The sequence below is a fragment of the Kaistella yananensis genome, from assembly GCF_026107505.2.
GTDB classification, from domain to species: Bacteria; Bacteroidota; Bacteroidia; order Flavobacteriales; family Weeksellaceae; genus Kaistella; species Kaistella yananensis.
Window position 1 is genome coordinate 173,014 of record NZ_JAPCHZ010000004.1, and the last position, 57,671, is coordinate 230,684.

Genomic DNA, 57,671 nt, shown 5'->3' on the forward strand with positions numbered 1-57,671 from the left:
TACGGTAAACTGCTGATTTTAAGTTTGATAAAAATATAGGAGAATAAATTAATTCCAATCAGCTTGCCTAGAAAAAGGCCAAGGATAATTCCATAACCCAAACTGCTGAAAAGTCCGTCAACCATTCCGGTTTTAAAAGTGATATTGGTATTCGCCAGCGCAAAAAGCGGCATAATCAGAAAACTCACGGGAAGATGAAGTTTCTGTTCGAGTTTTTCCAGAGGCGAGATTTCGGTTGCAGAAACATTCGTAGGAATTGTAAAGGCCAGTAAAACCCCTGCAATAGTCGCATGAATGCCGGAATGGTGCATAAAATACCACAGCAAAATTCCGGGAATAAGATAAAAGATATGTTTTTTGAAATTAAAGAAATTCAAAAGTGCCAAAAACAGCACCATCAAAGCACTTAAAGCTAAATAAGTCCAATGAATCTGGTCTGTGTAGAAAATTGCAATTACCATAATGGCTCCTAAATCATCAACAATTGCCAATGCAGTAAGAAAAATCTTTAAAGAAACAGGCACGCTTTTTCCGAGGAGCGAAATAATTGCCAAAGAAAATGCAATATCCGTCGCCATTGGAATTGCCCATCCGTTTGCATATTCTGTACCGTTATTGAAGAAAAAATAAATCAATGCAGGCACTACCATTCCTCCCACCGCAGCTACGATGGGCAGGGAGGCGTTTTTCAGACTGGAGAGCTCACCTTCTACAATTTCCCGCTTAATTTCCAGACCCACAAGCAGAAAGAATATCGCCATTAAACCATCATTAATCCAAATACTAACAGAGTAATTAAGGTCGAACATTTCGGTCCCAATTTTAGTATCAAGCAAATTCTGGAACGCAGGGCCCAGTGACGAATTTGCGATCAGAAGTGAAACAGCAACGCAGATAATAAGTAAAATCCCTGAAGATTGGGAGTTGTGAATAAATTTTCTAAAATAATCAGTAATAACCATAAATTTTTTTTAAAGACGTTTAACGCGGGAAACTCCATTGATGTTTTTCAGCTGTTTGAAGGTTTCTTCCAGCTGGTTTTTGTTCCGGACTTCGAGGTTGATGTTGCCGAGGAAAATACCGTTGTTGGATTCTATGGACATACTTTTCATGTCCATGTTCATGGAGTTACTAATCACGGCTGTGATGTCGTTAATCATCCCCATCCTGTCGAGTCCTTCGATTTCAATTTTAATTCTGTTTTTGAAGCTTTCTTCGTTCACCCATTTTGCAGGTAAAACCCGGTAATCGTATTGTGCACGCAGGTTTATGGCATTAGGGCAGCCATCGTTATGAACTTTAATTCCGTCAGAAATCGTAATGAAACCGAAAATTTTGTCACCCGGAATCACCGTACAGCATTTCGCAAAAGAATAATTCATCTTTTCTTCATCTTTACCAAAAACAATAAGATCCAGATTAGTGTCGGGTATTTCGGTAAACTCTGTGTTTTTTGTAGGCGATTTTCGGAACCGTTGAATTAAATTGCTGAAAAGACCTTTGCCTTCAGTGTACTTCTTAATATCACCAATATCCAGATTTCCGTTCTGGAAGCTCAGAAACAACTCCTGAGAAGTTTTCAGATTAAAGAATTTCTGCATTTTATTGATTTCCTCATCATTGAAATTCAGTTTTGCGTGGCGCATTTTTCTCTGAAGAATTTCTTTGCCTTCTTCTACCAACTGATTTTTTTCTGAATTTAAAATCGCTTTAATTTTCGATTTCGCTTTAGAAGTAACCACAAAATCGAGCCAGTCGGATTTTGGTTTCTGGTTCTGGGACGAGAGAATATCTACCTGATCGCCGTTTTGAAGTACATAAGAAATGGGAACCAGTTTTCCGTTAACTTTTGCGCCCAGACATTTTGTTCCTAAATCTGAGTGAACCGAAAATGCAAAATCGAGTGCAGTAGAGCCAATGGGCAGAATTTTAATTTCGCCTTTCGGCGTAAAAACAAAAACTTCTTTCGAATAAAGATTGAGTTTAATATTATCTAAAAGTTCTGTCGTGGTAAGCGATTGTTGATTTTCTAATACCTCACGGATTTCCGTAACCCAGGTGTCGAAGTTTTTTTCGTCGCTGTTTTTACTGAAGCCTTCTTTATATTTATAATGCGCGGCAACGCCTTTTTCAGCAATATCATCCATTCTTTCGGAACGGATTTGTACTTCGATCCACTTTTTATCGGGTCCCAAAACCGTTAAATGCAGACTTTCGTAACCTGTAGAACGCGGCTGCGAAATCCAGTCGCGCATCCGTTGGGGATTGCTGTGATAAAGGTCGGTTACGATAGAATAGATTTTCCAGGCAAGGAATTTCTCATTTTTAGCATCCGATTTATAAATAATCCGGATCGCGTAATTGTCGAAAACTTCATCAAAAGTTACATTCTGCTTCAGCATCTTGCGGTAAATCGAAGAGATTGCTTTTGCACGGCCTTTAATCGAGAAATTCAACCCTTCGTCCAGCAGTTGTTCAGAAACTTCTTTTTTAAATTCCTCAATGTATTTTTCGCGGTTTTCCTTGGCTAATTCAAGGCGCTCTGCAATATCAAAATATACATCGGGATTATTAAACTTTAAAGATAAATCCTCGAGTTCAGATTTAATGTTGTAAAAACCTAGCCTGTGAGCCAAAGGAGCGTAGATATATACTGTCTCCGACGCGATTTTTTTCTGTTTATCCGGCGCCATGCTTTCCAGCGTCCGCATATTGTGAAGCCGGTCGGCAATTTTAATGAGAATGACCCGGAAATCTTCCGAAAGGGTAAGTAGCAGTTTACGGTAGTTTTCAGACTGAATCGAAATATTCTGGTGGTTCATCACCGAAATTTTCGTGAGTCCGTTGACGATATCTGCTATTTTTGTTCCAAATATTTTTTTGATGTCTTCATAAGTGTATTCCGAATCTTCGATGACGTCGTGAAGCAACGCACAAGCTATAGAAGTGGCTCCCAAACCGATTTCGTTGGCGACAATTTTTGCTACCTCGATGGGGTGATAAATGTAAGGCTCACCGGTTTTGCGGCGCTGGTCTTTGTGCGCATCCAGGGCAATATCGAACGCTTTCCGGATAACTTTGTTCTGTTCCTCATCCAGAGTCCGGTAAGTGTTGGAAATTAAATCCCTGTAACGCGCGAGAATTTCCTTATTTTCCTGTTCTAAATCGTATACCATGTAACAAAACTGTTTAAGAGCTACGAAAATAAGTAAAAATGCATAATTATTGGGCTGTTTATTGAAAAAAAGCCATAGATAAACCTTAAATCGTATAAATTTTAAATACCAAATCTATTACTCTCTGTTCATAATAAAAAGGATTATTTCGTTATATTTGAAAATAAAAAGGAAAATGACCCGACTCATTGCCATACTTCTGCTCAGTTCACAGACTTTTTTGGCGCAAAATATTGCCCAGAAATTAGATGTTGCAACAAAAAATCTGCTTAATTCAGCTTCTGCATACGCTGCCAATTTATCGGTATATGTTGCAGATGAAGACGGAAATTTCATTTATGAACATAACGGCGACCGCGGACTTTCATCTGCATCTACTCAAAAGATTTTTACAGCTGCAACTGCTTTGGAAACTTTAGGAAAAAATTATCAGTACACTACCACGGCTTCTTATTCCGGAGATATTTCTGGAGGAAATCTGTCGGGAAATCTCTATGTCCATTCCAATGGTGATCCCACGTTAGGAAGCTGGAGATACGAAAATTACAAACCTGAAAACTTCAGACAGAAATTTCTGGCAGCTTTAAAACAAAAAGGAATCTCGAAGATTTCAGGAGATTTAATTATTGATGATTCTTATTTTGATTTTCAGACGGTTCCTGGCGGCTGGCCTTGGAATGATTTGGGGAATTATTACGGAGCCGGAGTTTGGAGCGTGAACTGGCGAGAAAACCAGTTCGACATAAGTATGAACGGGAAGGAAATGAAAGGTTTGAATGTTGATCTTCCTAATGTAAACTGGGTTAACGACCTGAAAACGGGCGGAACTTCCGATCAAAGCCTGATTTTTACCGCACCTTATTCGGATGTAGCGCTGATTAACGGAACACTTCCTGCCAAAGCAATAACGGTTTCCGGTGCAACACCCAATCCGCCATTAACATTAGGTACAGAAATAAAAAAATGGCTGCAGGATTCAGGCATTAGTTTTAGCGGAAAAGTTAATTCAACTTCCATGCAGAGAATTAATGGTGAAAAAATTCTCACTGCGCCAAAAAATACGGTTATTTTCGAGCACAAATCTCCGACTCTTGATAAAATTGTGTATTGGTTTATGCGCAAAAGTGTAAATCTTTATGGTGAAACTTTAATTAAAACTTTAGGAAAAGAGAAGAAAAATCAGGGAAGTTTTGAGGCAGGAATCACTTATCTGAAAGAATTCTGGAAAGGTAAAGGAATTAACCCGGCAATGATTAATTTCGCTGATGGAAGCGGTCTTTCGCCTCAGAATTATGTCTCCGCAAGAGCAGAAGTTCAGGCCCTGCTTTGGAGCCGAAAACAGACTTGGTTTAATGAGTTTTTTGAAGGATTTCCTACCCAGGCCAATGGTATGAAAATGAAAAGCGGCACCATGAAAGACACCAAATCTTTTGCAGGTTATCATACTTCCAAAGACGGCAAGAAGTATGTTTTTGCGATCATTATTAATAATTATCAGAGTTCAAACCTGAGTGATGCACTGTATAAAGTTTTAAATGTTTTAAAGTAACCTAAAAATTTAAAATGAAACGCAGAAGCTTTCTCTCGAAAATCAACAACTGGGTTATTTACATTCTGCTCACACTTGCGGTGACGGGCGTAGTGGTGGCTTCGGTTATTCTCATCAATTACCTGAGAAAAGAAGAAATTAAAAGAATCGAGCTTTTTGCAACCGCAATAAAATTTCAGCAGCAGGAAGAAATTATTGTAGATCCCAACACACTGGAATTGATTTTTCAAATCAACAATACCAACAATACAATTCCGGTTATTGTAACCGACCGTAATAAAAAACCGCTCGGCCCAGATTTTCAACGGAATATTCCGGAGAATGTTGCGAAAGATCCCCAAAAAATGCGTTCGCTTCTTCAAAATATGGAGAACTCGTACAAACCGATTGAATTACAGATGCCGGATGGGAATAACCAGTACGTTTTTTACACAAATTCCAAACTTCTTAATAATTTACGGTACACGCCCTATATCCTGGGATTACTTGTTGTAGCTTATATTTCGTTTTCATTCTGGTTTCTCAGAACCATTAAAAAAACCGACGAAGGTTACGTTTGGGCCGGTTTGGCAAAAGAAACTGCGCACCAGATCGGAACGCCGCTGTCATCAATGATTGGCTGGATTGAAATTCTTCGGATGGAAAATGAAAACAGCCAGGGTGTAAAAGAGATTGAGAACGACATTAACCGGCTGAAAACCATATCCGAAAGATTTTCAAAAATCGGTTCGGTTCCGGAGCTTAATGACCTTAACATCAATGAAACTTTACAGCAAAATTACAATTATCTGAAATCCAGAATTTCGTCTAAAGTCCGTTTTATGCTGGTATTGCCGAAACATCAGCTGCTTATTCCGCACAACAGAATCCTGTTGAGCTGGGTCATCGAAAATATCGTTAAAAATGCCGTGGATTCTATGAAAGGTGAAGGTAATCTGGAGATTGATCTCTACGAAAAAAATAACCATATTGTAATCGATTTTAAAGACACCGGTTCCGGAATGACAAATTACCAGGCAGCGAATGCTTTCAAAGCGGGATATTCCACCAAAAAACGCGGCTGGGGTCTTGGACTTTCGCTGGCGAAAAGGGTGATTAAAGAATATCACCGCGGCGATATAAAAATCGCACACAGTGAAGTAGGGAAGGGAACTACTTTCCGAATTATCATGAAAAACAGTTAACCATAACTTTATAATGTAAAGTTCGGTGATGTATAATTGCCAACTATTTCTTAATTTCGTGGTACAAAAAACCATGGAAATGAAAAAAATTATGCTCACGCTGTTCATTGTTACAGCTACGCTGGGAAACGCCCAGATTTTAAACATGATTAAAGACAAAGTAAAAGACAAAACCATGTCTTTTGCAGGTGACAAAGTAGTAAATGCAATCACGACAGAAGCTATTACAACCAATTTTAAAGATTGTAACACTGTGGATATAAAGCAACCCGAATTTGCATCGGGCAAGAATTTTGTAAGTCTCTGCCGCGAGTCTTTTAATAAGGATACCGGTTATGTTCTTACCCCAGGTTATTATCAGATTCAACTGAAAAGTTTTTGTCTTAAGGCCGGAACTTACGCACCAAGCAAAGGCGACGGTTACCTTTTTGCTCCTCTAAAAGGTCCTAAAGAAGAAATCATCAATGCTTTGGTGAAAAATTGGTACAATCATCAGGATATTCCCCAGGAACAGGTGCAGTCTCTGGTGTGGGCGGTAATTGCTAAATCGAGCTTTAAAAACCTGAATACCGAAAGTAAACTGGTTGCCGCCAGACTTTTAAGCAAAGATCAGTTGCTGAAATTATCTAAAATGGGCTTGGATTTTATACCGGCAGATATAATGAGTAAGGCTAAAAGTAATCTTCCGCAGCCTGTACAGATCGCGCTGGATGCTGAAAATAAAATACGGAATTTCTTCAGTTCATCTTCTTCAAGTTATGCTGACCTTGAAAGACTTGCCATGATCTCAGGCGTTAACCCTGAAAAATCTGCAATTCAGTACGGAACATGGGGACTGCATCCGGACGGATATTGGGTAGCGTACGAACCTCACGGCTACAGAGAAATGACAGTAAAAATATTTGTTCCAGAGAACTTGACGTCGGTGAGTTTTATTCCTTCGGATCAGGTTGCGGTACCTGCCAATACTTCCAGCCAAAGACTCATGTTATCGGATATGCTGAATTGTAATTAAAAGTTAGATTTTTCTGAACTAAAATTGTTTCTGAAGAATTATAAGAATGTTTAAAACAAGTTTCGGCGCCGCAGGCGCCGAAACTTTTTAATTTAACTGTAAATAATTTACATAATAATTCGCGTCAAATTCCACAGGATTGGCATCCTTTAATGTAACTGTTTGCCAGGCGGAAGTCGGATTTAAAAGCTGGTTGCTCTTCAGACGCAACGGCATTGAAAATTTCTCGATTACATTGCTGTAACGGAATTTCAACGCATTTCCTTTTTGGGAATATTCTAAGACCGGAATTTTAGTAGTCCGTAAATACTGATTGAAAACCGGTGAAAAATCAATGCCTGATTTCTGTGAAATATAATTTTCAACCTGTTGTGTGGTAACGGTCTGGTGATAAAAATCTTTGTTCAGTCCTCTTAGAATCTGTCTGAATTTTTCATCATCATTTATTACCTGGCGAATGGTGTGCAGCATATTTGCGCCTTTGTAATACATATCGCCGCTTCCTTCATTTCTTACTCCATACTGACCGATGATGGGGATGTCGTTTTTAATATTATGGCGGATGCCCTGAACGTATTTTTCAGCTGAGTTTTTATCCATATAATTTTCAGTGAAAAGTGTTTCAGAATAGCTCGTGAATCCTTCGTGAACCCACATATCAGCTTGATCTTTTGCGGTGATGTTATTGGCAAACCATTCATGGCCCGTTTCGTGAATAATAATGAAATCCCAGTTCAAACCGACTCCGGTTCCGGACAGATCTCTCCCCAAATAACCGTTTTTGTATTTGTTTCCATAGGCTACATTGCTCTGATGTTCCATCCCCAGATACGGAGTTTCTACCAGTTTGTAAGCATCTTCGTAGAAAGGATAAGGCCCAAACCAATATTCGAATGCTTTCATCATCGGTTTTACCTGCGTAAACTGTTTTTTAGCTTTATCGAGATTGTAATCTAAAACCCAATAATCAAGATCCAGTTTTCCCTTTTCGCCATCGTAAGTTTCTTTAAAATTCACATACTTTCCGATGCTGGGAACAATAGAGTAGGCGTTGATGGGGTTTTTAACTTCCCAGGTGAAGGTGTTTTTGTTTTTTTCTGAAGTCTGCGCAATCAGCCGTCCGTTCCCAACACCAACTAAATCTTTTGGCGTAATGATTTTCATTACAATCCCATGATCGGGTTCATCGCTCCAGATGTCTTTTACCGGAAGCCAAACCGAAGTACCGATGCCTTCCTGAGCAACACTTACGAAAGGATTTCCGTTATCATCCTGCTTGAAAACCCAGCCACCATCCCAGGGAGCATTTTTCGCAATTGTGGGATTGCCGTAATACTGAATGGTGAACGAATGAGTATCGCCTTTTTTGTATTCTTTTTTAGTTTCAATAAAGATAAAATCACCGTCGCGTCTTGAGCTGCAGAGTTTTTCATCAGAATCAATAATCTTATACTGCATCGGTTGCTGCAAATCAATCTGGAAAACAGGATTTTTGATGTCTTTTGTGATTTCGAAGGTTATTTTGTTGGTTCCCGAAACCGATTTGTTCTGAATATTCGGTTCTACAGAAATTTCATATTTTTTTACATCCCAAAAGTTTCTGTACATGGTATCCGAACCTTTTAAAGTGTCCTGTTTACTGAAATTTTGGGCAGAAAGTGCTGCAGAAGCCAATATGAGCAACGAAAATGATTTTTTCATGAAAAGTAATTTCTTAATAGAACAAATATAATTATTTTAAATATGGTAAAAGGGCCAATTTACTGTTGGCTCGCTTTGTGTTGTTAAAATTCAGTATTTTTGAAAAATAATTCAATTCAAATCAACAGTTTGAAATTAAAAATAAAAATCCACACATGAAGATCAGAACTCTTATCGCAGTTTTTGCTTTTACCATCTTGGTTTCCTGTAATAAAGACAAAGAAGTCCTCAATACTTTAAACGACTACAACATTTCCATGGAGAGCAAAGGCTACCATTTTGGTGACGCTTTGACACTGCCGAAAGATGTGACAGAAAATGCAGAAAGCATCTCGATAAGTTTTGGTGATAAAGAAACCTCAAATCTGGTGATCGATCCTGAATATTTCACGCTGGGAGATAACGCGGTAACTTTCAATATTAAAAAGAAGAACGGCGAAATCATTACGCAGGACGCCACGATTAATGTTTTTGCTAAAACTCCCGAAGCTAAATTGAACTATGAAATTGTAAAAGAATATCCGCACGATCCCAAGAATTTTGTACAAGGTTTTCAGTTAGAAGGAAATACGGTTTATGAATCTGATGGACAACAAGGATCATCACAAATTTTGAAATATACTTTAGGAAGTACAACTCCTATTGTTTTCACAAAGCAACCCAAAGAATATTTTTCTGAAGGATTAACCATTGTAGGGGATAAAGTTTATCAATTAACATGGTTAACCAAAAAAGGTTTTATCTATAACAAAAGCGACCTAAGCCTGATCAGCGAGTTTGCTTATCCAAACGTAATCGGCGAAGGCTGGGGCTTAACTTACGATAACAAAAATCTGATTCTTTCAGATGGAACCAAGAATATTTACTTTCTTGATGTGAAAGATCCGTCGAAAATTGTGCGTTATATTTCAGTTGCCGGTAATACCGAAGCTTATGACCAGCTGAACGAACTCGAATATCACAAAGGTTTTATTTACGCCAACGTGTGGCAGAAGCCTATTATTCTTAAAATAAATCCTGCAAACGGTGAAGTCGTTGGAAAATTTGATTTTACTGAAATTGCAAAACTGCATACCACCAATTCAGATGATGTTTTGAATGGTATTGCTTTCAAAGGTGATAATATGTTGGTCACCGGCAAAAACTGGAACAAAATTTACGAAGTTTCCATGAAGTAAACTGAAAACTTAATATCGAAAATGACGTTCACTGAACGTCATTTTTTATAAATTTGATAAACCTATTTTTTTGAAATTATTCCATTTCATATTTTTATTTTTTTTCTGTACAGTTTCTGCGCAGAAAAACCTGGCTTTTGATTCTATAAAACTCAAAGATGCAAAAGATTTGCTGGTTGACGATTACGGCAATATTTATCTTTACAAAAACAAGGATTTCAGTTTTACAAAATATGATTCGCTTGGCCAGCAGAAAGGAAAACTGATGCTCACGCTGCCGTTTAAAATTCAGTCTGTACAGAATCCTTTAAGCATTGCGTCTTTTTCCGAAAATGCACAGGAACTTAAATTTTACGATCAGAATCTTAATGAAATTCAAACTGTAAATTTCCGGCAGAAATTTGGTTTTATAAAAATGGTGTATGCCGAAGATTTGCAGCAGATCTGGTTGCTCGATGAAAGTACAAAACGCCTCATCCAGTATAATTTCCGCGAAGATAAAATCATCAATTCCTATCCTTTTGATATCGATTTTGAAAACGTAACCGACATATTGGTTTTTAACAGTCAGGTTTATCTGCTTACAAAAACGCAATTGTCAGTTTATAATTTCAACGGAAATAAAATGTTTGAATTTCCTCTCACTGAAGGCAAACGCCTAAGACGCGAAAACGGGAATATTTTGGTCATCGGAAAAAACACCATTTATTTTCTGCAGGACCGTATGTTGGGAATAATTTTCAATGCTGAAAATTCGCAGATTGTGGATAAAAACTCTGCCGCGTATTTTGTAATCAACGCCAACAAACTTTATCTTTACCCGCTCAATAAATAAGGTTCTGAAGGGAAACTTTCAGTCGTTTCGGTTCATTTTTTAATCATTCAATTTTTAACAATGCACATTGCGGTTACAGGAAACATAGGCGCGGGAAAAACAACTTTAACAACCATGCTGTCCAAACATTACGGTTGGGATGCACAGTTCGAAGATGTAGATCATAACCCGTATTTAGAGGATTTTTATGCAGATATGAGCAAGTGGAGTTTTGCCCTGCAGATTTATTTTCTAGGAAGCCGTTTCCGCCAGGTGAAAGAAATCCGCGAAAGTGGTAAAAACATTGTTCAGGACCGTACGATTTACGAAGATGCCCATATTTTCGCCGAAAACCTGTATGATATGAATCTTTTATCTGATCGGGATTTCAATAATTATACGTCAGTATTTAATCTGATGAAAAGTTTCGTTTCGGCACCGGATTTGCTGATTTATCTGAAGTCTGATGTTCCGAATCTGGTAAAGAAAATTTATAAAAGAGGCCGTGATTACGAAGCTACAATTTCTATCGAATACCTTTCTAAGCTTAACCAGAAGTACGAAAAATGGATATCGACCTACAACGAGGGTAAACTTCTCGTGATCGAAGTTGATGATTTAGATTTCGTGGAAAGGCCCGAAGATTTTGGTTATATTCTGGAAAGAATTGAAAACCAGATGCACGGACTTTTCTAGATTTAGGGCATGAGATGAATGTAAAAATGTTATAACCTTCAACTCAACCACCAATGATTAAAGTACTTCACAACAATACGTGTTCTAAATCTAGAGCGATTCTGGAACATTTGGATGAGAATAACGTACCGTTTGAAATTATCGATTTCATAGAAACGCCCTTAACCGAACTTGAACTTAAAACGCTTCTGAAAAAGCTCAATACAGATGTACAGGGACTTATCAGAAAAAACGACAGGCTTTATCAGGAACGTTATATGGGGAAAGATTTCAGTGAAGACGAATGGGTAAAAATCTTGGTTGAAAATCCTTCGTTGATCCAGAGGCCGATTCTTATTAAAGGTTCTGTAGCAATGGTCGGAAGACCTATCGAAAATGTAAGGTTTTTTATTGAAAAATAATTCAGACTATTTTATTAAATCTTCAAACGCTTGTTCAGGCGTTGAAAACTTAAAATCAAATCCCAGCGATTTGATTTTTTTGTTGGATGCACGGGTGCCTTCCAAAATAATAGAACTCATCTCCCCGAAAGCCACTTTCATAACAAACGAAGGAACATTTACCGGAAGAAAGAGCTTTCCGGAGGTTTTTGCCAGTGCTTTCATGAAATTTTCGTTGGTCGGTATTTGATCAGCAACTGCATTGAATTTTCCCTCGATTTCCGGGTTTTCCAGAGCGAAAATGTACATGTTTACCAAATCATCTTCGTGAATCCAGTTCATCCATTGATTTCCTGAGCCCACCGCGGAACCTATATTAAAATCTACCGTTTTCTTCAGCATCGGAAAAGCACCGCCATTTTTTGCCAGAACCATTGCGGTGCGTAAACAAACAGTTCTGTGGGAAATGGAATATGAAAAATTTTCAGCAGCATTTTCCCATTCGTCGCAAAGTTTAGCAAGGAAATCTTGTTTTAAAATTCCGTCACTTTCTTTTAAAATCTCTTCCGAAGTAAAAGTGCCGTAATAGTTAATTCCCGAAGCAGAGATAAATGAATTGATCCGAACGTTCTGGCGTAAACAATAGTCTTTAAGCAGATTCGCAGTTTCAATTCTACTGGAGAAAAGTTCTTTTTTATACTCAGCAGTCCATTTCTGGCTGATATTTGCACCAGCAAGATGAATGATCGAATCCAGATTTTCAAACGCCTTGGGATCGATGAATTTTTCATCACTGTTCCAGTAGAATTCGTCAGGATTATTGGTTTTTTTCCTTGTTAATACTCTTGGATTATGATTTCGCTCCCGTAGTTTGTGAACCAGTTTTTTACCGATTAATCCGGTTCCGCCTGTGATTAAAACATTCATGATATTCAATTAAAGCATCATTACACCTGAAATTTTACCTACTTCCTTGTAAATGCTGATGACCTGGTCTGCATCCAAAACAAATGCGTTCATTGTTAATGAAGTATATTTTCCGTTTTTGCTGTCTTTGGTTGAAAGGGTGTATTTCACGTTGTCGAAAACCCTGTAAATTTCAGTTTGTTTCGATTCTTCGTTGGTGATTATAAATTTGAAAAGATAATCCTGAGGAAAGTCGTGAGTAGCCTCGAGTTTTTCTTTCAGTGAGGCATAGAAATCCTCTGGGTTCACATTTTCCTGATTGTCAACTATATTAATCATCTCGTTGTAATTTTAATGTTAAAAAAAATTCCGGGCAAACCGGAATTCAAAATTAAGTATTATTTCCTTATTTCATGCCATTCAGGGAGTTCATAATAGTCGTTGCATTTTGCTGCTCATGGTTTTCGATGATGTTGAACAATCCGTTTACCATCTGCTGCGAGGCAAATCTACTGATTCCTCCGGTGAGTGAATTGGTGGAATTTTGCCCACCAAGAATGTTTCCTAATATATTTGATCCCTGCAATGCTGAATTTAACGAACTCACCAACCCGAATTCATTCAGTTTAGCGTCAACTTTTGGTGCTATGGCGGCCATAAGTTGCTCTGATGTTCTTTCTTTCAGGATTTGAGTTGCGGCGCCACTTCCTCCCTGTACGATTCTGGCCGCATCTTCTGCAGTTAAACTGTTAACCGCATTTACTAAAATCGGTCTCGACACATCTACTGTAAATGCAGCAGCCTGAGCAATATATTGTTTCTCTTTCTGAACAAGGCTGTTCAATCCTAATTTCTGTAAAGTACTATTAAGATCTTTCAATTGTTGAGGCAATGCGGCATCGATGAGTTGGTTAGCCATAAAGCTATCTTTATCGCTAAAAATATTGAGCCCTTTTGTAATTCCTCCCAGAAGTATCTGTTTCAGAACAGCCAACCCTACGCTTGAAGTTGCAAGAGCCAAACAAGACTGGGTCGTTGTTCCTAATGTTGCAACTGCCATAGTTGCCACCAATATTGTATTTCTTCTCATGATATTAAAATTAATGATAATGCAATCATTTTCAAATATTAAGCCAAACAATAATACTAATTTAGGTTAACGTTAATTAACAATTTTTGAAAAATATTATGAGGGATAACAAATTCTAAATATATTTTCTAACTTTGAGATAATAAGCCCGCGAGGTGATCTGCTACACACATTTTTACAAAAAAAACCTACTATATGAAACACAGTAATTTAAAATTTCCTTGTTTAATTGCGGTATTTTACTTCGGAATGAATGTAAATGCACAGGAAATTCCACGGGATACCGTGGTTAAGGAACAAAAGATTGAAGAGGTAGTGATGATTGGGTATGGTACCCGATTTTTTAGCGAAAGCCGAGAGACATCACGGCGCCTGGCCACATTGGCTTGATGGTGAGAACGGAAAAACAGTTTCTTTCGGGAAAAAAGATAACGGTGGCGACATTGTAGAAACCGCGTTTCTTGTTGAAGGAATTATCACCGTTCGCGAATATTTCAAAAATGGTAATGCCGAAGAAAAAGAACTGGCGAAAAAAATGGATGAACTTTGGAAAGGAGTAGAATGGAACTGGTACACCAAAGGCGGCGAAAAAGTTTTGTATTGGCATTGGTCGCCCATAAACGGCTGGGAAATGAATCATAAACTTCAGGGTTACGATGAGACTTTAGTCACTTACATCCTCGCAGCTTCCTCACCAACTTATCCCATTGATGCCGAAACTTTCTACAAAGGCTGGACTAGAAACGGAACTTATACTACCACGGCAGAGAAATATGGTTATCCGCTTTACGTAAAACATAACGGAGCCGAAGAGTATGGCGGGCCTATGTTTTGGGCGCATTATTCTTACCTCGGCCTCGATCCTACAGGATTATCCGACAGATTGGTGAAGAATTATTTTGATCTGAACCGCAGCCACGCCATGATTCAGTACAGTTACAGTGTCGAAAACTCTAAGCAATGGAAAGGTTATGGCCCGAATTATTGGGGATTCACCGCGAGTTATACCAGAAATCAGGATGGTACAGTGGGTTACGATGCCCATAACCCTAAGAATGATCGCGGTGTTGTTACGCCAACCGCCGCACTCAGCAGTTTTCCGTACACTCCGAAAGAATCAATGAATGTTTTAAGATTTCTTTATACTGAAAAACCTGAGTTTATAGGTTCAGCAGGGCCTTATGACGCTACTTCAATCCACTACGGCAATTGGTTTACACCGAGATATCTGGCCATCGATCAGGGAACCATTGCACCCATGATCGAAAATTACAGAACCGGATTGCTTTGGAAATTATTCATGAACGCTCCGGAAATTAAAAACGGTCTCAGGAAACTCGATTTCAAATCCACAAAATATAATTTTTAATGAAAATATTATTAACATGTCTGTTTACGGTATCGTGTTGCTTTGCTCTTAATCTTAAAGGTCAGGAGATTAAAGCTGAGATGATTAAAGAAACAAAAAAGATTCAGAAAATCTCCTATATCTTAGATTATCCGAAAGAAACAAAAGGCAAAGTTCCGCTCATGGTTTTTCTTCACGGTTCCGGCGAACGCGGAACTGATCTCGAAAAAGTAAAAGCCAACGGGCCTTTCAACTACAGAACTTTAATCGAAGAACCGGTTGCTATTCTGGCGCCGCAATGTCCCGACGGAGTTTGGTGGGACACGGAAACCCTTTATCATCTTATTAAAGAAATTCAGCAGAAATATAAAATCGATGAATCCAGAATCATGCTTACAGGACTCTCGATGGGAGGTTGGGGTTCATTGAAGCTTGCCATGGAACACCCGGAATTGTTTTCGGCAGTCGTATCGGTTTGTCCGCCGGTCGACCGTTTGATGAAAGTGCGGGCTACCCAGTACAAAGATTTATCCATGAAAATTTTTCATGGCGCCAATGATGATGTTGTGTCTCCGATGAATGCAATAGAAATCTATCAGGCGATCAAAAAAGTAAATAAAAACATCGAGCTCACCATTTTTCCGGATGATAATCACAACTCGTGGGATTCTGCGTATTCCAATCCAAAATTATATGAATGGATGCTGGCTCAAAAAAATTCAAATAATATAAAGTAGAAGTTTATGAAGAAAATAGTTTTAGTTGCTGCTATGGCACTTTCAACATGCTTTTTAGCCCAGGAAATGGTGACTAAACCGGTACAGTCTTACCAGACGGTACAGTACAATGCAAAGAAAAAGGCTTTTGTTGATGCCCTGCTCGCGAAAATGACTCTTGACGAAAAAATTGGTCAGCTCAATCTTCCCAGTGCGGGGGATTTCACAACAGGGCAGGCACAGAATTCTGATATCGGAAAGAAGATAGAAAATGGTTTGGTCGGCGGACTTTTCAATATTAAAGGAGCCGAAAAAATAAGAGCCGTACAGAAAGTTGCCGTAGAAAAAAGCCGTCTGAAAATTCCGTTAATTTTCGGGATGGATGTGATTCATGGTTATGAAACCAATTTTCCGATTCCGTTAGGCCTGGCTGCATCTTGGGATATGAATTTAATTCAGCAGTCTGCAAGAGTGGCCGCGCGGGAAGCTTCTTCAGACGGAATTTCCTGGACATTCTCACCCATGACAGACATTTCCCGCGAACCGAGATGGGGTAGAATTTCTGAAGGATCTGGTGAAGATCCGTATCTGGGCAGCGAAATTGCCAAACATATGGTTTACGGTTATCAGGGGAAAGATTTATCTCTCAGCAATACCATTATGGCCTGTGTGAAACATTTTGCACTCTACGGTGCCGGTGAAGGCGGAATGGATTATAATACCGTAGATATGGGTCGGGTACGCATGTTTAATGAATATTTTCCACCTTATAAAGCGGCCGTAGATGCCGGTGTAGGGACGGTAATGGCTTCCTTTAATGAAGTTGAAGGAATTCCTGCAACTGGAAACAGATGGCTGCAAACCGAAATATTACGTGAAAAATGGGGCTTCAATGGATTTGTAGTGAGTGATTACACCGGAATTAACGAGATGATTGATCACGGAATGGGTGATCTTCAGCAGGTTTCTGCCCTGTCGCTGAAAGCGGGTATCGATATGGATATGGTGGGCGAAGGTTTTCTGAAAACATTGAAAAAATCTTTAGCAGAAGGAAAAGTAACCCAGGCTGAAATCGATCAGGCCACCAAAAGAGTTCTGGAGGCAAAATATGATTTAGGACTTTTTGAAGATCCTTACCGATATGGAGACGTAAAACTGGCAGCAAAAGAAGTTAACAGTCTCGAAAACCGAAATATTGCAAGAAACACCGCAGCCCAGTCTATGGTATTATTGAAAAATGAAAATAATGTTCTGCCTTTGAAAAAATCCGGAACCGTTGCCGTCATCGGTCCGTTAGTGAATAATTCACTCAATATGGCCGGAACCTGGAGTGTGGGAGCAAAGCATGCCAATGCAATTTCTCTAATGAAAGGTCTGCAGGATAATTTTGGCAAAGAAGTGAAATTCATTTCTGCTAAAGGTGCAAATATTGATTACAGCGAGAAACTTGAAAGTATTTACGCAGCCCACGGAAAACTGACTGACCGAGATAATCGCCCTAAAGAAGTTATTCTGAAAGAAGCCTTAGACGTGGCAAACAAAGCCGATGTTATCGTTCTTGCGATTGGCGAATCTGCTGAAATGAGCGGCGAATCATCATCCAGAAGTGAAATCACTATTCCGCAGTCTCAGGTTGATTTGCTCAATGAACTCAAAAAAACCGGAAAACCGATCGCAATGGTACTTTTCACCGGAAGACCTTTAGCGTTAACCAATGTGAAAGACTTACCTGAGGCGATCCTTAATGTGTGGTTTGCCGGAACGGAAGCAGGTAATGCAATTTCAGATGTACTGTTTGGGAAAATAAACCCTTCAGGAAAGTTGCCGGTAACGTTCCCAAGAAGTTTAGGTCAGGTTCCTATCTATTACAATCACAAAAATACAGGCAGACCCTTAAGTGCAGAAAAAACTGCTAAATGTGAGTACGACAGGTTCCGCGCCAATTATATGGATGAATGCAACACACCGCTTTATCCTTTCGGGTATGGGTTGAGTTATACAAATTTTACCTATTCGGATATGTCAGTTTCAAATACGAATCCAAAAGGAAACCAGTCTATTCAGGCTTCAGTTACTGTAAAGAATTCCGGAAATTATGATGGGGCAGAAGTGGTACAGCTTTACATCCGTGATATGGTAGGAAGTATCACAAGACCTGTAAAAGAGCTGAAAGGCTTCGAGAAAGTTTTCCTTAAAAAAGGAGAAAGCAAAAAAATAACGTTCACCATTACTCCGGAAGACCTTAAGTTTTATAACAACGCACTGAAGTATGATTGGGAAGAAGGCGAATTTGATGTGATGATAGGCACCAATTCGGCAGATGTTCAGCATACAAAAATTTACTGGAGCAAGTAGCAAATACGCTCTGCTAAAGCCGTTTTCATATAAATGAAAGCGGTTTTTTTTGTCGGTTTATTATTGTTAAATTTGAGGTCAATTTTTATAAAAAAAATTCTAATGAGAGACAAATTCATTAAGTGGGGAAGCATCATCCTCATCTTGGTTTGGGTAACTGCTTTGCTGATAAAAGCGCACTACTGGATTCCAATCTTATTAACGGCAATTTATGCTTTGGGAATTTATAACAGTTTTCAGACAAAACATGCCATACTCCGTAACTTCCCTGTACTGGGATATTTCAGATATTTCTTTGAAGGAATTTCACCCGAAATGCAACAGTATTTCATCGAACGGGAAACCGATGGAAAACCTTTCCCCAGAAACCAGCGCTCTGCAGCTTACCGCCGTTCAAAGAACATCAGCGACACCGTACCGTTTGGTACTCAGTTAGAGATTAATCAGAGGAAATACGAGGGAATTAAACATTCAATCTACGCCAAATCACCAAAAGAAGAATTGCCAAAAGTTTGGGTAGGCGGTGAGCAGTGTACCCAGAAATATCACGCTTCACTTTTTAATATTTCCGCCATGAGTTTTGGCTCTCTTAGTGACAGAGCGCAGATCTCGCTGAACAGAGGAGCAAAGAAAGGCGGTTTTTACCATAATACAGGCGAGGGTGGAATTTCACCTTATCATCTGGAAGGCGGCGATTTATGCTGGCAGATCGGTACGGGATATTTCGGTTGTCGGGATGAGGAAGGGAAATTTTCCCCTGAAATTTTCACTAAAAATGCGACAATCCCTAATGTGAAAATGATTGAAATCAAGATTTCACAGGGAGCAAAACCAGGCCACGGTGGTGTATTACCAGGCGCTAAAAACACACCCGAGATTGCTGCAATTCGCCATGTACGTCCGGGAATGACGATTATATCTCCACCTTCCCATTCCGCGTTTTCAGATGCGGCCGGACTGTTGAAATTTATTCAGCAGCTGAGAGACCTTTCGGGTGGTAAACCGGTAGGATTTAAACTTTGTATTGGTGATACTAAAGAATTTGAAGATATATGCGTACAGATGAATGTGCTTAAAATTTATCCGGATTTTATCACTGTTGACGGCGCAGAAGGGGGTACAGGAGCCGCACCTCCGGAATTTTCTGACGGCGTGGGGATGCCGCTGGAACCCGCTTTGATTTTTGTAAACACAACACTGAAAAATTTCAACCTCCGCGATAAGGTAAGGATAATTGCAAGCGGAAAAGTTCTTACTTCCCTTGATATTTTACGAGCGATCGCAATGGGAGCAGATATGTGCAACAATGCGCGTGGATTTATGTTTGCGCTGGGTTGTATTCAGGCATTACGATGTAATACAAACAACTGCCCTACAGGAGTTGCAACTCAGGACAAGATGCTTATTAAAGGGCTGGATGTTACGGATAAAAGCGAGCGAGTTTATCATTTCCATAAAAATACACTTCATACCTGCAACGAGCTGATTGCAGCTGCCGGAAAAGATTCTTATGATGAGGTGGATGCTACAATGTTTATGAGAGGCGATGAGTTCGATCATCTGTCGGATGTTTATTTCCCGGACATTTTGGGAAATGTAAAGCATAAATCTACACCTTATTAATTAAGTGAAATTTAGAAAAAGTCCGGTAAATAATTTTACCGGAATTTTTTATGATTTCCGTTCAACGCGAAGTTCTTCGAGATAAGATATTTTCAAAGCGTCATAAAGTGATCTCTTGCTTACCATTAAAGAGATGAGTGAAGAAACCATGCCTGCAAGCATCAAATGGAAGATAAGCGAATGTCTGTCAGTCATTTCGAGGACAATAATTGCCGAGGTAAATGGAGCTCGTGTAATTCCTGTAAGAAATGCCACCATTCCTCCCAAAATTACCACGTTGGTTTCGTTGGGTGTTAAATGAATCCAGCCCGATATTACAGATCCTACACTGGCTCCCGCTGAAAGTGCGGGTGCGAAGATTCCGCCTGCGCCACCAGAAGTGAAAGCCAAAGCCGGCCCAATCATTCTGAAAATGGGCATATACCACGCTTCATGTTTATCATCGGTGAAGAGCGTTCTTTCCATAATTTCTTTTCCTGAACCCAGAATCTCCCTATTTACAAAAAATGCTAAAGAGGCTATAATTAAAGCAGAAATTACAAGAAAGATAATGTTGCTGCGGTCTGTTTTCAATCTTTTCTTCCATGAATTAATGGCGAGCATCAGAACCGAAAGCTGACTGGCTAAAATTCCTGAAATTCCCGCCACCAAAATGACAGGAAACATCACCATAAGACTTACATCGCCAGTTTTAGGATACCCCAGATAAAGATAAGAACCTGCCAGTGTTTGCGCTGTTAATCCTGCAATAATTACCGCCGTAAAAAGTGCAGTTTTGAAATAGTTGATATGGGTTTTAGAAAGTTCTTCTACAGCGAATACAATTCCACCAAGAGGCGTATTGAATGCCGCCGAAAGACCTGCCGCCGCACCCGTCATAATCATATTTTTTTTGGATATTTTTGGCCACCATTCTGGCAAATATTCATTGACTTTCCGGAATACAGAACCGGCAATTTGAATCGTTGGACCTTCACGACCCACTGCTCCGCCACCGATCACCAACGCCACGCTCGATAAAATTTTGAATAAAATAATTTTCAGGCTTAAAAGATGACGGATTTTGGTATGTTCTTTTGGGTTAGCGAGTTCTACAGCAGCCATAACCTGCGGAATTCCGCTACCTTTTGAATATGGCGCAAATTCTTTTACAAGCCACCAGGACAATACGAAACCAATAGGAGCGATAATGAAAATCATCCACGCATTCCAATCGATAATAAAATTCATCAGTTTTTCTCCCCAGGTGAAAAGTTTCGCGTACATTACTGCTAAGACTCCGGTAATCAGTGATCCGATCCAAAACGGAACCGCCTGCAGCAGATTATGTTTCAGTTTTTCATTTTGGAGGTTATCAAAAGATTTTTTAATACTGTGTCGCAGATAAACAAAGATTGGGTGCATTAAACAAATTTATCATTTTATATTCAATATAAAAATGACTCAATAGCGTTAAAAAAAAGAATCCGGTAAAATAAATTACCGGATTCTTAAAAATATGTTTAGAAATCTTATGCTTCTTCAGCAGGAGTTTCTTCAACTTTCTTTGGAGCTGGGGCTGCTTTTGGGGCTGCCGGTGCTGGTGGAGCGTCAGATACGATATCGAATTCGTAAGTGTGCTCTACATTTCTGTGTAAACGGATTTGAGCAGCAAATTTACCTGTTCTCTTAATGGTGTTTCCAGGGATTTTGATGTATTTTTTGTCTACTTCAACACCTGCTTTAGCCAATTCTTCAGAAAGGTTTGCGTTGTTGATAGATCCGAAAAGTTTGTCACCTGCGCCTACTTTTGTAGCAATTGTGATGTTTGTTTTCTTCAACTGCTCAACGATAGCGTTTGCGTTTGCGATCAATTTAGCTTCTTCTTCTTTTCTAGCTTCCAAAGTTGCCTCTAGATTAGCTTTGTTTTTTGGAGTAGCCAAAAGAGCTAAACCTTGTGGTAACAAGTAGTTTCTTGCATACCCTGGTTTTACGTTTACCGTATCAAACTCTAATCCTAAGTTTTCTACGTCTTTTTTTAGAATAATTTCCATTGTTGTTGTCCTTTTTTATTTAGAAGTTAGGCGTTTTTGTAAAACAACCAACAACTATTTTGTTTTATAATTATTTTAATAAATCCGCTACGTAAGGCATCAAAGCAAGGTGTCTTGCTCTTTTGATTGCAGCAGAAACTTTTCTTTGGTATTTCAAAGAAGTTCCAGTATATCTTCTTGGTAAAATTTTACCTTGCTCGTTTACGAACTGAAGAAGGAATTTTTCATCTTTATAATCAACATGCTTGATTCCGTATTTTTTGAATCTACAGTATTTTTTTTCAGATTTTGTGTTAATATCTAGTGGAGTAAGAAATTTTACTTCAGATTCACCTCCAGCAGAGGCTTGTTTAGCCATATCATCTATTGCCATTGTTGTAAATTTTTAGAGGGTTAAAATTAAGCTTTCGCAGTTTTTACTTTGTTTCTTCTTGTTACTGCGTAGTCTACAGCGTGCTTGTCTAATTTAGTAGTCAAGAATCTGATAACTCTTTCATCACGTTTGAAAGCAAGTTCTAAATCTGCAACTACACTTCCTTCGCCTTTAAATTCGATTAAAGTGTAAAAACCATTCTTTTTCAATTGGATTGGATAAGCCAATTTCTTAAGTCCCCAATTTTCTTTGGCAACGATTTCGCAATTGTGTGAAGTCAAAAGATCTTCGAATTTTTTTACTGCTTCCTCCACCTGTGCGTCAGATAGAACGGGAGTTAAAATGAAAACAGTTTCGTAATTGTTCATAATGTTAAATAAATTTGTTAATTATTTCGAGGTGCAAAAGTAATAATTATTTCCTAAAGTAACAATATTTCAGTAAAATAAATAAAAAAGGTCTGCATTGCTGCAGACCTAAATTTAATATTGATGAAGTTTCTTACTATTTCTTGATTACCTTAATCGATTTGGTTTCATTTTCCATTTCGATATTTACCACATAAACTCCAGGTGCAAGTTTAGATAGGTTAATCTGCGACTTAGAAGCATTCAGTGAGTATGTAGAAACAACTTTTCCGGTAGCATCAAATACTGATACAGATTTTACTTTGTTAGGAGATTCTATATTCAACATTTCAACAACAGGGTTCGGATAAATTTTCACTGCATTCTTCATATTGTCGTTTACGCCCAGTGAAGTCACATTTAGGGTATAATCTTCAAGCTGTCCGAATGACGCATTAGCACAAGGATCCAGATAATTTGTAGTTCCGAAAATTTTCTTCACTCTCATTCTGGTGTTACCCAGTACCGCATCGGAAGGAACGGCCAGTGACTGTACTGCCTGTACGTTATCAGTTCCTGTAGAGTTGGTAATGGTTTGCGTAATTTGATATACTTCTCCCGCATCATTTAAAATACCGTTTTGATTCCAGTCAATAAACACTGCGAATCTGTTGACCCAGTTTCCGCCGGTATTTCCTTTCAGGGTGATGTCATAAGAGCTTCCCTGAGTCACGTTTCCAACGATAGTTGTAAAGTTCTCGTGATCCGGAGTTCCGTTGAGGGTAGGTGATGTTTCGTTATTGATTCCTGCAAAATTTACTAAAGTAATTGGCTCTGTGTTCGAAGTTATAGAAACAGGGCCACAGTAAGGGGCGAACGGGTTTGCTGCGGTTGTGAATGAGAATTCTGTACATCCTGTAGCATCACCTGCTCCGTTTTTAGAAATAACCCTCCAGTAATAAGTGGTTGAAGGTGCTAAGCCAGTAGCAGAAGTGGTTGTTCCCGGCACATTTCCTAATAAAGTTGTTGGATTAGGAGAAGTCCCTAGATAAACATCGTAACTGGTTGCTGCCGTACCGCTAGTAGCTGCTGTCCAAGTTAAAGTGACAGGCGCGGTATAGTCTATACCTGCAGCTGCATTGGCTGGAGAAACAAGTGTAGGACAATCTGGTGGCGAAGTAGGAGCAAGCTGCACCGAAATATTATCTACCAACAATACAAATTTGTCATTTGAATTATTCACAAAAGCAACACGAACTGTAGTTCCTGAATATGCACTAAGATTTGCAGTTCTGGTAGTCCATGCAGGATTTTCAGCGGCAGTATCGAATAATGTTATGGTAAAATCCGATACCGTATTTCCGCCGTTGGGCGCCAACATTACTTTGTATCCGTCCGGATATGCAGGATCCTGAGCTTTGGAATCCCACTGAAGGAAAGTATTCCCGGCAGGAAGAACGATTTGTGGTGATACCAACCAATCATTAGAGGTTCCGGCAGGATCATACCACGAGGAGCTTGCTGCTGCAAAATCATTGTCTGGTCCACCGTAATTAGGTGTTGGCCCACCTCTGTTCTTTCTAATCCACGCACCAGCGTCAAAATCTGATACAGCTTCAGCATGGCTTTGTCCATCAACATCAATTAATGTCCAGGCACCAAAACCAGGGCCGGCTCCGTCAAAATTTTCCTGAAAAACCTGCGCGGTTCCAGAGAATGGGATTGCCAAGAAGGAGGCAAATAGTAGAATTTTTTTCATAAGAAATTTAATTTGGTTAAACTTACCTTCAAAGTTAAGTATAAAAAAATTAAATCACCAATAAAAATTGATTATTTATTGCAAATTCATATTAAATTTGATTAATAATTACTAGTTTCATACGAGTTTATGATTTGGATCATACCTTGCGCGCGCAATCAAAAAATAAAATCCCTCATCCGAGCACAAGCCAATTCGTTGGTATTACACCATTGTAAAAAATGTTCCAGCTTGTCTTCCATCTTTCTGCCTGAATTGTATTTCCGGTAGAACGGAATCTTGAATTGATATTTTTCGAAGTCGGTAAACTGCCAGGAATTCAGGTAAATAAGAATGAAATCTTCATTCTTCAATGTTTCAGTGACCATGTTCTGATAGAATTTCAGCGGAACCATCTGGAAAACAAAATCGTTATATGGTATTTGCGAATAGGGCGAGATGCTTTCCGGTATAATGCTTACGCCATTTTCCTCGATGATTTCAGTGCTTCGCTGCAGCCTTTTCAGTGGGAAAAGTATGTTGGCATTCTCGATATTCGAAATATAGCTGAATTCTAGTTTTTTCAGTGCATCTACAGAAAGGTTGACTTCTTTCTGTCTTATTCCACGGATAAGTTTTTCGGTGAAAGCCTCAGTTAATTGTTTAGCAGTTTCAATTTCTGTGATGTTGGAATCTGCGTTATAAAGAGCAATTTCATGACCTTTGCTGATTATTTTTTTTATCAAAGGCTGTACAGTAACCACCAACGAAATTTCTATAAAAAAAGTCGCCAGAATGTTATTATTTTCTAAAATCCTCAGAACTGAAGAAACGTTATCGATGGTGATTTCTGTAATCTCCCCATCATTAAGCCGGTAATTGTTTTTAAAATCACGCTTATTATTAATGATGTTGAAGGTTAATAAAATCATTAAAAGTTATTTGCCGAGTTTTACTTTAAGATTTTTTAGCATGTCTTTGGTCATCTCGGTAATCCCGAATTCATAAGTTAAACCCCAGTCTTTTTTCGCAATAGAATCATCAATAGAAGCCGGCCACGAGTCGGCGATAGCCTGGCGGAAATCAGGTTTGTAATCAATTTCAAAATCCGGCATTTCATTTTTAATTTCAGTTGCAAGCTCTTTAGGTGTAAAAGATAATCCACCCAAATTATAGGAAGTACGAACAGTTAAATTTTCTTTTGGAGCTTCCATTAATTTCAAAGTTGCATTAATAGCGTCATCCATGTAAAGCATTGGCATCGCTGTGTTTTCGGAGATAAAACTGGTGTATTTTCCCTGTTCTACGGCTTCATAAAAAATTTCTACTGCGTAATCTGTTGTTCCGCCACCTGCGGGAGTTTTCCAGGAAATTAAACCCGGATAACGGATGCTTCGCACATCTACTCCAAATTTGTCATGATAGTATTCGCACCATTTTTCACCGGCCATTTTCGAGATTCCATACACGGTGGTAGGATTTAAAACCACATCCTGACCCACATTTTCTTTCGGAATTCCTTTCCCGAAAACTGCGATCGAACTTGGCCAGAACACCTTTTTCACCAATCCTTCCTTTGCCATCTCGCAGAAGTTCAGAAGCGGTTCTACATTGAGTTTCCAGGCAAAAAGCGGCTGTTTTTCAGAGGTTCCGGAAAGCAGAGACGCCAGGTGATACACGGTTGTAATTTCGTAATCCTTTACCACTTGTCTCACAAGTTGCGTATTCGAAACATCCATTCTTTCATAAAAACCCGCTGTAGTAAGGTTTTTGTCCCAACGGTCGAGTCCCGAAGCAATTACATTTTCAGCGCCATGAATTTCAACTAATCTGTTGGTGAGTTCGGTGCCAATCTGTCCCAGCGCACCGGTGATAAGAATTTTTTCCGTGTAGGATTCCATTTGTAGAATTTAGAAATTGATTTGAGCAAATTTAAAAAATTAAAAGAATTTTCCCGCCAGAATTCGCTAAATATTATTGTAGGCAACATTCTCCGTTTTCTGTTGCTGTTATTTGCTATACTTCGCTGCATAAAAGGAATACAACTGAAAGGTTCGCGGCTGACGATATCAAACAGCTTTTCGGAATTGAAAGCATTTTCTTATTTTTGAGGAAATTTCCGACATGAAAAAAACGCTGTTTCTTCTCATCATTTCTTCCAACTTTGCATTTGCTCAGTTCACCGATATTAATATTATTAAAGAAATCCGTACCAAAGACAAGGGTTTGGTCGTTTCGGCACACCCACTGGCAAGTGAAGCCGGCGCAAAAGTAATGAAAATGGGAGGAAATGCTTTTGATGCAGTAATCGCTGCGCAATACGCTTTGGCAGTGGTTTATCCACAGGCAGGAAACATCGGTGGCGGTGGATTTTTAGTTGGAGTAAAAAATACCGGTGAGAAATTTACCATCGATTTTCGGGAAACTGCGCCTGCAAAAGCTTCCCAAGATATGTACCTCGATAGAAAAGGAAATGCGAACAGCGATTTATCTCAAAACGGAAGATTGGCCGTGGGAATTCCGGGATCTGTTGCCGGATTTTATGCAACCTTAAAGCATGCAAATCTTCCCATGGAAAAGCTTATTCAGCCTGCGATTGATCTGGCAGAACAGGGTTTTGCAATTACCGAGAAAGAAGCGAGTCTGCTTAATAATCAAATGAAGTATTTTAATGATCACAATAAAGTAGCTACAGTCTTCCAAAGAATTACAGCCTGGAAACAAGGTGATATTCTGATTCAGAAAGATTTGGCTGAAACGCTGAAACTGATTCAGAAAAATGGTGCAAAAGGTTTTTACGAAGGTAAAACGGCCGAACTGATCGTCGCAGAAATGAAACGCGGAAACGGTATTATTACTTTAAATGACCTTAAAAATTATAAAGTTGCAGAAAGAAAACCCATCGTTTTCAATTATAAAGGCAACGAAATCGTTTCCATGCCTTTGCCATCAAGTGGCGGAATTTTACTGGCTCAGATGCTGAAAATGTCGGGCTACGAAAATTTAGAGAAATATCAGCAGAATTCCACCGAAGCCGTGCAGATTATGGTAGAAGCGGAAAGACGTGCTTTTGCCGACCGGGCAGAATTTATGGGCGACCCGGGATTTATTACAGACAAAACTTCGATGCTTATCTCCGATGAGTATTTAAAAAACCGTTGGAAGAGTTTCAATATAAATAAAGCTACGCCAAGTTCTGAAGTTGGCAAAATAACACCGCAACCTAAAGAATCCACTGAAACTACACATATTTCGGTGATTGATAAAGAAGGTAATGCTGTTGCAGTCACTACAACGCTCAACGGTTTGTACGGAAGTAAAGTAGTGGTAGCCGGAGCCGGATTTTTCCTGAATAACGAAATGGATGATTTCTCAATAAAGCCCGGCGTTCCTAATATGTTTGGCGCTGTGGGCGGAGAAGCGAATAAAATTGAACCTGGAAAAAGAATGCTTAGTTCCATGACTCCAACGATTGTTATGAAAAATGGCAAGCCCTACATTATTGTGGGTACACCTGGTGGAACTACGATTCCTACATCAGTTTACCAGTCGATTGTAAATATTATTGATTTTAAACTGAGTCCGGCAATGTCTGTATACGCACCAAAATTCCATCATCAGTGGTTGCCTGAAACGGTAATGGTAGAAAATAATTTCCCTGAAACAACCCTACAGAATCTCGAAAAGAAAAACTATAAAATTGAAAGGGTTCCGCAAATAGGCCGTACAGAAATGATTGTAATTGATGAAAACGGAAATGCTACTGCCGTAGCCGACGGGCGTGGTGATGATTCTGTAGCAGTGGAATAGATTATTTACCGGCAAGTTTCCTCAGCATTCCGTTGAAGATTAAACCGTGAAATGGTAAAACCGAATACCAGTAAAGTCTACCTGATAAACCAAGCGGGCGGAACGTCGCTTCCTGATGAAGAATTCCGTCCTTGATTTTAAATTCGAGCCAAGCCTCCCCGGGGACTTTCATTTCGGCAAAAAGGAGCAGACGTTTTTCGTCTTTGTCAGCATACAGAACCCTCCAGAAATCTACAGAATCGCCAGCTTCGAGTGAATTAAGATTTCTGCGTCCGCGCCGTAGCCCAACACCACCAAAAAGTTTATCCAAAAATCCCCGTATCTTCCAGAGGAAATCTGCGTAATACCAACCCGTTTTCCCTCCGATGCTGAAAACCCTTGCCGCGGATAATTCCTCATCATCAACTTTCATTTCGCGGATGTCTTTAAAACAGCCTTTAGTAGGAACTTCAAGATATTGCCATACGTTTCTGGCATGAAATGGGCTGCTGAAGGAATCGTACCAACTCGAGAGTACATCATTCTGCTTGATTTTATCAAAAGCCTGGCGAATTGCTTCTTTGTAAGAAAATAATTCGATCCCGAGATCTTGTGCTAACGTATTTTTTTTGGCAATGACATCTATTTTCATGCTATCGACCAGGTTTTTAGCTAAAGAATATGTGGTGCTGGTAATAAAATAAAGCCAATACGAAGAAAGTTGCGGAGTCATTACAGGTACCGTGAAAATTGTTCTTTTCAAACCGCGGACTTCCGCATACTGCAGGAGCATTTCTTTATAAGTTAAAATATCTGTTCCCGCGATATCGTAATCTTTATTGTAAGTAAAATCTTTCCCTAAAATACCTACAAGAAACTGAATCACATTTCGGATTGCAATCGGCTGGCATTTTGTTTTCAGCCATTTCGGAGCAATCATCACCGGGAGTTTTTCAACCAAATCACGGATGATCTCGAAAGACGCGCTGCCGGAACCTACGATTATTCCTGCGCGGAGACTCGTAAACGCGTATTTCTCACTTTTCAGTGCTTCTTCTACGTTTTTTCTGGACTGAAGATGTTTTGATAGTTTTTCTTCATTGATGATTCCGGTAAGGAAAATAACCTGCTTTACTGCCGTTTTCTCTAACGCATTTCTGAAATTTTCTGCCGAAATTTTCTCCATTTCTTCAAAATCTTCTGCGCCGGAAGACATGGAATGAATCAGGTAATATGCGTAATGAATGTCTTTTGGAATATTTTCTAAAGAAGCCGCATTCAGAAAATCATTTTCAATAATTTTTAACTGATGCAGATGGTTTTGAAAAAGTTTCGTACTGAATCTTTTTTTGTCTCTCACAGAGCAAACTACGGTATGACCTTCTTCCAGTAACTGTATCAGAAGTCTTTTGCCAATATATCCTGTAACGCCTGTGAGTAATATTTTCATTATTTAATGATTTCTTCTAAAATTTTATAGCGGCTTTCAAATATAAATTTCACCTTGTTCCGTACGGCTTTTCCTGCAATTAAATCACCAAAGAGGCCCAAAGGCATTTTAAAATTCACAATATCTGTCATTTTTACTTTTCCGTCCTGCATTTCGGCGAAATGATGTTCGTGATGCCACATCGCATACGGACCGAACCGCTGTTCGTCTACGAAAAATTTCTCTTTCACCAGATGCGTAATCTCCGTAATCCAGTTGCTTTTTACCAAAGGAAAAATGCCGATTTTGTAGGTGATAATCTGTCCCTGATAGGTCTCTGAACCTGGATTATTTGTGATATGAAAATTCATTTCATCAGGAGTAATTTTATCCAGATTTGTAGGAACGGTGAAGAATTCCCAGGCTTCTTTCAGCGAAATAGGGAGAATCTGTTCTGAAGTCAGTGTATAAATTCCCGACTGTTTGGTGATTTTAATTTTCATCTGTTCTGCTGGGTGCTGGCGGATACTTCCATTTTCTTTTAAAATATTCAAAAACTAAAACAATACTGTACAAAAGGGTGAAACAGTAGAAACTGTCTTCCAGAGGCATGGTTCCTACGCGGATTCCGAGGTTTTCAGTATCATCGTAAAAAACGACTGGATTTTCGGAATAATTGCCTGTCAACGCATTATTAACAAAATAAAACGGAATGTAAATGACGATAAAACTAAGGTAAAACCGTCGCGCATCCTTCCATTTGTAGATGATCTGGAGCAGCATCAGTAAAGCAAAAAGACCGAAGCTGCATACCGTATAAATTTTGTCGTAATTTAAAACAGCAACAGAAAAACTCACCACAAAAAGGATGTACGTAATCCATTTGGTAATGCCTTCATTCAGAATAACTTTAGGAATAAAATACTCCAGAGAGTAATGAATAAAAACACTGGCGTAGGGAATGAGCAGGAAAAAAAGGTATTCTTCCAGCGGCATATTGAAAATTCTGAATCCGATTAAATATTCATCATTAAAACCCCAGACTTTTTCGTGCGTAAAATAAATATCCCATGCGATGAAGAACAATCCGACCAATAAGATTGCTGAGAAAAAAGCTTTCCAGTACTGGATGAAGTGCATTCTTTTCCGCTCGAAACTGAAGAGAAAAGGCACAGAAAAGCTTAGGATATCGAGTAATAAATAGTAATAAGACTGCAAGATTTTAGTTTTTATGAAGTTGATAATTTAGCTTCCCGGAAATATTTCAACGGAACGAAAAGCATTCCGAAGCATTCGCCGTCTTCTTTTCCTAAATGTTTGTGATGAATTTTATGGGCTTTACGCAAACCCCTGAAATACCAGTTATTGGTTTTGTCGAACCATTTAAAACGGCGGTGAATCAAGACATCATGAACTAAAAAATAGCCCATTCCGTAAAGTAAAATCCCCAATCCTACAAAAAACATCCAGTTAATTTCGCCACGGGTTCCAAAGTAAAACAACAGAATACTCGGAATCGCAAAAACCACGAAAAAGAAATCGTTTTTTTCGAAAATATGTGGATAACCCGGCTGGTGGTGATCTTCGTGAAAATACCAGCCCAAGCCATGCATGATATATTTGTGTGTAAGCCATGTAACGCCTTCCATCGAAACGAAAACCAGCAGTGTGATCATGATATAAAGTAAGGTTTCCATTGTTTTTAAAGTTTTAGGTGCATTTTAATTCTTTTGATAAGATCTTCGTCTTTCGATTTTTTGTACTCTGCTAAAATAAAGGTTTTATCACTTTTCAGATCTTTGTTATATCCTAAAAAAGCCGGCGTCTGTTCCTGTGAAATATATCGCATAAAGCGAATTTCCAGATTATTAGGATCTTTATTTACCGCATTTTCGAGTGCCTTTTTACCTTTGTTGAAATACGAATACTTGCTGAGCGGATTCATTGCATGTTTCGCCATAAAGAAATTACCGACTGCATAAAAGGCTTCGTAAATTGGTTTTTTAGTTTTGGTGTAAGCCTCCTGGGAGGTTGCGATTAAGGTTTTTGTCGCAGTTTCAGAATTTTCTCCTTTCTGTAAAAGCAATCTGAAATCTGATAAATCCTGGCCGTAACACATCATAGCAAAAAAGAAAACCAAGGTTAAAAAAACTTTTTTCATTATTGAAATTTTCAAACTAATTTTAAGTTTTTATTAAGGACCATTTCCCCGAAAAGATATATTTTTCGCGCGTTGGAAACCCTGATTCTTTTCGTTAGCAGGAGTTCGGGTTTTGTTTTGCGTATTTTTTTGAAGAGGTTGATGTAATATTTATACGCCATGAAAACTGCAATTCTGCTGGAAATAGGGAGCATCTTGATTCCGATGAATGCATGCGCAAAATCTTTTGCAATGTCGGCTTCAATTTCCTGCTTAGCCTGCGAACTGAATTTGCTGAAATCTACATTCGGGAAATACATCCTGTTCAAATCATTATAATCTGCGCTGATGTCTCTCAAAAAATTTATTTTCTGAAACGCTGCGCCGAGACTTTGTGCGTAAGGCTTCAATCTGTTATATTCTTCTACATCACCATTCACAAAAACCTTCAGACACATTAAACCTACCACTTCGGCTGAGCCGTAAATGTATTCGTTGTACTTTTCATCATTAAAGTTTTTAATATCGCCCAAATCCATTTTCATGGAATGGAGAAAAGCATCCACCAGATGCTGCGGAATGTTTTTTTCTTTCTGCGTTAAACAGAAAGATTGCAGTATAGGATTGAGAGAAATACCGTTTTGGAGTGCTGAGCGGTAACTTTGCTCAAATTCTTCCATAAGATTCGCTTTATCATAATCGTGGAAGGTATCTACAATTTCATCCGCAAAACGCACAAAACCATAAATGTTATAGATGTGTTGTCGAATTTCAGGCTGAAAAAGGGTAGAAGCCCTGGAAAATGAGGTGCTGTATTTTTCAGTCACTAACTTCGAGGATTGCCCGCACACTTTGTTGAAAATTTCTAAGTTATTCATCGTTTCTGCTTTTATAAAATTCGGTTTGTGTTCTTAAGGATATAATCTGTAACTACTTTTCCGGAGATTAATGCCGGTGGAACGCCGGGTCCCGGAACCGTGAGCTGACCGGTGTAAAATAGGTTCTTGATTTTCTTATTGTTAATTCTTGGTCTTAAAACTGAAGTTTGCAACAATGTATTGGCAAGTCCATATGCATTTCCGCGACAAGAATGATAACGTTCTTTAAAATCGTTTACGCCGAAACTTTTCTTGAAAATAACCGAATTGCGGAGGTTTTCTCCAGTGTTTTTTTCAATTCTGTCCATAATCAACTCAAAATACACATCGTGAATTTCCTTTGAATCCTCAAGATCTACGGCGACGGGGATCAGGAAGAAGCCGACTTCTTTACCTTCTGGACAAAGGCCGTCATCAGTCTTACTCGAAAAATTGGCATAAAAAAGCGGTTTTTTAGGAAGTGTTTTGGTGTCATAAATCTCTTCCGCATGCTGTTCAAAATCAGTATCAAAAAATAAATTATGATGCTGAAGCTGCGGAACTTTCCTGTCAAAAGCTACATAATATAAAAAGGAAGAAGGTGCAAAGGTTTTTTTCTGCCAATAATCTTTGCTGTAATTCTGCACCGTATTTTTCAAAAGGGTTTCGGTGTGGGCGTAATCTGCTCCTGAAATTACAATGTCTGCTTTAAAAACACCGTTTTTAGTCACTACTGCAGTTGCACTGTTATTTTCTGTTCGTATTTCTGTAACCTCCTCATTTACTTTAAATTTTACGCCCAACTCTTCTGCAAGTTGATGCATTCCCTTTGCTACAGCATTGAAACCGCCTTTTGGATACCAGGTTCCCATCCCGAAATCAGCATGGTTCATAAAATTGTAAAAAGCCGGCGTATTATTCGGTTTTGCTCCTAAAAATAATACGGGGAATTCCAGAATGCTTCTTAGTTTGGGATCTTTAATATTTTTTCGCACGGTTTGGGAAATGTTTTGCACGAAAAGCGGAAGTCTTTTGGCCGTCTCAACACTTACAAGCTCCAGAATCGATCTGCCGGGATTGTAAACCAAATCCTGCATTGCGATCTCGTAATTCGCTTTGGCTTTTTTCATGAAATCTCTTAAGTGTTTGCCACTTCCGGGTTCGATGTTTTCGAAAGTTTCGATGATTTCCTCCGGCTTGTCTGAAATGTCGATGAAGTTATCTTTGCCAAAATATACTCTGTAGCCCGGCGAAAGTTTCTCCAGCTGATAGTAATCTGTCACTTTTCTACCGAAATCTGCAAAAAACCTTTCGAAAATATCAGGCATCCAGTACCAGCTCGGTCCCATATCGAACTTAAAGCCATTAATCTCCAGCAAAGATGCACGCCCGCCAACCTGTTCATTTTTTTCTAAAACAGTAACGGTATAGCCTGCACTGGCCATATAACATGCGGATGCTATCGACGAGAAACCTGAACCAATAATAATGACTTTTTTCATAAACCTGAAGTAATAGAACAAAAGTATACTTTAATTTTCAAATTAGAAAATAAATATACTAATTTTGTAATTCAAATTATCAATAGTAAATATATTTAAAAATTTGGGTCACCAAGAAATGATGGCTTACAACTGAATACTGAGAAAAAAAAATTTTGAGTTCTTTGAAAAAGACTTTGACCATCATGTTTTTAATAAAGTTAATAAAAAAAATACTCCCGAAACCTAAAAATTAATATAATATGTCTGAAAAATTTTCTGTTTTCTGGTTCAGAAGAGATTTACGCTTGAGTGATAATCATGGTCTTATGCAGGCTTTGAAATCCCCAAATAAAGTGTTGCCGGTCTTTATATTTGATACTGATATTCTTTCGAAACTCGAAAATTCAAAGGACAGGAGAGTAGATTTTATTTTTCAGGCGTTAAATAACATTAATGAAAATCTAGAAAAGAACGGGAAATGCGTTAAAATTTATCACGGGAAACCCTTAGAAGTCTTCCGGAAAATTATTGAAACTTATCCGGTTGAAAAAGTTTTTTGCAATGAGGATTACGAACCCTCTGCCATTCAAAGGGACGCTGAGATTAAGGATCTTTTTCATCTCAACAATATTGAATTTCTTTCGTACAAAGATCAGGTTCATTTTCATAAGAATGATATTCTGAAAGCCGACAAATCGCCTTATACCGTTTACACGCCCTATTCAAAACAGTGGCTTTTAAAATACAACACTCAGGAAACCGAAAATTATCCTTCCGAAAAACTTTTGAACCATTTTATTGATGCTGAAAAACAGAACTTTTCATTACAGGATATTGGTTTTCAGCCAAGTGGTTATCGCTATCAAAGTCCATCCTTGAATACTGAAATATTAAAACATTACCACGAAACAAGAAATTTTCCGGCGTTGGCAACTTCAGAAATGGGTGTGCATCTGCGTTTCGGAACCATTAGTGTTCGCGCATTGGCCAAAATCGCAAAACAGTTGAACGAAACATATTTGAAAGAACTGATCTGGCGGGAGTTTTTTATGCAAATCCTGTATCATTTCCCTAAAGTTGTGCATCATTCATTCAAAACAAAATATGATGGAATCCAGTGGCTTTCTGACGAAGAAAGTTTAAAAAAATGGCAGGAAGGCAAAACTGGTTTTCCGTTGGTGGATGCAGGAATGCGCGAACTGAACGAAACCGGTTTCATGCACAACAGAGTCCGAATGGTTTGTGCAAGTTTTCTTACCAAGCATCTGTTGACCGATTGGAGAATTGGGGAAGCGTATTTCGCGGAAAAATTACTTGACTATGATTTATCGGCCAACAACGGGAACTGGCAGTGGAGCGCAGGTTCGGGCTGTGATGCGGCACCTTATTTCAGGGTTTTTAATCCAGAAGAGCAGCAGAAAAAATTTGATCCCGACGTTGTGTATGTTAAAAAATGGGTAAAAGAATTTGGAACTTCCTCATATCCGAAACCGATGATTGATCATAAATTTGCCAGGGAAAGAGCGCTGGAAACCTATAAAAAGGGCCTCCGGGAATTACTGTAAAATGTTGAGGCTTTTAGGCTGCACTTTCACTTTTATAGGCGACGTTATTTTATTGAATTCCCCGTCAAGGTGCCAGTTTTTGGTATTCACTTCAAATTCTATTTCAGAAACCGGAAGATAGGTGACATAGTGATCATCTTTCAGCCTTTTGGTGAACATTCTGAAGGCGAAAAAAGGCGAGTAGGTGAGCGGGAATTTTTTTACCAAAACCAAATCAACAAGACCGTCACTTTTTCTCGCTTTCGGTGCGATGTAGGCGTTGTTGCCGAACTGCCGAGTGTTTGCAATATTTAGCATCAAATATTTCCCGTTATACTGCTGATAATTGTCGGTTAAAAATTTAATCTGAACAGGTTTGTAATTAAAGAAGGTTTTAATGGAAACTTTAATGTAATTCTTGAAGCCTCTTTCTGTTTTTTCGAATTCTTTCACCACTTTTCCGTCAAAACCGGTCCCGGAAACATTGATAGAAAGTCTTCCGTTGACAGTGAAGGTATCGATTTGTTTGGTTTTTCTGCTTTTAATTTTAGTTAAAAGATCGTCAATGTTTTTAGAAAATTTAGTCTCATTTGAAAACCCGTTACCTGATCCTGCGGGAAATATTGCAAGAATCTTATCAGTATTAATAAGCTTTTGCGCCACTGTAGAAATGGTGCCATCGCCGCCAACCGCAACGAAAATATCGGTATCAGAAAAATGCGTGTCAATAAAATGATACGTATCTTCTATAGACTCTGAAATATAGTAAACCGGATCCGAAATCCTTTTTTTCAGGGCGCGAAGAAACGGGTGATAGTTTTTTTTTGCAGAAAAAGGATTGATAATAAAGGCTACGTTTCGCATCATATAAATCAGAAAATAGAAAACGTAATTAGTTTAAATTCAGTTTTGTTCTGAAATCCTCAGTCAGAAAAGGTTTTATTTCGCTGTACGGAACTTTTATAAGCACGGGACCGGCTGCATACGCTGCAATTTCGTATTGGTTGTACAGAAAATAAAGATGCTCCTGATCAAAATAAAAATTATCGTTAAGCGGAATTTCCTTTACCAAAAGCATTTGCGCTTGCCCTTTGTCCAGATCGTTTTTCAGGAAATGATCCATAAGAATTCTGCTCCATATTTTCGCATCACGCACTTTCAGAATATCTCCCAGGTGTACCTGCCTGTTCGTTTTTACATCAAAAACTCTGTATAGCTCATTATAATAGCCGTGAGCACCGCCCGTGTATCCATCACTTTTATACTGAATGGTCATGAAATCATTTAGCTTTGAAAACTTTTTCATGTAAGAATTCTGTTCCCAGGTTTGCGGGAAATCGGGGCTCCAGTCTTCCAGAGATTTTTTGGTGTCTGCAAAATATTCGTTCTTCTGAGTCTCAATTTCGGCTTCAATATTTTCTTTGGAATATTCTTTCAGCTTAAGATTTAGCGGAGCATAAATACTGTCGAGCAGCGACTTGTTATTCAGATTAGGAAAAACCAAAACCGTTGACCTGAAAATTGCAGTAAGGTTTTCGTTTATTTTTAAAGAATCGACCGTTGCTAAGGAATCGGTTGCTAAAACTTTTACCGGAACTTCTTTTGAAAGGGATTTTTCAGATGTTTTTGCGTCAGGGTTTTCGGCTTTTTTACAACTGAAAAAAGCTAAAAATGTTAAAAAAAGAACTGCAGAAATATTTTTCATCCTCAAAATTAATTATTTTAAAATAAAAAACTGCTCAATTTTGAGCAGTTTTTTTGTTCAGTTTATCGTATTATGAATTAAACATCGATTTTTGCATACACTGCATTTTTCTCGATAAACTCTCTTCGTGGTGGCACTTCGTCGCCCATCAGCATCGAGAATACATTATCAGCGTCTGCCAGACTGTCGATGGTTACCTGTTTCAGGATTCTGTTCTCAGGATTCAAGGTAGTTTCCCAAAGTTGCTCTGGATTCATTTCCCCTAGACCTTTGTAACGCTGTACTTCAACACCTTTTCCGTCCGGAGCCATTTCTAAAGTAAATTCTTCCCGTTCTTTCTCGTTGTAGGCGTAGATTTTTTTGTTGCCTTTTTTCAGAAGATACAGTGGCGGCTGTGCGATGTAGATATAGCCGTTTTCTATAAGTTCCTTCATGTAACGGAAGAAGAAGGTTAAGATTAGGGTAGAGATGTGTGATCCGTCGATATCAGCATCCGTCATAATTACAACTTTATGATAACGGAGTTTGCTCATGTTGAGTGCTTTGCTGTCTTCTTCGGTGCCTACGGAAACACCGAGAGCGGTATAAATATTTTTGATTTCTTCGTTGTCGTAAACCTTATGAAGCATTGATTTCTCAACGTTCAGAATTTTACCTCTCAACGGCAGAATGGCTTGGAAATGACGGTCACGGCCCTGTTTTGCAGTTCCACCTGCAGAATCTCCCTCCACGAGGAAAATTTCAGAAATTTCAGGATCTTTTGAGGAACAGTCGGAGAGTTTTCCCGGAAGTCCGCTTCCACCCATCGGCGATTTTCTCTGAACAAGTTCTCTTGCTTTTTTTGCTGCCTGTCTTGCTTTTGCCGCCAAAACAACTTTCTGAACAATTAATTTGGCTTCGTTCGGGTTTTCTTCTAAGAAGTTCGTCAGCATTTCGCCCACGATTTTATCCACCGCACCCGAAACTTCAGAGTTGCCCAATTTTGTTTTGGTTTGCCCTTCAAACTGAGGCTCCATCACTTTTACAGAAATAACCGCAGTAAGACCTTCGCGGAAGTCGTCCCCGGTTACTTCAACTTTTTCTTTGGCAGGAATGCCCAGCTCATCAGCAAATTTTTTCAAAGTTCTTGTTAAAGCTCTTCTGAAACCTGCTAAGTGCGTACCTCCTTCATGGGTATTGATGTTATTCACATAAGAGTGAAGATTTTCGTTATAAGAAGTGTTATAACGCATCGCTACTTCTACCGGAATATCGTCTTTATCACCTTCCATGAAGATCACATTACTCATGATCGATTCGCGGTTTCCGTCGATGTATTCTACAAATTCCTTCAGACCGCCTTCTGAGTGAAAAATTTCGGAAACGGCAGTACCGTCTTCGTTTTTCTGTCTTTCATCGGTTAAGCTGATCGTGATACCTTTGTTAAGAAAAGAAAGTTCTCTTAATCTTGCTGCTAGGGTATCGTAATTGTAAACCAATTCCTGGAAAATGGTGTGATCGGGCTGAAAAAATACTTCGGTTCCTCTTTCTTCAGTGGTTCCAATTTCTTTAACTTCTGTTAAAGCTTTACCCTCAGAATATTTCTGCTGGTAGACTTTTCCATTTCTGTTTACCGTAGCAACCAGGGAAGTAGAAAGTGCGTTAACACAAGATACCCCAACCCCGTGAAGTCCACCGGAAACTTTATAGGAGTCCTTGTCGAATTTACCACCTGCACCAATTTTGGTCATTACCACTTCAAGTGCAGATTTCTGTTCTTTTTCGTGAAAATCTACCGGAATACCACGCCCGTTGTCTTTCACTGAAATTGCTTCTCCTTCGTGAATGGTTACGGAAATAGTGTCGCAGTGTCCTGCCAATGCCTCATCAATAGAGTTATCTACCACTTCGTAAACCAAATGGTGAAGTCCTCTTAATCCGACATCACCGATATACATGGAGGGTCTTAACCTCACATGTTCCATTCCTTCTAACGCCTGTATACTACTCGCTGTATATTCTTTTTGACTCATATCTTCTTTTTTGCCAACAAAATTTGGTGCTGGCTGCAATAAATTTCAATTTAATTTTTCTGAATTTCCATCTTTCCGGTTCTTCAAAAAGACCAACAAATATACTGAATTTAATCGGATTATGAAAGCTGGAAAAGCAATTAAAAATGTAGAAGTTTTCCACAAAAAAGCCCCCGCATTTGCGGAGACTTATGTATTGAAAAATAACTTTTTAGAGAAGTTTCATCAGAACTGCTTCTTCACTTTTCTCAACTTTAATCATATCGAATTTGGTAAGATTTTTAGTCGCCTTGTCCCATTTTTTTCCTGAAAGCTGGCTTCTTGTTTTTACTTCTGCAAGATCCATTGGTTCTTCCTGAGAGTTCAGGATTTCGAGAATCACCTTTTCGTCTTCGCCCAGTTCGATTTGAGGAACTGCTTTTTCCGGTTTCATTTGCGGGAAGAACAAAACCTCCTGAATCGACGGATTGTTGGTTAAAAACATAATCAAACGGTCCATACCGATGCCTAAACCTGATGTTGGCGGCATTCCGTATTCCAATGCGCGCAGGAAATCGTTGTCGATGAACATGGCCTCGTCATCGCCTCTTTCTGAAAGTGCCATTTGCGATTCGAAACGTTCTCTTTGGTCAATAGGGTCGTTTAATTCCGAATAAGCATTTGCGATTTCTTTACCGCAAACCATTAATTCGAATCTTTCGGTTAAACCTTCTTTGCTGCGGTGCTTTTTGGTTAAAGGCGACATCTCAATCGGATAATCGGTGATGAAGGTCGGCTGGATGAAGTTTCCTTCGCATTTTTCACCGAAAATTTCGTCGATTAATTTTCCTTTACCCATGGTTTCGTTCACTTCAACGCCAATAGATTTAGCAAAATCAAAAAGTTCCTGTTCGGATTTGCCGGTGATGTCGAAACCTGTAAATTTCTGAATGGCTTCTGTCATCGAAATTCTAGGGTAGGGCGCTTTCCAGTTGATGGTGTGCTCGCCAAAAGTAGATTCGGAAGTTCCGTTAACCTGTGTGGCGCAGAATTCCAAAAGTTTTTCGGTGAAATCCATCATCCAGTTGTAATCTTTGTACGCGACATAGATTTCCATTGCAGTAAATTCCGGATTATGGGTTCTGTCCATTCCTTCGTTTCTGAAGTTTTTCGAAAATTCATAAACTCCGTCAAAACCACCTACAATAAGTCTCTTCAGATATAATTCGTTCGCAATTCTTAAATATAATGGAATATCTAAAGCATTGTGATGCGTGATGAACGGTTTGGCTGCAGCGCCACCAGGAATTGACTGTAGAATCGGGGTTTCTACCTCAAAATAGCCTGCGTTATTGAAAAATGTACGCATGGCATTGAAGAGTTTTGTTCTTTTTACAAAAACTTCTTTCACGTGAGGATTCACCGTTAAATCTACATAACGCTGGCGGTATCTGAGTTCAGGATCGTTGAAAGCATCGTGAACTACACCGTTTTCATCAGTTCTTGGTTGCGGGAGCGGTCTTAAAGATTTGGTCAAGATTTTAAAATTCTCAACTTTCACGGTCATTTCACCAACCTGGGTGGTGAAAAGTTCGCCTTCGATGCCGATGATATCACCGATGTCTAAAAGGTGTTTATAAACTTCGTTATACAGGGTTTTATCTTCACCGGTACAGATTTCATCACGGTTGAAATACACCTGAATTCGGCCTTCGGAATCCTGCAGTTCAGCAAAACTTGCTTTCCCCTGGATTCTTCGGCTCATCAGTCTTCCGGCAATCTGTACTTTTTTGCCTTCTGTAAAATTTTCCTTGATGGATTTTGTGGTATCTGTGATTTTATATTCTTCGGCCGGAAAAGCATCGATCCCCATTTTCTGTAAAGTGGCTAACTTTTCTCTCCGGATAATTTCCTGTTCTGATAACTGCATGTTTTCTTGCTTTTTAAGAGCGCAAATTTAGTGATTTTTTGATGAATATAAACAAAAAAAGCAGCCGTTGCCGACTGCCTGTAATCATTTGAACCTTTGGGTTATTTAACTACAGTAGAATCAGCAGCTACTGGTGTTGCTGCTGGAGCAGTAACGGTAACTTCTGCTTCCGGCTCTTCCAGCATTCTGTTGCTTTCCGTTGAAGTTTCTTTTTTTGAGCATCCAGCCAATACCAAACCGCCGATGAATGCAAATGCGAATAATTTTTTCATTGTAAATTTAATTTGGGCAAAAATAGAAATTTCAAAAGGAACTGCAAGTTTGTATAAATTTTATCATCCAGCCTTCGGAAGGTTATTCTTAATTATACCGGTTATAAATTGATGATTCTCTAGCATTTTCTCTGGAATTTGAGTAATTTTGCACTATGAAAAAGTACATTACTTACTTTTTGATATGTACTTACCTCTTTTCTTTTTCAGAGGTTAGGCAGATTTTGAAAATGCCTAATCTTATTGAACATTACATTTCCCATAAAATCATCGATAACGGAACTACGGTTTTTTCGTTTATTAAAATGCACTACCTCGAGGATCACGGCATTGATGGAGATTATCATCAGGATATGAAACTTCCGTTCAAAACACATGATGTTTCGGTTAATGTTTTCAGTTTTGTGTTTCCCCCGAAAAAAAAATAGAATTCAATTTCGAGCATAAACCTCTCGACATTGGTGAACAGCAGAATTTTGCCTATTCTGAAAATTTCTTTCCCTCTGTTTTCCAGAAAATCTGGCAGCCGCCTAAAATTTAATTTAAGAATTATCAAAGATAAAATAAGCTCTTGACCATCGGTTTAGGCTTATTTATACTTACGTAAAAGTGTAATTTTAAATTAAATCAAAATGAATAACGCACATCTGCATTTGGTTGTTAACCATTTGCCAATCATATTTCCTGTTGTAGGAGTAATTATTTTACTCATAGGGATTATTACAAAATCCGACGTTTCAAAACGTAACGCTTATATCGTATTTGTTCTTGGTGCTGCTGCATCTGTTGCAGCTATAGCTACCGGCGAAGGCGCCGAACACGCCATCGAAAATATCCAGGGAGTTTCCGAAAAACTGATGCACGATCACGAAGAAGCTGCAGAAATTTTCGCAGGAATGTCATTTTTCCTTGGAGTTATTTCTCTTCTTGGCCTACTTACAAGTTACCGGAATTTTTCTGTGGATAAGCTGATGCCGGTTACGATAGTAATCGTGGCGGGAGTTTCTCTGTATTTCGCTCAGGAAGCTGGCAGAACCGGTGGGGAAATTCGTCATACCGAAATCCGAAGCGGGGCAGCCATTCAGGATGCCGGAGAAAATTCCGGCGAAAGCGATGATGACTGATATCATTTATGATAAAATAGCTCGCGGAATTTCTGTTTGCGGGCTGTTTTCTCCGTAACTTTAATAGTGAAAACTATTGACTTCTAATTATTTAACTCAAAATAAGAATGCTTAATAAAATCATAAATTTTTCCATAAAAAATAAGCTGATCATCATCCTGATGACACTCGGCTGGATTATTTACGGAATTATAGAACTCCGGAAACTGCCCATTGATGCCGTACCGGATATTACCGATAACCAAGTACAGTTGATTACTTCGTCGCCAAGTTTGGGCGCCCCAGATGTGGAGCGGTTTATTACTTTTCCGTTAGAACAGTCGATGAACAATATACAGGGAATCAAACAGATGCGAAGTTTTTCGCGTTTTGGACTCTCGGTTGTTACCATTGTTTTCGAGGAAGACGTAGATCTTTATCTTGCAAGGCAGCAGGTTTCCGAACGGTTACAAAACGTTTCCAAAGATATTCCTGTAACGCTTGGAGTCCCCGAAATGGCACCAATTTCCACAGGTTTAGGCGAAATTTATCAGTATACAATTCGTCCGAAAACGGGTTACGAGCACCGTTACACTGCTATGGAGCTTCGTACCATTCAGGATTGGATTGTAAGACGTCAACTTCTGGGTACAGAAGGTGTTGCTGATGTTGCAAGTTTTGGCGGAAACCTGAAGCAGTATGAAGTTGCAGTAAATCCTGCGCAACTTAAAGCGATGGGAGTGACGATGCAGGAGGTTTTCACCGCTCTGGAAAACAATAACCAGAATACTGGTGGTGCATATAAAAGGTCCTACAATTCTATACATCAGGACAGAAGGTTTGATGGGTAAAATCCATGACATCGAAAAAACAGTCGTAAAAAATCTTCCCGATGGAACGCCTGTTTTAATTGAAAATATTGGAAAAGTGCAGTATGGAAGTGCCATCCGCTACGGAGCCATGACCTATAACGGAAAAAGTGAAGTTGCCGGCGCGGTGGTGATGATGATGAAGGGCGCCAATTCCAATAAAGTTATTGAAAACGTAAAAATCCGTATCGACGAAATCCGCAAAACCCTTCCTGAAGGCGTAATCATCGAACCTTTCCTCGACCGGACCAAGATGGTAAACAATGCGATCAGCACAGTCTCTAAAAACCTTCTTGAAGGCGCGTTAATCGTCATATTTGTTCTTGTAGTTTTCCTCGGAAATCTTAGAGCAGGATTTATCGTTTCGTCTGTCATTCCGCTTTCCATGCTTTTTGCGTTTATCATGATGAATATCTTCGGGGTTTCCGGAAATCTCATGAGTTTAGGCGCGCTGGATTTCGGCTTGATTGTGGATGGTGCTGTGATTATTGTGGAAGCCATTCTACACAGGCTTCATGGCCCAACGCTCGCCAACAAAAACTTCCTTACCGCAAAAGAAATGGACGAAACCGTGGAGAGTTCAGCTGGTAAAATGATGAATTCTGCGGTATTCGGACAGATTATTATTCTGATTGTTTATTTACCTATTCTTACGTTGGAAGGGGTGGAAGGTAAGATGTTCAAACCGATGGCGCAAACGGTGATTTTTGCACTTTTAGGTGCATTTATCCTGTCTTTAACTTATGTCCCGATGATGAGTGCATTGTTTCTGTCCAAGAAAATTACTCATAAGAAAAATTATGCCGACCGGATGATGGATAAGCTTGAAGCGGTTTATGATAAAATTCTTAAGGTAGTTTTGAAATTTCAGAATCCTTTATTTTTCAGTGTTTTAGGACTTTTCTTCGTTTCGGTTTTTATCATGACTAAATTAGGTGGAGAATTTATTCCCACACTTCCCGAAGGCGATTTTGCCGTTGATACGAGGGTTTTACCGGGAAGTAACCTTAAAACTTCAACTGACGCAGTTTTAAAAAGCCAACAAATCCTGCTGAAAAAATTCCCTGAAATTGAAAAAATTGTAGGGAAAACCGGAAGCAGCGAAATACCCACCGATCCAATGCCGATTGATGCGAGCGACATGATGATTATCCTAAAACCACGTAAAGAATGGACTTCCGCAAAATCATATGACGAACTCGCCGAAAAAATGTCTGCAGAGCTCAAGAAAAATATCGTGGGCGTTACCTATTCATTCCAATATCCGGTTAACATGAGGTTTAATGAACTGATGACCGGTGCAAGACAGGATGTTGTATGTAAAATTTTCGGTGAAAATCTCGATTCTTTAAAGATTTACGCTGAAAAACTGGGCGAAATTTCCAAGAAAATCGATGGAGCAGAAAATATTTATGTGGAACCAATTTCCGGAATGCCCCAGATTTTAATTGAATATAACCGCGCAGCACTTTCCCAATATGGATTAAGCATCGGTGAGGTCAATAAAATGGTAAATACCGCTTTTGCAGGCCAGAGCGCGGGTTCCGTTTTCGAAGAAGAGAAAAAATTTGATTTGGTAGTCCGTCTGGATGGGGAACTCAGGAAAAATCTCGAAGATGTAAAAAATCTTCTGATTCCCACGCTCACTGGTGTTGAAATTCCTTTAAGCGCAGTAGCTCAGGTGGAATTAAAGGAAAGTGTAAACCAGATCCAGCGCGAAGAAGCACACCGCCGAATCGTCGTTGGGTTCAATGTGAAAGGGCGCGACATTCAGTCTACTGTGCAGGATTTACAGCAAATGGTCGATAAGAATTTAAAACTTCCCGTAGGTTATACCATCAAGTACGGCGGAACGTTCGAGAATCTTCAGCAGGCGCAGCAACGTCTCGGTATCGCGGTTCCTATCAGTTTGGCTTTAATTCTTCTCATGCTTTATTTCGCTTTCAGTTCCGTGAAATACGGCCTGATTATTTTTACCACAATCCCGCTTTCGGCTATTGGCGGAATTTTATCGCTTTGGCTGCGCGGAATGAACTTCAGTATTTCTGCAGGTGTAGGTTTTATCGCTCTTTTCGGGGTTGCGGTGCTTAACGGAATTGTATTGATTGCAGAGTTTAACCGGCAGAAGGAAATTCATTCAAATTTGAACGAAGTAGTGCGAATCGGAGGTAAAATGCGGCTCCGTCCAGTACTGATGACCGCTTTGGTAGCCTCTCTCGGATTTTTACCGATGGCCATAAGCCAGGGTGAAGGTGCAGAAGTACAAAGACCACTCGCAACAGTAGTGATCGGTGGTTTACTTCTCGCGACTTTCCTTACGCTTTTCATTTTGCCAACCGTATATATGTGGTTTGAAAAACATTTTCCTCAACGTAAAAAAAACATTAATCTAGATGAATAATTTTAAAATAATGAAACCTAAATACTTCAGTCTGTTTTTAATATTGTTTTTTCTGAAAAGCTTTTCGCAAACTCCAATTTCTTTGGAAAATGCGTACGACAAAGCAATTCAGAACAATTTGAATTTAAAGTCGGGCCAGCTGAAAGTTGATTATCAGAACCGCATCCAAAATTCTGCTCTAGCGATAGATCCTTTGAATATCAATACAGAAATCGGACAAATTAATTCTGCGTATGTGGACAATGCTTTTTCCGTTAACCAAACGCTGCGGTTGCCGAAATTCTATAAAACTCAAAAACAGGTTTTGACGGAACAGTGGAAAAATGCAATGCTGGGTCTGGATGTTCAGAAATGGCAACTGAAAAGGGAAATCGCTTTGGTTTACAATAATCTGAATTATCTGGACGAAAAACAGAACCTCCTGAAAAAAGCCGACAGCATTTATTCAAATTATTACAAACGTTCCGAAATTCGACTGAAAGCTGGTGAAAGCAACATTCTGGAGAAAACCACCGCTGAAGCTTACCGAAGCCAGGCCGAAATTCAGCTCTAAAATTTGGTGAAGGACCGCGAAATTTCACTGCATCAGTTCAATTATCTTATCAATGACGGTGAAATGTATCAGAATGAAAAAGACAGTTTTTATCTTCTGAATTTGGATTTTGATGAAAATTTTAACGGAAATCCTTTGGTTCTGTCGCAACTCGAGCATCAGAAAAACATTGAAAATGCAAGACTTGAAGCTGAAAAAGCTAAACTTTTACCGAGTTTCAATTTCGGGATTAATTCTACAACCATGAAGGGCACCGGATCCGATGATAAATATTACAATGGAACTCACCGGTTCCAAAGTGGTTTGATAGGGCTGGCGCTTCCGGTTTTTAATGCGGCGCAGAAATCATTGATCGAAGGCCAGAAAATCAACCAGCAGATTGCTGAAAACAATTATGATATCGCCGTCCGTGAATTTAAAAGCAGGTACGCGAAAACCTTTGCAGAATATCAGAAACTTAAATCTGAAATCGATTATTACAAAACCAAAGGTCTGAAAAACGCACAAACCATCATGTTTACCGCAGATTTGCTGTCCAGAGAAGGTGAAATAAACTATCTGGAATATACGATTTTGGTGAATCAGTCGCTTGATATTCAGAATAAGTACATCGATGCACAAAAGATGTTGAATGAACAGATTATAGAACTCATTAATCTCAAAAATAAATAAAGAATTTTTGCAATGCATTGTGTACGTTAAAAATCTGTTTAAAAACTATTTAAAAAAATGAAAAAATCACTTATAGTAATACTTTCCGGTGTTCTGTTGTTCTCCTGTTCTAAAAAGGAGGAAACGGTAACCCAGGAAACATACGCCATTTCCGGCGACCAAATCACGCTGACCGATTTGCAGAAAAAAACCGCCGGCATTGAAACTACAACCCTTAGTAACGAAAATATTGCCAACAAAATTCTGCTTACCGGGCAAATCAATGTGCCGCCAACAGGAATGGCAGGCGTATCATCTTCTACCGGAGGAATTATAAAAACCGCACGGTTTGTGCCGGGAAATTTCGTCTCCCGCGGCCAGACTTTGGCGGTAGTTGAAAATCCTGAATTGGCAAGGCTTCAGAAGGAATATCTTCAGGCAAAATCGAATTTGGGTTATGCGCAGAAAGATTATGACCGCCAAAAATATCTGAATAAATATCAGGCAAGTTCTGATAAGGTCACACAGAAAGCCGCCAGCGAAGCCCAGTCGCAGAGCGCTGCCGTCCGTGGAATTGAGTCTCAGCTTCGTTCATATGGTATCAGTCCGGGAAGTGTGAGTTCCGGCAATCTCAGGAAGTCGGTGGCAGTGGTCGCACCAATTTCAGGTTATATTTCGAGAGTGAATGCGACTATTGGCCAATATGTTTCTTCCGCCGATGTTTTGTATGAAATCGTAAATAACGCCCAAACGCATTTGGCTCTGAAAGTGTTTGAAAAAGATCTTAATAAAATTTCCGTCGGACACAAGGTCTATGCATTCACAAACCAGAATCCTCAAAAAAAGTACGCAGCAGTTGTGAAATTAATCGGAAAAGATTTCGCGCCGGACCGCAGTGTTCTGATTCACTGCGATTTGATAGACAAAAACGAAAGCCTTATTCCGGGAACATTTATGAATGCAGAGATTGAAGTAAATGCAGAGAAAGGTTTTGTGATTCCCGACGATGCCATCGTAACCTGGGAAGGCAAACAGTATATTTTTGAAGAGATAAAACCGAAAACGTACAAAATGTTTCCCGTAACGATAGGAAATGCTGAAAACGGCTTAACCGAACTGCTTAATTTTGACGTTAGAAATGCCAATAAAACCTTCGTAACCAAAGGAGCATATCATTTGCTAATGGCACTGAAAAATGTTGAAGAATAAATTTTTTAATTTTTTTCTTTTTAAATTAGAAATGATTTATATATTTGCAACAATGAAAACGAACAACAATACAAACTGGTGGTGGCCTCAAAACTTTCAAAGTCTTGAGCACTGCTCTTTTGTGTAAAAATTAATATTTTATCAAAAAATTGAAAAGACTTTGACGTAATGTTAAAGTCTTTTTTTTATTTAAAAATTTCACCAAATAATGAATTTCAATCAGAAAATAAAACTCAAAACCACCGTAAAATCGACGCTGAGCGACCTTTTTACTCCCATCGGAATTTACCTTCGAGTTCGGGACCAGTTCCGCGATACCATTCTTCTTGAAAGTGCCGGAAATCAAAATACCGACAATAATTTTTCCTTCATCGCAGTAAATGCAATCGCCGGAATTGAAATTAAAAATTACACTGAAGCCCAGATTAAATTCCCGTTAGAAAGTCCCCAAACCCTAAATATTGAAAATGAAAAACTAACAGATTTACTTCAGAATTTTTCAAAAGTTTTTGAATGTGAACTGGCAAATCACGAAATTGCCAAATCAGCGCAGGGACTTTTTGGCTACACTTCTTACGACGCCATTCCGTTTTTTGAAAATATAAAATTCAAGGAGCTTTCAGAGGAAAACAGAATTCCGCTTTTGCGTTACCGTCTTTACCAGTATGTTATTGCGATCAATCATCATAACGATGAAATGTTTCTGATCGAAAACAAAATTGTGGGTTTAAAATCAGAAATCTCAGTGGTTGAAAATTTAATCCAGCAAAAAAATGCACCGGTTTTTCCGTTTCAAAAAACAGGTTCTGAAGAATCGAATTTAACAGACGAAGAATACAGAAATGGCGTAGAAACTGCTAAAAAACACTGTTTCCGTGGCGATGTTTTCCAGTTGGTTTTAAGCCGAAGATTTCAGCAGAAATTTATCGGTGATGAATTCAATGTTTATCGTGCTTTGCGCAACATCAATCCTTCACCTTATCTGTTTTTCTTCGATTACGGAGATTATAAATTAATGGGTTCCAGTCCGGAGAGTCAGTTGATTATTAAAGACCAGAAAGCCGTTATTCATCCCATCGCAGGAACATTCAAACGCACCGGAAATATCGGGGAAGATTTACAATCTGCCGAAGAACTCAGAAAAGACCCAAAAGAAAATGCCGAACATACGATGCTTGTTGATTTGGCGCGAAATGATTTAAGCATTATCGGAAAAAATACTACGGTTTCAAAACTCAAGGAAATTCAGTTTTTTTCTCATGTCATTCACATGGTTTCAGAGGTTACTGCCGATGTTTCAGAAGATCAGAATCCATATGAAATGATTGCAACCACCTTTCCGCAGGGAACTTTAAGCGGAGCACCGAAATACCGCGCGATGCAGCTTATTGATGATTATGAAAAAACTTCGCGCAGTTTTTATGGTGGATCAATCGGTTTTGTCGGATTCGACGGAAGCTGCAATCAAGCGATTATGATCCGCACTTTTTTAAGTAAAAACAATACTTTATTTTATCAGGCCGGAGCCGGAATTGTGGCCAAATCTTCTTCAGAAAATGAACTGCAGGAAGTCAATAATAAGTTAGGCGCACTGAAAAAAGCAATTCTTAAAGCAGAAAAATTAGTTTAAAATATCTCATGAAAATATTAGTTTTAGATAATTACGATAGTTTTACCTACAATCTTGTTCAGATGATTGAGCAGATTATGGGTGAAAAAGTAGAGGTGTTCCGCAATGACCAGATTTCTTTGGATGACATCAATAAATACAACAAAATCATCCTTTCACCCGGTCCCGGAATTCCCCAGGAAGCCGGAATTCTTCTGGATGTTATTAAAAAATATGCTCCTACAAAATCAATTCTCGGTGTTTGTCTCGGTCAACAGGCGATTGCGGAAGCTTTTGGCGGAAGTTTAATCAATCTTTCAGAGATTTTCCACGGTGTTGCAACCGAAGCAACTCAACTGAGAGACCATAAACTTTTCAAAAATTTACCTGAAAAACTTGAAGTTGGACGGTACCATTCCTGGGCCGTAAATCCTGAAGATTTTCCAGATGAACTTGAAATTACAAGCGTGGATGAAAGCGGAATGATTATGAGTCTGAAACACAAAACCTACGATGTGCACGCCGTTCAGTATCATCCGGAAAGCATTTTAACACCTCATGGAAAACAGATTTTAGAAAACTTTCTGACTTCTTAAAATCAAAAAAATGAAACAGATTTTACAATATTTATTCAACCATAATACGCTTTCAAAAGCGGAAGCAAAAGCCATTCTCACAGAAATTGCCCAAAACAAATTCAATGAAAATGAGGTCACTTCTTTTGTAACCGTTTTCCTCATGCGCAGCATTACTTTGGAGGAATTGGAAGGCTTTCGCGAAGCGCTTTTGAATCTTGCAGTTCCTGCGGATTTGGGAACCGACGATTTGATCGATATCGTGGGAACCGGCGGTGACGGAAAAGACACGTTCAATATTTCCACATTGGCAAGTTTTGTGGTTGCCGGCGCCGGCCAGAAAGTCGCGAAACATGGCAATTACGGTGTTTCAACCGTTTCAGGTTCGTCGAATGTACTGGAAGAACTTGGTTATCAATTCAAAACAAATACTGAAGATTTACAGAAAGATCTCGAAAAAGGAAATATTTGCTTCCTTCATGCGCCACTTTTTCATCCGGCATTGCGATCTGTAGCGCCGTTGAGGCGAGGTTTGGGTTTGCGTACTTTCTTCAATGTTTTAGGTCCGCTGGTTAATCCTGCAAAGCCGAAATATACAATGATTGGCGTTTACAGTTTGGAAATAGCACGTATTTATCAGTATTTATTACAGAAAAAAAACGAAAACTTTCTGTTGGTGCACGCGCTCGACGGATACGATGAAATTTCGCTTACCGGCGACACCAAAATCTTTGATAAAAGCGGAGAATATATTTTCTCAGCAGAAGAATTAGGATTTAAAAATATTGATCCCGACAAGATTTTTGGCGGAAATACAAAACAGGATGCAGCTCATATTTTCAAAAATATTCTCGAAGCAAATGGTACATACGAGCAAAATTCTGTGGTTTTGGCAAACGCTGCGATTGCATTAAAGAATACCGGAAAATTCGGCGAATATAAAGATTGTTTACTTCTGGCAAAGGAAAGCCTGGAAAGTGGGAAAGCCTTGCAGTGCTTGAAAAATATCTTAAATTAAAATTGAGGAATGAATATTTTAGACCAAATCATAGAAAGAAAAAAACAGGATGTTTCAGCGGCAAAATCGAAGATTACGGTGGAGAAACTGCAGGATTCTGAGTTTTTTCATCGCCAAAAGTTGTCATTAAAAGATTCTCTGAAAGCAAAATCCGGGATTATTGCAGAATTCAAAAGAAAATCTCCAAGCAAAGGGTTAATTAATGACGAGGCAGATGTTCTGGAAGTAGCCAAATATTATGAAAATTGCGGTGCCAGTGGAATCTCGGTTCTTACCGATACTCATTTTTTCGGCGGAAGCATTCAGGATATTCTCAATATCAGAAACATAATTAACGTTCCCGTCCTGCGAAAAGATTTCATGGTAGACGAATACCAGTTTTACGAAGCAAAATCAATTGGCGCAGACGTAGTTTTACTGATTGCCGCTTGTCTTTCACCTTCACAGGTAAAAGATTTCACCAGTCTTTCTCACGACTTGGGAATGGAAGTTTTATTGGAAATTCACACGGAAGCGGAACTTAATCATTTTAATAAAGACATCGATTTGGTCGGAATCAACAACCGGAATCTGAAAGATTTTAAAGTCGATTTGCAGCATTCAGTCAACCTGAAAAATCTTCTTCCAAAAGATACGCTGTCTGTTGCAGAAAGCGGAATTTACAGCGTGGAAGATTTCAGATTTTTAAAAGAAAAAGGGTTCAACGGATTTTTAATGGGCGAATATTTTATGAAAAACCAGAATCCGGGAAAAGCATTTGAAGAATTTGTAAATTACTTTTAAACATGAAGCTAAAAGTGTGTGGCTTAACAAAAACAGATCAAATTCATGAATTAATTTCGATGAAGGTTGACTTTTTGGGCTTTATTTTTTACAAAAAATCACCACGATATGTTTTAAACCACTTAAGTTTAAGCGAGATTTCCGGAATTAAACATTCAGGAAAAGTCGGAGTTTTTGTAAACGAGTCAGTTGAAAATATTGTAGCAATTGCTGAAGATACAGCGTTGAATTATATCCAGCTTCATGGCGACGAAGAAGAAAACTTTATTGATGAACTGCGGAATAAACTGAATAAAGAAATAAAAATTATAAAGGTTTTCAGAGTAGGGACTGAGTTCGGAAATTTAAAATTCAAAATCCAAAATTTAAAATCAGATGTCGATTATTTACTTTTCGATACCGATTCCAAAGCATTTGGCGGAACCGGAAAAACCTTCAACTGGCAGATTTTAAATGAACTCGAAATTCCCAAACCTTATTTTCTGAGCGGCGGAATTTCTCCACTAAATTTTAATGATATTCAAAATATTAGGCAGCAACCTTTTGCGCTCGACATCAATTCTAAATTTGAAACCGAGGCAGGAAACAAAGACCTCGAAAAAATAAAAAACTTTTATGAAAAATTATAAAAACCCCGACGAAAACGGATATTACGGCGAATTTGGCGGTGCCTTCATCCCGGAAATGTTATACCCAAATGTTGCGGAATTAAAGGAAAAATATCTTCAGATTATCGAATCTGCTGAATTTCAGGAAGAATTTCAGGATTTGCTGAAAAACTATGTAGGAAGAGCAACACCACTGTATTTCGCTAAAAATTTAAGCCAAAAATACCAGACTCAAATTTATTTAAAAAGAGAAGATTTGAACCATACCGGCGCGCATAAAATCAACAATGCACTCGGACAGGCTTTACTCGCCAAAAAACTTGGCAAACACCGCATCATTGCAGAAACCGGTGCCGGACAACACGGCGTTGCTACGGCGACAGCCTGCGCACTTTTAGGTTTGGAATGCATCGTTTACATGGGCGAAATCGACATTGCGAGACAAGCTCCGAATGTCGCAAGAATGAAAATGCTGGGCGCCACAGTAATTCCCGCAACTTCGGGCTCTAAAACCCTGAAAGACGCGGTGAATGAAGCGTTGCGCGACTGGATCAACAATTCCACGACCACGCATTATATCATTGGAAGTGTCGTTGGTCCGCATCCGTTTCCCGATTTGGTGGCGAGATTTCAAAGTGTCATTTCGGAAGAAATAAAATGGCAGCTGAAAGAGAAAACCGGACGTGAAAATCCAGATTTCGTCATCGCCTGTGTAGGCGGTGGAAGCAATGCTGCAGGTACTTTTTACCATTTTGTGAATGAAGAAAATGTAAAATTAATTGCGGCCGAAGCCGGTGGTTTTGGAGTGAATTCAGGGAAATCTGCCGCAACTACTTTTCTCGGAACTTTGGGCGTTCTCCACGGCAGCAAAAGCCTAGTGATGCAGACGGAAGACGGACAGGTCATCGAGCCGCATTCCATTTCTGCGGGTTTGGATTATCCGGGAATCGGGCCGTTTCACGCCAATCTGTTCAAAGAAGAGCGCGCAGAATTTTTCTCCGTCAATGATGATGAAGCGCTCACATCAGCTTTTGAACTCACCAAACTCGAAGGAATAATCCCAGCCTTGGAATCTGCGCACGCTTTGGCAGTTTTGAACAGAAAAACCTTTGCAAAGGACGATGTAGTAGTCATTTGCCTTTCCGGGCGCGGCGACAAAGACATGGAAACTTATCTTAAAAATCTGTAGTTTTATTTGGGCGCCTTTTTCCGTCCTCCGTTCCCGCTTTTTTGCTCGTCGTTCCTCCTCGCAAAAAGAGCTCCACTCAGGCCGGGGCGCGGGTCCAGGCTTTTTAACAATATGTACTCAAAAAACAAAAATCATGACCGACCAAAATAACATTCAATACCCAACCTCTGGCATCCAGCATCCAGCATCCAACACCCAATACCACAAAAAACTCAATATTTACTTTACTGCAGGAGTTCCGGAGTTGGAAGACACGACAGAAATTCTGAAAATTATTCAAAGTGCCGGCGCAGAAATGGTGGAAATCGGGATGCCCTATTCGGATCCCGTGGCGGATGGACCTGTTATTCAGAAAGCCCACGAACTTGCGCTGAAAAACGGGATGACGATTGCAAAACTTTTCGAACAGCTGAAATCGGTGAAAGCTGAAATTAAAATTCCCATCATTTTAATGGGTTATATCAATCCGGTTCTGAGTTTCGGTTTCGTGAACTTTTGCCGGGAATGTGCAGAATCAGGAGTTTCAGGACTGATTATTCCCGATCTTCCACCGATTGAATTCGAGAAGAATTACAGCCAGATTCTGCAAAAATATCACCTGAATTTTTCTTTTTTGGTAACGCCGGAAACTTCCGATGAAAGAATAAAATATTTAGATTCGCTAAGTTCAGGCTTTCTGTACGCAGTTTCGAGTTCGTCAACAACCGGAAGTTCGGTAAAGGAAATCGACAATGAAAAATACCTGAAAAACCTTTCGGATTTGAAACTTAAAAACCTTGTGATGATAGGATTCGGGATTCAGTCAAAAGAGGATTTCAGGAAGGTAACACAATTTTCAGATGGCGGAATTATAGGCACTGCCTTCATGAAGATTCTTTTAGAAAAGGAGAACTGGAAGGAAAACGCTACAAACTTTATTCAAAGCATAGTAAATTAATTTGTATTTTTGTGGTTCTAAAAGGGCTTTTGGTTATACAACTGATTCCGCAATAGGGATTGAAGTGGAAATCCTTTTTTCCGCGGCGGCGAAGCCGCCGCGGAAAAAAGATTGCAACGTAAAGCCCGACCCCGCGGCTGTAGTAGCTTGGCAGGGGATTGCCCAAATAATTGTAAGTACATGACAGCAACACAGAACAGGAGTTTGAAATTTCAGGATTTAGGTTTGATGGATTATGAAGAAGCATTCGAGTATCAATCGAAACTCATGCAGGAAATCATCGATCTGAAACTTAAAAACCGCGACAGAACTGACGGTGCACATGAAGAAACACCAAATTATCTGCTTTTTGTAGAGCATCCACACGTTTATACCTTGGGAAAATCCGGCGATGAACACAATATGCTCGCAAATTCCGAAAAACTTAAAGCGATTAACGCCACTTTTGTGAAAACAAACCGTGGCGGCGATATTACGTATCACGGTTTCGGGCAGTTGGTGGGTTACCCGGTTCTGGATCTGGATAATTTTAAATCCGATATCTTTCTGTACATGAGAAATCTGGAAGAAGTAATCATCCGCGTGATTGCAGAATACGGGCTGAAAGGCGAACGAAGCGAAGGAGAAACCGGTGTTTGGCTGGATGTAGGGAAACCTTATGCCCGAAAGATTTGTGCAATGGGCGTGAAAACCTCCAAATGGGTGACGATGCACGGTTTCGGGCTGAATGTGAACACCGATTTAAGATATTTTGAATACATTATTCCGTGCGGAATTAGAGATAAGTCTGTAACGTCCCTAAAAAGAGAACTGGAGCGTGAATTTTCCGCTGATGAAGTAGCAGCGTTAAAAGAAAAAATCAAAAAACATTTTATGGACGTTTTTGAGGCGACCTTGATTTAAAATCGCTTACAGTTCAAATTTTCTTATTTAATTTCCTGATAAACCTGCACTGGCCGATATTTTCTGAGGTTTTGCTCTTTAATTTTGTCTGTAATCAGGATTCCAAAAAGATGATCGATTTCGTGCTGGATGATGACGGCCGTAAAACCTTCTACAATTTCAGTATGTTTTTTTCCTTTTAAATCGAAATATTCCAGCTGAATTATCTGATTTCTGTAAAACTGATCCCGAAAATCACTGATGGAAAGATCACCTTCGGGACCCAGATTCAGCGTTTCCGAGCGCCAGATAATTTTAGGGTTCAGAAAATACTGTAAAGGCTTTTCTGGTCGGTCAAATCGCTGTACCCAAATAATATTTCTGTTAATCCCAACCTGTGGGGCAGCAATGCCGACTCCGCCTTGGGTAGAAAGCAAGGCAGATTTCATGCGGCTTACTAAAACTTTTGTGTACTTGTTCCTAGGCTTAACATCGGTGGATTTTGCTAATAAAATTGTATGTTGGAGCGAATCTGATGTTTGAAAAATAGGCAATGAGGAATTAACGTCTCCCTTCATGATGCGGGAAATTTCTTCTGGTGTAAATTTCTGGCCGAATGTTAAAAAAGGAAGGCTGAAAAGTAAAATATAGATCAGTTTCATGATCAGAATGTTTTAAAGCCTTTATAAACCTGAGTGTATTCTTCCATCATTCCAGAAGACTGAATTCTGAAATGATCCAGATGTTCCGTTGTTGAATGTTTGTAATGATGTTCCTGGGATTCCCAAAGTTCCATAATGAAAAAAACGCCTTTGTTTTCGATGTCTTCTACCAGATCATACTGCAGGCAGCCTTCTTCTTTACGGGTTTCGAAGACTAATTTTTTCAGCAGTTCAATGGCGTCCATCAGATAATTTTCTTTGAAACGGAAGAGTGCAACGATATAAAGGTTTTTCATTTTATGAATTTTAATGAGCAAATTTAATTCTTAAACTTCAAAAAATGTAAAATACTTTTCCTCAATTTAAAAATCGTTTTATATTTTTCCTGATTGTAAAAAAATCAAAAATGTAGTGTAAAAATTCAGATTTCTTTAATCCGTAAAAAATTTTATCTTTGTAAAAATCCAAATCTAAAAATGGCAGAATATAAATTATTACTTCCTTCAATGGGAGAAGGCGTGATGGAAGCTACAATCATCAGTTGGATGTTCAATGAAGGGGACATGGTAAAGGAAGACGATTCCGTAGTCGAAATCGCAACCGACAAGGTAGATTCTGATGTTCCGACACCTGTTTCCGGGAAAATTGTAAAAATCCTGAAACAGAAAGATGAAGTGGCAAAAATTGGCGAAGCAATTGCGATTATGGAAGTTGCTGGTGCCGGTGAAACTGTTGCAGAACAGCCGCAGGAACCTAAATCTCATAACGAAGTAAAAACCGAAATTCCTGCACCGACTCAGGAAGATATTAAAGAACTCGAAAAACCTTTGGCAGCCGCTGCAACTCAGGAATTTTCTGGAGATCTGTACCTTTCGCCACTGGTGAAAAACATTGCACAGCAGGAAAATATTTCTGAAACCGAACTGAAATCCATTAAAGGAAGCGGTCTTGAAGGCAGAATTACGAAAGAAGATATCTTAGCGTATGTTTCCAACAGAAGCGCGACGCCTCAAGCGGTCGCTGCTCCCGCACCAACTCCGCAGGCAGTAGTTTCAGCTCCTGTTGCACAATCCGCTCCGGTTTCAGCACCGGTTCAGATAGGCGAGGGCGACGAAATCATCCAGATGGATAGGGTTCGTAAAATAATCGCAGATGCCATGGTGAATTCCAAGAGAACTTCGCCGCACGTGACCTCGTTCATCGAAACCGATGTAACCAATGTCGTAAAATGGAGAACGAAACATAAAGATATTTTCGAA

51 protein-coding genes and 2 pseudogenes (2 of these 53 only partly in view) are annotated in these 57,671 nt (G+C 39.2%); 26 read left to right on the forward strand and 27 right to left on the reverse strand.

Going from position 1 to position 57,671, the window contains the following annotated elements; genetic code table 11:
* Both nhaA and OK344_RS07815 read right to left on the reverse strand, forming a co-directional pair.
* Positions 1-962 carry the 5' portion of a Na+/H+ antiporter NhaA gene (gene nhaA, locus OK344_RS07810; RefSeq protein ID WP_265144271.1) on the reverse strand. It extends 211 nt beyond the left edge of the window, so only the first 962 of its 1,173 coding nucleotides appear in the window; it begins with the start codon at positions 960-962; its stop codon lies off the left edge, out of view.
* Positions 963-971: 9 nt separating this feature from the next.
* On the reverse strand, positions 972-3,176 hold the full coding sequence (locus OK344_RS07815; protein WP_088469349.1) for a RelA/SpoT family protein: 2,205 nt from the start codon (positions 3,174-3,176) through the stop codon (positions 972-974).
* Positions 3,177-3,351: 175 nt separating this feature from the next.
* On the opposite strand from OK344_RS07815, the gene dacB reads away from it, so the two are divergent.
* From dacB to OK344_RS07830, 3 genes are all read left to right on the forward strand, one after another.
* Entirely contained in the window at positions 3,352-4,725 is a 1,374-nt protein-coding gene (dacB, locus tag OK344_RS07820; protein WP_265144272.1) for a D-alanyl-D-alanine carboxypeptidase/D-alanyl-D-alanine endopeptidase, read from the forward strand.
* 14 nt (positions 4,726-4,739) lie between these two features.
* Positions 4,740-5,909 carry a sensor histidine kinase gene (locus OK344_RS07825; protein ID WP_265144273.1) on the forward strand — a complete coding sequence of 390 codons (1,170 nt, stop codon included), beginning with the start codon at positions 4,740-4,742 and terminating at the stop codon, positions 5,907-5,909.
* Positions 5,910-5,988: 79 nt separating this feature from the next.
* Positions 5,989-6,924 (forward strand): hypothetical protein, encoded by a 936-nt coding sequence (locus tag OK344_RS07830; protein ID WP_265144274.1) that lies wholly within the window; start codon positions 5,989-5,991, stop codon positions 6,922-6,924.
* A gap of 87 nt (positions 6,925-7,011) precedes the next feature.
* Here OK344_RS07830 and OK344_RS07835 read toward each other — a convergent pair whose 3' ends face one another.
* Positions 7,012-8,625 carry a M1 family metallopeptidase gene (locus OK344_RS07835; RefSeq protein WP_265144275.1) on the reverse strand — a complete coding sequence of 538 codons (1,614 nt, stop codon included), beginning with the start codon at positions 8,623-8,625 and terminating at the stop codon, positions 7,012-7,014.
* A 155-nt stretch (positions 8,626-8,780) separates the two neighbouring features.
* On the opposite strand from OK344_RS07835, the gene OK344_RS07840 reads away from it, so the two are divergent.
* The 4 genes from OK344_RS07840 (at position 8,781) to OK344_RS07855 (ending at position 11,714) form a co-directional block, all read left to right on the forward strand.
* Positions 8,781-9,803, forward strand: coding sequence for a glutaminyl-peptide cyclotransferase (locus OK344_RS07840; RefSeq protein WP_265144276.1), 1,023 nt, complete (start codon positions 8,781-8,783; stop codon positions 9,801-9,803).
* A 70-nt stretch (positions 9,804-9,873) separates the two neighbouring features.
* Positions 9,874-10,638: a hypothetical protein gene (locus tag OK344_RS07845; protein ID WP_265144277.1), complete on the forward strand. Its 765-nt coding sequence runs from the start codon at positions 9,874-9,876 to the stop codon at positions 10,636-10,638.
* A 60-nt stretch (positions 10,639-10,698) separates the two neighbouring features.
* Positions 10,699-11,313 (forward strand): deoxynucleoside kinase, encoded by a 615-nt coding sequence (locus OK344_RS07850; RefSeq protein WP_088469344.1) that lies wholly within the window; start codon positions 10,699-10,701, stop codon positions 11,311-11,313.
* Between the two features lie 53 nt (positions 11,314-11,366).
* Positions 11,367-11,714 (forward strand): ArsC/Spx/MgsR family protein, encoded by a 348-nt coding sequence (locus tag OK344_RS07855; protein WP_265144278.1) that lies wholly within the window; start codon positions 11,367-11,369, stop codon positions 11,712-11,714.
* A 6-nt stretch (positions 11,715-11,720) separates the two neighbouring features.
* Here OK344_RS07855 and OK344_RS07860 read toward each other — a convergent pair whose 3' ends face one another.
* The 3 genes from OK344_RS07860 to OK344_RS07870 form a co-directional block, all read right to left on the reverse strand.
* Positions 11,721-12,620 carry a TIGR01777 family oxidoreductase gene (locus OK344_RS07860; protein WP_265144279.1) on the reverse strand — a complete coding sequence of 300 codons (900 nt, stop codon included), beginning with the start codon at positions 12,618-12,620 and terminating at the stop codon, positions 11,721-11,723.
* 9 nt (positions 12,621-12,629) lie between these two features.
* Complete coding sequence (locus OK344_RS07865; RefSeq protein WP_265144280.1) at positions 12,630-12,938, reverse strand: DUF493 domain-containing protein; 309 nt, start codon at positions 12,936-12,938, stop codon at positions 12,630-12,632.
* A gap of 67 nt (positions 12,939-13,005) precedes the next feature.
* Positions 13,006-13,689 (reverse strand): DUF4197 family protein, encoded by a 684-nt coding sequence (locus OK344_RS07870; protein WP_265144281.1) that lies wholly within the window; start codon positions 13,687-13,689, stop codon positions 13,006-13,008.
* Positions 13,690-14,020: 331 nt separating this feature from the next.
* On the opposite strand from OK344_RS07870, the pseudogene OK344_RS07875 reads away from it, so the two are divergent.
* From OK344_RS07875 to OK344_RS07890, 4 genes and pseudogenes are all read left to right on the forward strand, one after another.
* A pseudogene (locus tag OK344_RS07875) lies at positions 14,021-15,058 on the forward strand (glucoamylase family protein); the annotation flags it as partial.
* Positions 15,058-15,774 (forward strand): carboxylesterase family protein, encoded by a 717-nt coding sequence (locus tag OK344_RS07880; RefSeq protein WP_265144282.1) that lies wholly within the window; start codon positions 15,058-15,060, stop codon positions 15,772-15,774. The pseudogene OK344_RS07875 and the gene OK344_RS07880, both read left to right, overlap by 1 nt.
* A 6-nt stretch (positions 15,775-15,780) precedes the next feature.
* The gene (gene bglX, locus OK344_RS07885) at positions 15,781-18,108 is read left to right on the forward strand and encodes a beta-glucosidase BglX (RefSeq protein ID WP_265144283.1); all 2,328 of its coding nucleotides are present in this window, start codon (positions 15,781-15,783) and stop codon (positions 18,106-18,108) included.
* A 102-nt stretch (positions 18,109-18,210) separates the two neighbouring features.
* Entirely contained in the window at positions 18,211-19,731 is a 1,521-nt protein-coding gene (locus tag OK344_RS07890; RefSeq protein WP_265144284.1) for an FMN-binding glutamate synthase family protein, read from the forward strand.
* A gap of 48 nt (positions 19,732-19,779) precedes the next feature.
* Here the strand turns inward: OK344_RS07890 and OK344_RS07895 are convergent, their stop codons facing one another.
* The 7 genes from OK344_RS07895 to OK344_RS07925 form a co-directional block, all read right to left on the reverse strand.
* Positions 19,780-21,135, reverse strand: a complete 1,356-nt coding sequence (locus OK344_RS07895; protein ID WP_265144285.1) for a chloride channel protein — start codon at positions 21,133-21,135, stop codon at positions 19,780-19,782.
* A 107-nt stretch (positions 21,136-21,242) separates the two neighbouring features.
* Positions 21,243-21,764 carry a 50S ribosomal protein L9 gene (gene rplI / locus OK344_RS07900; protein WP_088469333.1) on the reverse strand — a complete coding sequence of 174 codons (522 nt, stop codon included), beginning with the start codon at positions 21,762-21,764 and terminating at the stop codon, positions 21,243-21,245.
* 70 nt (positions 21,765-21,834) lie between these two features.
* Complete coding sequence (rpsR, locus tag OK344_RS07905) at positions 21,835-22,137, reverse strand: 30S ribosomal protein S18 (protein WP_031503984.1); 303 nt, start codon at positions 22,135-22,137, stop codon at positions 21,835-21,837.
* 26 nt (positions 22,138-22,163) lie between these two features.
* Positions 22,164-22,505, reverse strand: a complete 342-nt coding sequence (rpsF, locus tag OK344_RS07910) for a 30S ribosomal protein S6 (RefSeq protein ID WP_265144286.1) — start codon at positions 22,503-22,505, stop codon at positions 22,164-22,166.
* Between the two features lie 136 nt (positions 22,506-22,641).
* Positions 22,642-24,243, reverse strand: coding sequence for a T9SS-dependent choice-of-anchor J family protein (locus OK344_RS07915; protein WP_265144287.1), 1,602 nt, complete (start codon positions 24,241-24,243; stop codon positions 22,642-22,644).
* Between the two features lie 158 nt (positions 24,244-24,401).
* Positions 24,402-25,154, reverse strand: coding sequence for a polysaccharide deacetylase family protein (locus OK344_RS07920; RefSeq protein WP_265144288.1), 753 nt, complete (start codon positions 25,152-25,154; stop codon positions 24,402-24,404).
* Between the two features lie 6 nt (positions 25,155-25,160).
* The gene (locus OK344_RS07925; protein WP_265144289.1) at positions 25,161-26,123 is read right to left on the reverse strand and encodes an NAD-dependent epimerase/dehydratase family protein; all 963 of its coding nucleotides are present in this window, start codon (positions 26,121-26,123) and stop codon (positions 25,161-25,163) included.
* A 223-nt stretch (positions 26,124-26,346) separates the two neighbouring features.
* On the opposite strand from OK344_RS07925, the gene ggt reads away from it, so the two are divergent.
* The gene (gene ggt / locus OK344_RS07930; protein ID WP_265144290.1) at positions 26,347-28,032 is read left to right on the forward strand and encodes a gamma-glutamyltransferase; all 1,686 of its coding nucleotides are present in this window, start codon (positions 26,347-26,349) and stop codon (positions 28,030-28,032) included.
* Position 28,033: 1 nt separating this feature from the next.
* Here the strand turns inward: ggt and OK344_RS07935 are convergent, their stop codons facing one another.
* From OK344_RS07935 to crtID, 7 genes are read right to left on the reverse strand one after another with little or no spacing between them, the layout of a single operon-like run.
* Positions 28,034-29,461 (reverse strand): SDR family oxidoreductase, encoded by a 1,428-nt coding sequence (locus tag OK344_RS07935; protein WP_265144291.1) that lies wholly within the window; start codon positions 29,459-29,461, stop codon positions 28,034-28,036.
* Positions 29,461-29,943 (reverse strand): SRPBCC family protein, encoded by a 483-nt coding sequence (locus tag OK344_RS07940; protein WP_265144292.1) that lies wholly within the window; start codon positions 29,941-29,943, stop codon positions 29,461-29,463. The genes OK344_RS07935 and OK344_RS07940 overlap by 1 nt, the downstream gene beginning before the upstream one ends.
* The gene (locus OK344_RS07945; RefSeq protein ID WP_265144293.1) at positions 29,933-30,658 is read right to left on the reverse strand and encodes a lycopene cyclase domain-containing protein; all 726 of its coding nucleotides are present in this window, start codon (positions 30,656-30,658) and stop codon (positions 29,933-29,935) included. The genes OK344_RS07940 and OK344_RS07945 overlap by 11 nt, the downstream gene beginning before the upstream one ends.
* Positions 30,659-30,669: 11 nt before the next feature.
* The gene (locus OK344_RS07950; protein ID WP_265144294.1) at positions 30,670-31,137 is read right to left on the reverse strand and encodes a sterol desaturase family protein; all 468 of its coding nucleotides are present in this window, start codon (positions 31,135-31,137) and stop codon (positions 30,670-30,672) included.
* Positions 31,138-31,142: 5 nt separating this feature from the next.
* The gene (locus OK344_RS07955) at positions 31,143-31,601 is read right to left on the reverse strand and encodes a hypothetical protein (RefSeq protein ID WP_265144295.1); all 459 of its coding nucleotides are present in this window, start codon (positions 31,599-31,601) and stop codon (positions 31,143-31,145) included.
* Positions 31,602-31,612: 11 nt separating this feature from the next.
* Complete coding sequence (locus OK344_RS07960) at positions 31,613-32,458, reverse strand: phytoene/squalene synthase family protein (protein WP_265144296.1); 846 nt, start codon at positions 32,456-32,458, stop codon at positions 31,613-31,615.
* A gap of 11 nt (positions 32,459-32,469) precedes the next feature.
* The gene (gene crtID, locus OK344_RS07965) at positions 32,470-33,939 is read right to left on the reverse strand and encodes a bifunctional phytoene desaturase/3,4-desaturase (RefSeq protein ID WP_265144297.1); all 1,470 of its coding nucleotides are present in this window, start codon (positions 33,937-33,939) and stop codon (positions 32,470-32,472) included.
* Between the two features lie 242 nt (positions 33,940-34,181).
* Here crtID and OK344_RS07970 point away from each other — a divergent pair, with 242 nt between their 5' ends.
* On the forward strand, positions 34,182-35,486 hold the full coding sequence (locus tag OK344_RS07970; protein WP_265144298.1) for a cryptochrome/photolyase family protein: 1,305 nt from the start codon (positions 34,182-34,184) through the stop codon (positions 35,484-35,486).
* Here OK344_RS07970 and OK344_RS07975 read toward each other — a convergent pair.
* From OK344_RS07975 to OK344_RS07995, 5 genes are all read right to left on the reverse strand, one after another.
* Entirely contained in the window at positions 35,478-36,329 is an 852-nt protein-coding gene (locus OK344_RS07975) for a diacylglycerol/lipid kinase family protein (RefSeq protein ID WP_265144513.1), read from the reverse strand. The two genes, OK344_RS07970 and OK344_RS07975, sit on opposite strands and share 9 nt — an antisense overlap.
* A gap of 28 nt (positions 36,330-36,357) precedes the next feature.
* On the reverse strand, positions 36,358-37,170 hold the full coding sequence (locus OK344_RS07980; RefSeq protein WP_265144299.1) for an RsiV family protein: 813 nt from the start codon (positions 37,168-37,170) through the stop codon (positions 36,358-36,360).
* Between the two features lie 77 nt (positions 37,171-37,247).
* The gene (gene gyrB / locus OK344_RS07985) at positions 37,248-39,182 is read right to left on the reverse strand and encodes a DNA topoisomerase (ATP-hydrolyzing) subunit B (protein ID WP_265144300.1); all 1,935 of its coding nucleotides are present in this window, start codon (positions 39,180-39,182) and stop codon (positions 37,248-37,250) included.
* 211 nt (positions 39,183-39,393) lie between these two features.
* Entirely contained in the window at positions 39,394-41,091 is a 1,698-nt protein-coding gene (gene lysS / locus OK344_RS07990) for a lysine--tRNA ligase (protein ID WP_265144301.1), read from the reverse strand.
* A gap of 101 nt (positions 41,092-41,192) precedes the next feature.
* Positions 41,193-41,363, reverse strand: a complete 171-nt coding sequence (locus OK344_RS07995; protein ID WP_218249613.1) for a hypothetical protein — start codon at positions 41,361-41,363, stop codon at positions 41,193-41,195.
* A gap of 230 nt (positions 41,364-41,593) precedes the next feature.
* On the opposite strand from OK344_RS07995, the gene OK344_RS08000 reads away from it, so the two are divergent.
* The 12 genes and pseudogenes from OK344_RS08000 (at position 41,594) to lipB (ending at position 55,771) form a co-directional block, all read left to right on the forward strand.
* Entirely contained in the window at positions 41,594-41,791 is a 198-nt protein-coding gene (locus tag OK344_RS08000; RefSeq protein WP_265144302.1) for a hypothetical protein, read from the forward strand.
* A gap of 204 nt (positions 41,792-41,995) precedes the next feature.
* A complete protein-coding gene (locus OK344_RS08005) occupies positions 41,996-42,487 on the forward strand; it encodes a hypothetical protein (RefSeq protein WP_265144303.1) in 492 nt (163 codons plus the stop codon).
* Positions 42,488-42,594: 107 nt separating this feature from the next.
* Positions 42,595-46,961 (forward strand): annotated as a pseudogene (locus OK344_RS08010) (CusA/CzcA family heavy metal efflux RND transporter).
* A gap of 57 nt (positions 46,962-47,018) precedes the next feature.
* Complete coding sequence (locus OK344_RS08015; RefSeq protein WP_265144304.1) at positions 47,019-48,149, forward strand: efflux RND transporter periplasmic adaptor subunit; 1,131 nt, start codon at positions 47,019-47,021, stop codon at positions 48,147-48,149.
* A gap of 208 nt (positions 48,150-48,357) precedes the next feature.
* The gene (locus OK344_RS08020) at positions 48,358-49,779 is read left to right on the forward strand and encodes an anthranilate synthase component I family protein (RefSeq protein ID WP_265144305.1); all 1,422 of its coding nucleotides are present in this window, start codon (positions 48,358-48,360) and stop codon (positions 49,777-49,779) included.
* 8 nt (positions 49,780-49,787) lie between these two features.
* Entirely contained in the window at positions 49,788-50,354 is a 567-nt protein-coding gene (locus tag OK344_RS08025; RefSeq protein ID WP_265144306.1) for an anthranilate synthase component II, read from the forward strand.
* 10 nt (positions 50,355-50,364) lie between these two features.
* The gene (gene trpD, locus OK344_RS08030; RefSeq protein WP_265144307.1) at positions 50,365-51,351 is read left to right on the forward strand and encodes an anthranilate phosphoribosyltransferase; all 987 of its coding nucleotides are present in this window, start codon (positions 50,365-50,367) and stop codon (positions 51,349-51,351) included.
* A gap of 9 nt (positions 51,352-51,360) precedes the next feature.
* Positions 51,361-52,134 carry an indole-3-glycerol phosphate synthase TrpC gene (gene trpC / locus OK344_RS08035; protein WP_265144308.1) on the forward strand — a complete coding sequence of 258 codons (774 nt, stop codon included), beginning with the start codon at positions 51,361-51,363 and terminating at the stop codon, positions 52,132-52,134.
* Positions 52,135-52,136: 2 nt separating this feature from the next.
* Positions 52,137-52,763, forward strand: a complete 627-nt coding sequence (locus tag OK344_RS08040) for a phosphoribosylanthranilate isomerase (RefSeq protein ID WP_265144309.1) — start codon at positions 52,137-52,139, stop codon at positions 52,761-52,763.
* Positions 52,750-53,931 carry a tryptophan synthase subunit beta gene (gene trpB, locus OK344_RS08045; RefSeq protein WP_265144310.1) on the forward strand — a complete coding sequence of 394 codons (1,182 nt, stop codon included), beginning with the start codon at positions 52,750-52,752 and terminating at the stop codon, positions 53,929-53,931. Before OK344_RS08040 ends, trpB begins: the two co-directional genes overlap by 14 nt.
* Before the next feature lie 133 nt (positions 53,932-54,064).
* Positions 54,065-54,868, forward strand: a complete 804-nt coding sequence (gene trpA / locus OK344_RS08050; protein WP_265144311.1) for a tryptophan synthase subunit alpha — start codon at positions 54,065-54,067, stop codon at positions 54,866-54,868.
* Between the two features lie 180 nt (positions 54,869-55,048).
* Positions 55,049-55,771, forward strand: a complete 723-nt coding sequence (gene lipB / locus OK344_RS08055) for a lipoyl(octanoyl) transferase LipB (RefSeq protein WP_265144312.1) — start codon at positions 55,049-55,051, stop codon at positions 55,769-55,771.
* Between the two features lie 23 nt (positions 55,772-55,794).
* On the opposite strand, the gene OK344_RS08060 is transcribed toward lipB, so the two are convergent.
* Complete coding sequence (locus tag OK344_RS08060; protein ID WP_265144313.1) at positions 55,795-56,412, reverse strand: peptide deformylase; 618 nt, start codon at positions 56,410-56,412, stop codon at positions 55,795-55,797.
* A gap of 2 nt (positions 56,413-56,414) precedes the next feature.
* A complete protein-coding gene (locus OK344_RS08065; protein ID WP_088469303.1) occupies positions 56,415-56,708 on the reverse strand; it encodes a putative quinol monooxygenase in 294 nt (97 codons plus the stop codon).
* A 180-nt stretch (positions 56,709-56,888) separates the two neighbouring features.
* Between OK344_RS08065 and OK344_RS08070 the strand changes: the two genes are divergently transcribed.
* Positions 56,889-57,671: the 5' portion of a dihydrolipoamide acetyltransferase family protein gene (locus OK344_RS08070; RefSeq protein ID WP_265144314.1), read on the forward strand. The gene runs 555 nt beyond the window's last position; 783 of the gene's 1,338 nt are visible here — the first part of the coding sequence; it begins with the start codon at positions 56,889-56,891; the stop codon falls past the right edge of the window.

Excerpts from the sequence above, each read along its gene's own strand:
- bglX (WP_265144283.1), top strand. The coding sequence starts at position 15,781 with ATGAAGAAAATAGTTTTAGTTGCTGCTATGGCACTTTCAACATGCTTT.
- OK344_RS07825 (WP_265144273.1), top strand. The coding sequence starts at position 4,740 with ATGAAACGCAGAAGCTTTCTCTCGAAAATCAACAACTGGGTTATTTAC.
- crtID (WP_265144297.1), bottom strand. The coding sequence starts at position 33,939 with ATGAAAAAAGTCATTATTATTGGTTCAGGTTTCTCGTCGATAGCATCC.
- gyrB (WP_265144300.1), bottom strand. The coding sequence starts at position 39,182 with ATGAGTCAAAAAGAATATACAGCGAGTAGTATACAGGCGTTAGAAGGA.
- OK344_RS07895 (WP_265144285.1), bottom strand. The coding sequence starts at position 21,135 with ATGCACCCAATCTTTGTTTATCTGCGACACAGTATTAAAAAATCTTTT.
- OK344_RS07840 (WP_265144276.1), top strand. The coding sequence starts at position 8,781 with ATGAAGATCAGAACTCTTATCGCAGTTTTTGCTTTTACCATCTTGGTT.
- OK344_RS08065 (WP_088469303.1), bottom strand. The coding sequence starts at position 56,708 with ATGAAAAACCTTTATATCGTTGCACTCTTCCGTTTCAAAGAAAATTAT.
- OK344_RS08015 (WP_265144304.1), top strand. The coding sequence starts at position 47,019 with ATGAAAAAATCACTTATAGTAATACTTTCCGGTGTTCTGTTGTTCTCC.
- OK344_RS07850 (WP_088469344.1), top strand. The coding sequence starts at position 10,699 with ATGCACATTGCGGTTACAGGAAACATAGGCGCGGGAAAAACAACTTTA.
- OK344_RS08020 (WP_265144305.1), top strand. The coding sequence starts at position 48,358 with ATGAATTTCAATCAGAAAATAAAACTCAAAACCACCGTAAAATCGACG.
- rpsF (WP_265144286.1), bottom strand. The coding sequence starts at position 22,505 with ATGAACAATTACGAAACTGTTTTCATTTTAACTCCCGTTCTATCTGAC.
- OK344_RS07890 (WP_265144284.1), top strand. The coding sequence starts at position 18,211 with ATGAGAGACAAATTCATTAAGTGGGGAAGCATCATCCTCATCTTGGTT.
- OK344_RS07835 (WP_265144275.1), bottom strand. The coding sequence starts at position 8,625 with ATGAAAAAATCATTTTCGTTGCTCATATTGGCTTCTGCAGCACTTTCT.
- trpB (WP_265144310.1), top strand. The coding sequence starts at position 52,750 with ATGAAAAATTATAAAAACCCCGACGAAAACGGATATTACGGCGAATTT.
- OK344_RS07970 (WP_265144298.1), top strand. The coding sequence starts at position 34,182 with ATGTCTGAAAAATTTTCTGTTTTCTGGTTCAGAAGAGATTTACGCTTG.
- OK344_RS07995 (WP_218249613.1), bottom strand. The coding sequence starts at position 41,363 with ATGAAAAAATTATTCGCATTTGCATTCATCGGCGGTTTGGTATTGGCT.
- OK344_RS07950 (WP_265144294.1), bottom strand. The coding sequence starts at position 31,137 with ATGGAAACCTTACTTTATATCATGATCACACTGCTGGTTTTCGTTTCG.
- OK344_RS07925 (WP_265144289.1), bottom strand. The coding sequence starts at position 26,123 with ATGGAATCCTACACGGAAAAAATTCTTATCACCGGTGCGCTGGGACAG.
- OK344_RS07975 (WP_265144513.1), bottom strand. The coding sequence starts at position 36,329 with ATGCGAAACGTAGCCTTTATTATCAATCCTTTTTCTGCAAAAAAAAAC.
- rpsR (WP_031503984.1), bottom strand. The coding sequence starts at position 22,137 with ATGGCAATAGATGATATGGCTAAACAAGCCTCTGCTGGAGGTGAATCT.
- OK344_RS08005 (WP_265144303.1), top strand. The coding sequence starts at position 41,996 with ATGAATAACGCACATCTGCATTTGGTTGTTAACCATTTGCCAATCATA.
- OK344_RS07865 (WP_265144280.1), bottom strand. The coding sequence starts at position 12,938 with ATGATTAATATAGTTGACAATCAGGAAAATGTGAACCCAGAGGATTTC.
- trpC (WP_265144308.1), top strand. The coding sequence starts at position 51,361 with ATGAATATTTTAGACCAAATCATAGAAAGAAAAAAACAGGATGTTTCA.
- OK344_RS07855 (WP_265144278.1), top strand. The coding sequence starts at position 11,367 with ATGATTAAAGTACTTCACAACAATACGTGTTCTAAATCTAGAGCGATT.
- OK344_RS08040 (WP_265144309.1), top strand. The coding sequence starts at position 52,137 with ATGAAGCTAAAAGTGTGTGGCTTAACAAAAACAGATCAAATTCATGAA.
- OK344_RS08000 (WP_265144302.1), top strand. The coding sequence starts at position 41,594 with ATGCCTAATCTTATTGAACATTACATTTCCCATAAAATCATCGATAAC.
- OK344_RS07880 (WP_265144282.1), top strand. The coding sequence starts at position 15,058 with ATGAAAATATTATTAACATGTCTGTTTACGGTATCGTGTTGCTTTGCT.
- OK344_RS07870 (WP_265144281.1), bottom strand. The coding sequence starts at position 13,689 with ATGAGAAGAAATACAATATTGGTGGCAACTATGGCAGTTGCAACATTA.
- trpA (WP_265144311.1), top strand. The coding sequence starts at position 54,065 with ATGACCGACCAAAATAACATTCAATACCCAACCTCTGGCATCCAGCAT.
- OK344_RS07955 (WP_265144295.1), bottom strand. The coding sequence starts at position 31,601 with ATGAAAAAAGTTTTTTTAACCTTGGTTTTCTTTTTTGCTATGATGTGT.
- trpD (WP_265144307.1), top strand. The coding sequence starts at position 50,365 with ATGAAACAGATTTTACAATATTTATTCAACCATAATACGCTTTCAAAA.
- OK344_RS08025 (WP_265144306.1), top strand. The coding sequence starts at position 49,788 with ATGAAAATATTAGTTTTAGATAATTACGATAGTTTTACCTACAATCTT.
- OK344_RS07830 (WP_265144274.1), top strand. The coding sequence starts at position 5,989 with ATGAAAAAAATTATGCTCACGCTGTTCATTGTTACAGCTACGCTGGGA.
- OK344_RS07815 (WP_088469349.1), bottom strand. The coding sequence starts at position 3,176 with ATGGTATACGATTTAGAACAGGAAAATAAGGAAATTCTCGCGCGTTAC.
- OK344_RS07920 (WP_265144288.1), bottom strand. The coding sequence starts at position 25,154 with ATGATTTTATTAACCTTCAACATCATTAATAATAAGCGTGATTTTAAA.
- rplI (WP_088469333.1), bottom strand. The coding sequence starts at position 21,764 with ATGGAAATTATTCTAAAAAAAGACGTAGAAAACTTAGGATTAGAGTTT.
- ggt (WP_265144290.1), top strand. The coding sequence starts at position 26,347 with ATGAAAAAAACGCTGTTTCTTCTCATCATTTCTTCCAACTTTGCATTT.
- lysS (WP_265144301.1), bottom strand. The coding sequence starts at position 41,091 with ATGCAGTTATCAGAACAGGAAATTATCCGGAGAGAAAAGTTAGCCACT.
- OK344_RS07860 (WP_265144279.1), bottom strand. The coding sequence starts at position 12,620 with ATGAATGTTTTAATCACAGGCGGAACCGGATTAATCGGTAAAAAACTG.
- OK344_RS07940 (WP_265144292.1), bottom strand. The coding sequence starts at position 29,943 with ATGAAAATTAAAATCACCAAACAGTCGGGAATTTATACACTGACTTCA.
- OK344_RS07980 (WP_265144299.1), bottom strand. The coding sequence starts at position 37,170 with ATGAAAAATATTTCTGCAGTTCTTTTTTTAACATTTTTAGCTTTTTTC.
- OK344_RS07960 (WP_265144296.1), bottom strand. The coding sequence starts at position 32,458 with ATGAATAACTTAGAAATTTTCAACAAAGTGTGCGGGCAATCCTCGAAG.
- OK344_RS07915 (WP_265144287.1), bottom strand. The coding sequence starts at position 24,243 with ATGAAAAAAATTCTACTATTTGCCTCCTTCTTGGCAATCCCATTCTCT.
- OK344_RS07935 (WP_265144291.1), bottom strand. The coding sequence starts at position 29,461 with ATGAAAATATTACTCACAGGCGTTACAGGATATATTGGCAAAAGACTT.
- OK344_RS08060 (WP_265144313.1), bottom strand. The coding sequence starts at position 56,412 with ATGAAACTGATCTATATTTTACTTTTCAGCCTTCCTTTTTTAACATTC.
- lipB (WP_265144312.1), top strand. The coding sequence starts at position 55,049 with ATGACAGCAACACAGAACAGGAGTTTGAAATTTCAGGATTTAGGTTTG.
- dacB (WP_265144272.1), top strand. The coding sequence starts at position 3,352 with ATGACCCGACTCATTGCCATACTTCTGCTCAGTTCACAGACTTTTTTG.